This is a genomic window from Mucilaginibacter gracilis, assembly GCF_003633615.1.
Lineage (GTDB): Bacteria > Bacteroidota > Bacteroidia > Sphingobacteriales > Sphingobacteriaceae > Mucilaginibacter > Mucilaginibacter gracilis.
Genome location: NZ_RBKU01000001.1, coordinates 2,076,170 through 2,133,840, shown reverse-complemented (window position 1 = coordinate 2,133,840; position 57,671 = coordinate 2,076,170). Strand labels below are relative to the sequence as shown.

The following is a 57,671-nucleotide window of genomic DNA, read 5'->3' as shown; positions in this document are numbered from 1 at the left end:
CTTACCGGCGTATTGTATTTCCCTAAGGTGAAAAACGATTTTGAGATACAAAAAAACAAGATCAAATTATTTTCGCGCCAGGTATTTATTACCGATGAGGTTAAAGACATTGTTCCCGAATTTTTGATGTTGCTTCACGGTGTTATTGATTCGCCGGATATTCCGTTGAACGTATCACGTAGCTTTTTACAGGCCGATGGTAACGTTAAAAAGATTAACAACTACATCACCAAAAAAGTAGCTGATAAACTAAGCGAACTATTTAAAAGCGACCGCAAAGCCTACGAAGAAAAGTGGGAGGATATTGGCCTGTTTGTTAAATACGGTATGATAAGCGAAGAAAAGTTTTATGATAAAGCTAAAGACTTTGCCTTGTTAACCAACACCAAAAAAGAGTTTTTTACTTTAGATGAATACAAAACCAAGGTAGCACCAAACCAAACCGATAAAGACGGCACTACAGTTTACCTTTACACTAACGACCCGGCTAAACAGGATACCTTTATCCAATCGGCCAATAAAAAGGATTACGATGTGTTGTTGATGAATTCGCCTATCGATAATCACTTTGTAGCACAGTTAGAGCAAAAACTGGAAAAAACTACGGTAAAACGTGTTGATGCCGATGTTGTTGACAAGCTGATTAAAAAGGAAGATGCACCGGCACACGTGTTAACCGAAGAGCAATCAACCAAAGTTAAAGCCATATTTGATAAAGCCGTAGCCAAAGCCAACTTTAAGGTTGAAATTGAAAGCCTTAACCCCGATGAGTTACCGGTAACCGTAACTATGGACGAGTTTATGCGCCGCATGAAAGATATGGCTGCAATGGGTGGCGGTATGAGTTTTTACGGCTCGATGCCCGACAACTACAAGGTATCGATAAACGGTAACCACAAATTAATAAGCCGTATAGCACAAGCCGAAACCGAAGAAGAGCAAACCCAATTAGCTAAACAAGCGTTTGATTTAGCCCTGCTTTCGCAAGGTATGTTAACCGGCCCCGAGTTAACAGAGTTTGTTAACAGAAGCGTTAGTTTGATATAAAAGTTTCAGATTTTAGTTTGAGAAAGGCTGTTCCGGAAGGAATGGCCTTTTTTAGTTAGAAGTTAAAGTCCTTTTAATAACTCCTGAAGTTCTTTATCTGTCAGATTCTCCTTTTCGGATTTATCATAAATTGAGATCAGGTAAACTGATTGGTCGTTAACTACAATATGAGTAATAACCCTTGCGCCGCCTGATTTGCCCTTTTGCTTAGATGCGATAGCCAACCTAATTTTGTAGCACCCGCTACCGATATAGTTGCCCTGCTCGGGGTTTTCCTTTAAATCTTGAATTAAAGTATTTAGCTCCTTCTTAAGCGAAATGTATTTCTTTAGAAGCCGCCTCGCTTGCCTTTCAAAAACGGCAATAGTTTTAACATTATAGCTCATTCAAAAAATCGTCTGCATTGCGCGCTTCCTTTTTGCCTGCTTTAATTAATTTCATTTCCTCTACAGCCTCTTTCATTTCTTTCATTAATAATGCTTTAGATTCTGTTAGTTCCTGAGCCTTAACAAAAGGCAGGCTATCCAACAACTCCATAACAAAAGAAGCTTTACTATCCTTTATGTCTAACAGCACTTTCATGATTTCCTATTTTATTCAAATTTAATAATTCCAAATCATATTTTATCATTACCAGTGCGTTTCAATAATAGACCGAACACTATTGCGAGTAGCGCCAATAATTAGTGTTACCAACTCGTTATTATTAAAAAGTTTCATTCACCAAATATTGTGTTATAAAGATGGCGAATTAAACCAGATACTACAAGAGTTAGCACAAGAGGAAAAGAGCAACAATTAGGTAGGATTGAGTTAAATCTTATAATATTGACCGCTGATTGCGGCTGTCAATAATGAAAAAAGCCTTCCGATTTAATTTCGAAAGGCTTTTTGTTTTTAACGGTTAAAGTTCTTTTGGCCCTGGCCTCCCGAACGTTTGAATCCGCCACCACCAGCGGCTCCGCCGGTTCTTGGTTTATCATCCGCCTCAGCTACAGAAATTCTGCGGCCATAGTAGTCGGCTCCGTCCATATTACTTATAGCTTCTTTAGCCTCGTCATCGTTTGTCATTTCAACAAAACCAAAGCCTTTGCTTTGTCCGGTTTCGCGGTCTTTAACTATCCTTAGTGATTTTACATGCCCAAAATCACCGAAAACGGCAGTTAGTTCTTCTTCCCCAACCTGGAATGGTAGTCCTGCAATAAATATCTTCATTAAAATTTAAAAGTTTTAACAAAGGTAAGCATTACAAGCGGGCCAATTGTAATTGTAGTGTTATTATCGGTAACAATATTGTGAGTAACAAGCTTTAACAAATCAAAATAAACCAATTTGGCCGGTATCGTCAATATCCAAATCATCCGGATTAGTTATTTCCAAATCTATCTTTTTTGCAGGCTTGCTTTCACGCCCGCTATCATCGCCGGTAATTTCCTTTTCGGCTTCGTCATCGGCCTTTTCGGCGGCTACTACTTCGCTAAGCGGAGTTTCGGCTACGGGGTCGGGCACGTCTTCTTCATCGTCGTGCTCGGCAATCAGTTCAATCGTTTTAACATCATGCGGTGATAGGCGGTTGCCCTGCGCCTTCATTCCCTTTACATCAATAGCATCGGCCAGGTTTATTTCTATGGTTTCGGGTATCAGGGTTTTACCTTTAAGCAAATCAACCTTAACAATGGGTTGCGCCGCTGCCGATATGAGATAAAGTTTTGATCCGTTCTCGTCGCTTATTACACTGGTTTGCTTGCCAATGGCCACATGCTCAAACAAAAAGCGTTTTACGTAGTAGTTTTTTGATTTCCCTTCGTAATGAATAACCGTATAAACCTTTTCGGGATTATACTTTTCAATCAAAATCATCTTATCATCAAAGTGATTGCTTAGCTCAAAGCTGGTAAGCTCGTAAACACCTGTATTTAAAACAGTCAATATTTTATCGTCGCCATCAAACTCGCCCAAATATTTGCCGCGACCATCAACATTAAGGCGTTTCAAAATATCGTCATACCATATTTTACGCCCCGATAAGGTTGAGATACCCTTTGATTTCAATGTGATTTTTTTAACCGGATACTTAGTAATAATATTACCCATAGACGAACGGCCTTTTATGGCTAATTCGGCAAAGTCCTGGTCAAATTGTAGTTTCTTTAATTTAGAGTGCGGTTTAAGCTGTATATTAACTATCTCGGCTTCGCCGTTAGGGTTGGCGCTAAAGTATAATATGCGCGAACCTTTGCCGCCTTTGGTTAAATCGTATTCCTTATCGCGCGTAACGCCCAAAACCGAAAAACGTTTAACATACGATGTACCGGTAGCACCGTCTTTGTAGATGAGGTTATAAACGGTGCGCTCGTCGTTCTTTTTAAATACCGCTACGTGTATAATATCTTTTCCAACAAAAGTTTTATCCTGCACCTTGGTTACCAAACATTTGCCGTCTTCGCGAAAAACGATGATCTCGTCCAGATCCGAGCAATCGCACACGAACTGTACCGACTCATCCTTTTTAAGGCTCGTGCCTATAAAGCCATCGTTACGGTTAACGTATAGTTTGGCGTTAGCCAACGCCACCTGCGATGCTTCAACCCTATCAAACGTACGCAACTCGGTTTTACGCTCGCGGCCCTTGCTGTATTTATCTTTCAGTTTTTGAAACCAGGCAATGGCATAATCATTAAGGTGCTTTAAATGATGGGTTACCTCTTTAATTTCATTTTCGAGGGTCTTCATCTGCTCATCGGCCTTTTTAACGTCAAAGCGTGTAATGCTGCTCATTGGTTTATCAATAAGCTTTTTGTAATCTTCGGCTACAATAACACGGTAAAATTGAGCAAAAAAAGGCTCAAATAACTTATTCAATACCTCAACAACACCCTCAAAATTGGCCGACGTTTCGTAGGCCGGGTTTTTATACATGCCTTGTTGTATAAAAATTTTGAGCAGGGTGCTAAAAAATATCTTTTCTTTCAGCTCATTTAAACGTATCTCTAACTCTTGTTTTAATAAACCTTTGGTGTGATGCGTGCTTTCGGTAAGCATATCGTTCACGCTCATAAAGCGCGGCTTATCATCATGGATGATACAGGTATTGGGGGATACTGATATTTCGCAATCTGTAAAGGCATACAAGGCATCAATAGTTACATCGGGCGATATGCCGGGTGCCAGGTTAATCAATATCTCTACATTTTTAGAGGTATGGTCAACTATGCTTTTGATCTTGATTTTACCTTTATCGTTAGCCGCCACCACGCTTTCCATCAGGCTGCCGGTTGTGGTGCTAAAAGGCACTTCGGTAATTACCAGTGTTTTTTTATCGCGCTCGGCTATACGTGCCCTTACCCTTACTTTGCCACCACGTTGCCCCTCGTTGTAGTTAGACGCATCGGCAAGGCCACCTGTAGGGAAATCGGGCATTAAATTAGGGCGCACACCGTTTAATACAGCTATTGATGCATCCAGCAGCTCGATAAAGTTATGCGGTAATATCTTGGTTGCTAAACCAACTGCAATACCTTCGGCTCCCTGCGCAAGCAGCAGCGGGAACTTAATGGGTAGTGTGATAGGCTCGCGGTTACGCCCATCATAGCTTGATTGCCATATGGTGGTATCGGCATTAAAAGCAACCTCGTTAGCAAATTTGGATAAGCGTGCCTCAATATAACGCGGTGCCGCTGCCGAATCGCCGGTTACCGGGTCGCCCCAGTTACCCTGGCAATCAATCATCAGGTTTTTTTGTCCTATCTGCACCATTGCATCACCAATAGAAGCATCCCCGTGCGGGTGATATTTCATGGTGTTACCTATCACATTGGCAGCCTTGTTAAAGCGCCCGTCGTCCATCTCTTTCAGCGAGTGAAGTATACGGCGCTGTACGGGCTTTAACCCATCGTAAATATGCGGAACTGCGCGGTCCAGAATTACGTATGATGCGTAGTCTAAAAACCAGTTTTCGTACAGGCCATCCAGTGAGGTTATGTTATGTAATTTTTCGCTATCCGGACTTTTTTCTTCGCTCATCAATTAAATAAAAAATGCTATTAATTGGTAAAGGTAAGGCTTAAAGCCCAAATTCTGAATTGAAAATTATAAACATATTGGCATTTTCACCATCCTCTCCTATAATCCTATCTCAGTAATCTACACCTAAACCCATTAAAAGACCAGGGGCTTAGAACTACTAAACCCCTGGATTACTCAAAGTGATAATTTGTTGTAAGTTACTGCGTAACCTTATTTAACACCAGTTGCCAATCGCTATAATCATTGGTGGTTGCCTTAACCGTTTTTAAGGTGTTGCTATATTGCGGATCAAAATACGCTGCCAGTGCCAGTGTTTTATAGCCATTTTTAGCATCCCATAAAGTGCCGGGCTTGTATTCGGCTTCGCCATTTTGGGCGCGGGCCTGGTCAAACTTAACTGTCGAATTTACAAATTCGCCGTGTGTTTTTTGCCCGGTTATGTAAGGCACCACCCACTCTACCGATTTTTTAATCGATGCTCCGCTTGCCGTGGCAGCCGCGTATTCGTCAACCCCGGTTGCGCGTTTTAGTATAATGGCCAGTTTAAGCAAAGGCTCCAAATCGTAAACGTGGTAATGCAGGGCATCGCGCAGTTTAAAATCAACACTAGAACCATCGGGCATCAGGTTTTTTTCTAACTGGCGTTTAAGGTCTTCGTCAACATATTTTTTATACTCGTTGTTGTTTATCGCGTAAGCAATCATTGCAACAATTTTAAGCCTGTGCGAGTTCCAGTTGTTATAACTAGTTTCTTTGTTCATGCCTTTTTTATGGCCTTCAATTTCGGCATCGGCGGTTTGCTTAAACCACTTTACAATAAGGTCGTTATCGTTTGGTTTTAGTTTAGCCTTAACCAGGTCGTAGGCTTCAATGGCCTGGTCTAACCCGGTATCATCAATAGGGTCGCCCCGACCGGTGTTAACTTTGGCCCAAGCCGTTAAGTAGGCCCCAAGGTTTGTTAAATAGTTTTTTTCGCCGCTAACGCGGTAAACAATGGCAAGGGCATACATTTTACCCATATCGCGCATGGCATAAGCAGTAGCTGTTTTTTTTGGATTGCCCTTTAATAAGCCTTCGGAACGAATGGTATCAATAGGGTTAGGGTTAACGTTTACGGCAACATCGGCAAGTGTTTGGTATTGGTTGTAAAGTTGTTTAACGCTTGCATCATTACCTATCAAGTCTTTCAGGCTTTGTACTTCTTTATCGTTTAAGCCCACGTATTGCGCGTTTACAAGCACAGGAAGCAATAGTAACGTAACGAGCAATAATTTTTTCATCATTGGGCTTTAGATTTAGGTGTTACTTCGACAGCAAATAACACCAATGGTTTAACGCCCGTTAATATAAAAGATTGTCGTAGGGGTAACGTTCGGTATGTGCTGCTTTTGCATGCTCATATACCATGCTCCTAAACTCTTCAATGTTCTCCTTGTTTAAGGCCGAAATAAATATAGCCGGACTGTTATTTTTTGCCATCCAGCTTTGTTTAAAATCGTTGAGCGTTAGTTTCAGCTCAGGCTCTGATGGCGTTACCGGGATTGGTTTATAGGCATCAATTTTGTTAAATACCGTAATAACGGGCTTATCTATAGCCCCAATCTCTTTAAGGGTTTCGTTAACGGTTTTAATCTGATCTTCAAAATTGGGGTGCGAAACATCAACCACGTGCAGCAAAATATCGGCTTCGCGAACCTCGTCTAAGGTTGATTTAAAGCATTCGACCAAACTATGCGGTAACTTACGGATAAAACCAACCGTGTCTGACAGTAAAAAAGGGAGGTTATCAATAACCACTTTACGCACCGTAGTATCCAGCGTGGCAAATAGCTTGTTCTCGGCAAACACTTCCGATTTTGAGATCATGTTCATGATGGTTGATTTACCAACGTTGGTATAACCCACCAATGCCACACGAATTAATTGCCCCCGGTTTTTGCGCTGTGTTTCATTTTGCCTGTCAATCAGTTTCAAGCGGTCTTTTAACAGCGATATTTTGTTCAGGATGATACGCCTGTCTGTCTCAATTTGCGACTCACCCGGTCCGCGCATACCAATACCGCCTTTTTGGCGCTCTAAGTGGGTCCACAAGCGGGTTAGGCGCGGCAACAGGTATTGTAGTTGCGCCAGTTCAACCTGGGTACGCGCCTGCGATGTTTGCGCGCGGGCGGCAAAAATATCCAATATCAGGTTATTACGATCGAGTATTTTAATCTGTAACTCATTTTCAATATTACGCAGTTGCGAAGGCGAAAGCCCATCGTCAAAAACGGCAATATCTATTTCTTCGGCATCAATAAACGCTTTAATCTCTTCCAGCTTACCCGTACCTACAAAGGTTGAACGCTCGGGCCTTAACATTTTTTGGGTAAAGGTACCCACAGTTACGCCACCTGCTGTTTGTACTAAAAACTGCAATTCGTCAAGGTATTCTTTAGCTTGTTCGGCACTTGCATCGGGTGTTATAACACCTATCAGAACTGCCTTCTCCTGCTTCACAGCAGTATCATAAAATTTTGGCTTCATTAAAAAATATATTCAGTTTACAAAAGTACGCAATTTGATTAACAGCGTATTGGTATGTATTTGTTTTAAGTGTGGGATAATTAAGTACCGTTACCCGCAAAAATTTAAGCTTATGGATGCTGAAGACGGAAGCCTATTGGCCGATGGCGATTCGGTATTGTTAACCAAAACACTGGATGTAAAGGACCAGCCTGTGCCCTTAAAGATGGGAACGTGATAAAAAACATCCGCCTTACCAAAAGCCCCGACTCGATAGAATGTAAAGTAGGTAAAAGTACGATGGTTTTGAAAACGATTTATTTGAAGAAGAAGAACTAAATGAAAACAAAAAAGGCTACTTGACAAATCAAATAGCCTTCTTATCAACACTTGAAACGGTTAGTTGATCTTAACTAATTTTTTTTGTGTTTCGGCTGATAACGATTTGATATCTAATATATCTAACGAAGCCTGCGCATGAGTACTTGATTGCAATGTTTGATTGATTTCTTTATCTTCTATTTTATACATAGCACCACTTGCCGGGTCAATAATTAGCATACCTATTACGCCACCAATTAATATGTTACCAATGTACCACCCATTTAAACTTCCTTCTATTGAAACAGTTCTATCTTCGTAACCGGTTAGGTGAAATTTAACCTGATATATTCCTCTCGAAAAGTATCCGGCACTTGAGCGTAAAGTAACGGTGGCAGGTGTTACGCCTTTAAAAACTTCAACACCTTTCCTGTCTGTAATGGTAATGGTAGAAGCGGGTGGGTTACTGTTTATAGTTACCGCGTACTTGCTGTGGCCAAAAATGGTAGCACAACCAGAGTTTAATAAAACAACAAAAAGTAAAAGGGCAGATAATGTTTTGGTTAAGAATAGTTTCATTCTAATTATAAAGTTTAAGTTAACTCAAATATATTTATACAATTTAAACTTAATGCCAATAATATTTAAACTTTTCGTAAAGTATCACAAAAATTTAATATTTCTAAATTCAGAAATAAATTACAACCCCTTCACAAATTCCTTCATCGCCGCTCCCGGGTCAGCCTCCTTCATAAAATTTTCGCCAATTAAAAAGCCGTTAAAGCCTGCTGCTTTTAGCTGCTTAATGGTATCGGTATTGCTGATGGCGCTTTCGGATATTTTGAGGAACTCGGCAGGTATATGCTCAAATAATTGAAATGATGTTTCTACCGAAACGGTAAAATCGGCCAGGTTACGGTTGTTTACGCCAATGGCTGTTAGGTTAGGCGTGATGCTGCGTTGCAACTCTTCTAAATTATGAACCTCCAGCAGCACATTCAAACCCAAACTTTTTGCCAGGGCCGACATCGATTTAATTTCCGCAGGTGTCAGTATGGCCGCTATCAGCAATATAATATCTGCTCCCCAGGCTTTGGCCTCTATAAGCTGGTACTCATCTATCATAAAATCTTTACGGAGGATGGGTATCTTGTTTACAGCACGCGCGTTTAGCAAATCTATCTGCTCACCCATAAAAAAATCGGTATCGGTTAAAACGGACAATGCCGATGCTCCTGCGGAGGCATAACCCGTAGTTACATCTTCAACCGATACCTTATCGTTAATTATGCCCTTTGATGGCGAGCGGCGTTTAAATTCGGCTATAATGCCGGTACGATTGGGCGCCAGTAAAAAATCCCGAAAGGAATACGTTTCACGATTGAACGCCGGCGATTGCTCTAATTGTGCAACTGATACATTAGCCTTAGCTACGGCTACTTCCTTTTTTTTATTGATAACTATTTTATCGAGTATGTTCATAAGTCTCAAGCACAGCCCCCCCCGCCCCCTAAAGGGGGAGCTTTTGATTAGCGTTTTTATTGGTTAATTAAATTCTATGTTTCTTGTTTGCATATTAGTTCCCCCTTTAGGGGGTTAGGGGGCTAACCAGTTCCCCATCATCTCCTTACCAAACTCGGTTAATATCGATTCGGGGTGAAACTGCACGCCGCGTACATCGTAGGTTTTATGCCTTAGTGCCATAATTGAGCCATCCTGTTCGTCAATGGCAGTTATTTCCAATTCGGCAGGCAAGCCTTCGTTTGATACTACCCACGAGTGGTAACGGCCTACTTTAAAAACATCGGGCAAACCGGCAAACAGTACTTCGGCGGTATCGGTTACCTTAATAGGCGTAGCGATGCCGTGCATAGGGCGGCTTAGGTTATGGAGTGAGCCGCCAAAAACTTCGGCAATAGCTTGCTGGCCTAAGCAAACGCCAAAAATACTTTTGCTTGGCGCATATCGCTCAATCACTTTGAGCAATAAACCAGCCTCTGACGGGATGCCCGGCCCCGGCGACAGGATAATCTTATCAAACCTATCCACATCTTCCATTGCAAATTTATCGTTTCTCCAAACCTCGCATTCCAGGCCAAGCTCATTAACCAAATGCACCAGGTTATAAGTAAACGAATCGTAATTATCTATTATTAATATTTTAGGTTCCATATTTTGTATCAAGTAGTTGGTATCAAGATTTTTTTACTGAATCTCACTTTATATTAAATGGCTATACTTTTTTGCAAGCCGGATATCATCTTTTGTATACCTGTAACTAAGTTACAGGTGGTATTTAATGTTTCATTGTTAATGTAATCAAACTCTTTTGCAATTATCAATTGCGTTTCTAATTCAAATGCCGAGCCTAAAGCAATATTCAAAAATTGGTGGAGCTCTTTGCCGGATTTTCTTCCACAACCTTCGGCAATATTTGAAGGTATAGAAACCGCTGCCCTGTTCATTTGCGATACCAAACCAATTTTTTCATCGTTAGGGAATGTCTTAGTTAATATAAAAATGGACTTTGATAATTGAATACCAGCTTGCCAAACTTTAAGTTCTTTAAAATTATGCATCCTTATTCTTCGGTCGTGATACTTGATACTAACTACTTGATACTTCCCATTAAATAGTTTGCGCCATATCAATTGCTTTGCGTAGGGCGGCAATTTTGTTGTTTACTTCCTGTAGTTCGCTTTCGGCTACCGAATCGGCAACTATGCCTGCTCCCGCCTGGTAATGCAGCACATTGTTTTTACTTAAAAACGAACGTATCATTATAGCGTGGATAAAATCGCCGTTGAAGCCCAGGTAACCTATGGCACCGCTATAAAAGCTGCGTTTGGTTTTTTCGTTCTCGTCAATAATTTCCATTGCCCTAAATTTGGGCGCACCGCTTAGCGTACCAGCCGGGAAGGTATCGGCCACAATTTTAAACGACGAAACACCCGGCTTCAATTTCCCGCTTACGTGCGATACCAAATGGATTAAATGGGAATAGTATTGAACTTCTTTAAAGGTTTTAACCTCTACATTTTCGCAATGGCGGCTTAAATCATTACGGGCCAAATCAACCAGCATCACGTGCTCGGCAGATTCTTTGGGGTCGTTCTCCAAACGGCGGGCCTCTATAATATCGCTCTCATCGTTGCCTGTCCGTTTAATAGTTCCGGCTATCGGGAATATGCTTGCTGTACGGTTTTTAATGGTGATCTGTGCTTCGGGCGACGACCCGAATATCCTGAAATTGCCATAGTCGAAATAAAACAGATATGGCGAAGGGTTGATAGAGCGTAACGACCGGTACACATTAAACTCATCGCCCAAAAACGGGGTAGAAAAAGCCCGCGAGGGTACAATCTGGAAAACATCGCCGCGATAAATATGCGTTTTCATTTTTTCAACCATCGCCTTAAATTCATCATCCGTAAGGTTTGATTGTTCCTGGCCGTTGGTTTCAAAGTTATATTCGGGGAAGTTTTTGTTCTTTATTAAAAACTCAACTTTCTGCAAGCCACCTTCGTTGGCTTCGCCATCGTACTGGTTATGGAAAATATACAGCTCGTTTTTAAAATGATCGATAGCAATAATGTACCTGTAAATATGGTACTGCATTTCGGGGATTTTTTTTATATCGTCGGCAACTACCTTGAGGCGTATAGTTTCAAAATGCTCAACTGCTTCGTGGGTAAAATAGCCAAACAACCCGTTGGATATTACCTTTAATGGTGTTTCGTCGGCTTCAAAGGCAGCAATAAAATCTTCAATTTGCTTAACCAGCTCAAAGCCGCCCTTTTCAACGGTTTGGGTAGTACCGTTGGGGTATTGGGTTTGCAAGTCGCCGTTGTTCAATATCAATCCGGCTATCGGGTCGCAGCAAACATAGCTTAGGCTGTTTTCGCGACTGTGGTAGTCGGAGCTTTCTAACAATAAGGCATTGGGGAAAACATCGCGCAAGCGTAGGTATATGCTTACGGGCGTTGTGGTATCGGCCAGCAGCTTTTTGTAGGTTGTTGTTAATTTATATTTTGCCATTTTTTTTATTCGTATTAAAATATGATATAAAAGAAAAACCCGACGATGGGTTTCGCCGGGTTCACTATTAGGTTTAAAATTGATTAGATATTTTCCAATAGATCACAAATCATCCGGCTGCCACTATGTGGTGCCACCAATAAAGGTTATTTGAGATTTGTATCATATTGTGGCGCAAATTTATAAAGTTTTTTGAAAGCGCAAATTTTTATATTAAATATTTTATGCCGAAATGCCAAATAATGACCTGTGGCTTTGAATGATAGCCACTATTACAACCAACAGGGCCAAGCCATAAAATATCAATACGGCACGGTGCTTAAGCTCGGGCAATACCGCTTTTTTTGATCGGCTGTGGCCAATTGTTATTAAAACAATTGCAAAAAGCATCATGGTTAAATGTTCAACCGTCCAGTAACGGGTGTCGGGCTGTTTCATGGTTTGGCTGCTAAACTCCACAAACGGACTTAAAAAATAAAGCACTACCCCTAAAAGCAATTGTGTATGTGCAGATATCATGGCAAACAGGTTTATAAGCCTGTTTCCGTTGGTATAGGGCTTTTTACCCAGCAAGCCGGCTATTGATTGCAATATGGCCAGCAATACCAAAACCACCACCACATACCTGAAACCCGAATGGAAATATTTAAAAAAGCTATAAGCGTTCATGTTGATTATTGTTTGATGCGAATATACAAGAAATATCTATTGACTGCATTTTGCCGTGCTTGTAACAAAAGTATTATCAACAACAAATTGCAATAAATTATTGATTTTTAAAGATATATTCGGGTTTAAAACTGACCTCATAATGAAAAAAACTTTACTTTTTTGCTTCGCCATTTTAATGGCGTTTTATACGCAGGCGCAGCAAACCTACCAGGTTAATGGCGCCTGGGACGTGCGCCCCGGCTTGTATGCCTTTACCAACGCAACCATTGTGGTAAGCGCCGATCAAACCATTAACAACGGCACTTTACTTATTAAAGACAGGGTTATCGAATCCGTTGGAGCGGGTATCCCTATCCCGAAAGGATATATTGTTGTTGATTTAAAGGGCAAATTTGTTTACCCCTCGCTTGTTGATGCCTTTACTACTTACGGCACGCCCGAAACTGCACGGCAGGCTTTTGGCGCCGGTGGTTTTAGCGGTGTACGCACATCGGTACCCAATTCTACCAAAGCTGGTGCTTATGGTTGGAACGAAGCTATAAAGCCCGAAATGAATGTAAAAGCAGTTTTCCATGCAGATGCGACGCAATCTGTCGATTTGAAAAAAAATGGATTTGGTACCGTACAATCTATCATTCGTGATGGTATTGCCCGCGGAACCTCGGCAGCCGTTACTTTGGGCGACGAGCGCGATAACCTGGTGATGCTAAACGACCAGTCGGCAGCCAATTATTCGTTTAGTAAAGGCACGGCGGCAACAAATTACCCATCGTCGTTAATGGGTTGCGTGGCCCTGCTTCGCCAAACTTACTATGATGCCCAATGGTATAAAAACCAAAAGGAAGAGTACAATATATCGTTAGACGAATTTAACAAAACCCAAAGCTTACCCCAGTTATTTGAAGTTAACGATGTGGCCAGCGTACTGCGCGCGGCCAAAATAGGCAAGGAGTTTGGCAAGCAATATCTATTTAAAACCGAGGGTAAAGAGTACAGGCGCATTGATGCCGTTAAAGCAACCGGTTCGGCCTTTATTATCCCGCTAACTTTCCCTGCCCCTTATGATGTTGAGGATCCTATTGATGCCCGCAACGTAAGTTTTGAGCAATTGAAAGATTGGGAACTGGCACCAACCAACCCTGCCGCGCTCGAAAAAGCGGGTGTTAAGTTCGCCATAACTTCATACGGTATAACCAATGCCCGCGATTTTTGGACTAACCTTAAAAAAGCTATCGATTTAGGTTTGAGCAAAAAGCAAGCCTTAAGCTCGCTAACCACAATCCCCGCCGAAATGCTGGGCATTGCAGATAAGGTGGGCACCTTGGGCAAAGGCAAAATGGCCAACTTCCTCATCACGTCCGACAGTCTTTTTAAGGCTGATAACATTATTTACGAAAACTGGATAGAGGGCCGCCAATACGTAGTGAGCCGTATGGATGTAGCCGACCTGCGCGGAACATATACCATTACCGGCGATGGCCTGGCTAACACCACTTTAAGGTTAAGCGGCACACCCGGAACCTATACCGCAAGCGTTTTACGCTCGGGTGCCGACAGTGCAATGGTAACCGGCACTTTTACCCGAGGGGGGGATATTGTAGGTTTATATTTTGATTTTAAAAGCAAACCTGCAGGTATCATCCGGTTGTCGGGCTATATATCAGCTACATCGCCCATAACGTTTAAAGGGACGGCAGTAATGCCCGATGGTGCCAATAGCACCTTTACAGCCACCTATACCGGCCCTGTACCCGCAGGTGGTTTTGGAGGTGGCCGTCGCGGTGGTGGAGCTGCGGATGCTGCCGCAGCAGTTAAACCCAACTTAACTGTTGGCCCGGTAATTTACCCTTTTGTAGCTTATGGTAACGCCGTGTTGCCTAAAGCCGAAACCGTATTATTTAAAAATGCCACCGTTTGGACAAACGAAAAACAAGGTATACTAACCAATACCGATGTATTGATTGAGAATGGCAAAATAAAAGCCGTGGGCAAAAACCTTGCTGCGGGCAACGCCAAAATTGTAGATGCTACGGGCAAGCACATTTGCGCGGGTATTGTTGATGAGCATTCGCACATTGCAGCAACCGGCGGTATAAACGAAGGTACCCAGGCCGTTAGTGCCGAGGTGCGTATTGCAGATGTTTTAGATGCCGACGATATTAACCTTTACCGCCAGTTAGCGGGTGGCGTAACCACTTCGCACATACTGCACGGTTCGGCTAACCCAATTGGGGGCCAAACTCAGCTAATTAAACACCGTTGGGGTGTATTGCCGGATGAAATGAAGTTTGAAGGCTCGGACGGGTTTATCAAATTTGCCCTGGGCGAAAACGTAAAGGGCAGCAACAACGGCGGTATCAATACCAACCCCCGTTTCCCGCAAACCCGTATGGGCGTTGAGGAAGTTTATATCGACGAGTTTACCCGCGCAAAAGAGTACAAAGCTGCACGCGCCGTTAAAGATAATACCGTGCGCCGCGACCTGGAGCTGGACGCCATTGTTGAAATTTTGGATAATAAACGCTTCATTACCTGTCACTCCTACGTACAATCGGAATTGAATATGCTGATGCATGTTTCCGATTCTATGGGCTTCCACATCAATACCTTTACCCACATTTTGGAAGGCTATAAGGTTGCCGATAAAATGAAGGCTCACAACATTGCGGGTTCTACCTTTAGCGATTGGTGGGCCTACAAAAACGAAGTTGCCGAAGCTATACCCTACAATGGCAAGCTGATGCACGAGGTTGGCCTGGTTACTGGCTTCAATTCCGACGATGAAGAAATGGCGCGCCGCTTAAACCAGGAAGCTGGCAAAGCCGTAACTTACGGCAAAATGAGCGAAGAAGAAGCTTTAAAACTGGTTACCCTTAACCCCGCCAAAATGCTGCATGTGGATAACCGCATTGGCAGCATTAAACCCGGTAAAGATGCCGATTTGGTTGTATGGTCAACCGACCCGTTATCAATTTACGCCGTTGCCGAGAAAACATATGTTGACGGTATACCGTATTGGGATTTATCAAAAGATGCCGAAAACCAAAGAGCCATGAAACTCGAGTCGGGCCGTTTGATCCAAAAAATGATCGAGGCTAAAAACGGTGGTGCATCTACACAAAGGCCAGCGTTTAACCGCCGCCGCGCATACGAATGTGAAACCCTGGAAGAGGACCAATTTGTAGTTGAGGACGATTACATACAAGATGTAAAACAACGCGCCATATTACATGCAGCTCAAAAAAATCAATAATCCACAGTTAAAATAATCATGAAAAAAACCATATTAAGTTTAGGGGGATTATTGCTCGGCACAGCCCTCGCCCATGCGCAGGCCAATATTTCGCCGGCAAAAGCACAATCAAAACCCATCGTAATTACGGGCGCAACCATCCATGTTGGTAACGGGCAGGTCATCAACAACGGTTACATCGCCTTCGATAAAGGCAAAATTACCGCCATTGGCGAAGGCAAAGCACCAAATACCGCCGGTGCCGAAGTTATTAACGCCACAGGCAAACAGGTTTACCCTGGCTTTATTTGCCCGGTAACTACACTGGGCTTAGTTGAGATAGAAGAAGGTGCCCGTGGCACCATTGATGATGCCGAAACCGGCGATCTTAACCCTCACGTGCGGTCGTTAGTGGCTTATAATACCGATTCTAAGGTGATACCAACCGTCCGTTCTAACGGCATTTTGCTGGCGCAGCCAACACCAAGCGGCGGCTTAATTTCGGGCGAATCGTCTGTTGTGCAACTGGACGCCTGGAACTGGGAAGATGCCGCTTATAAAAAAGATATAGCCGTGCACCTAAACTGGCCGAGCGCAGGTGGCGGTCGTGGTTTTGGTGGGGGCCGCCGCGCAGCAGCTACAACAACACCGCAGGAAACCCCGGCCGAACGCGCCCAAAAAGCTATTGATAACATTGTTAACCTTTTTACCCAGGCCAAAGCCTATAACGAACTTGCCAAGCCCGAAGTAACCAATATCCGCTTTGAGGCCATGAGGGGTTTATTTAACGGCAGCAAAAAGCTGTTTGTAATTGCCGATGGTGCTAAAGAGATTGTGCAGGCCGTAAAGTTTGCCAAGCAATTTAACCTTTCGGAAGTTATTGTTGGCGGCAAACAGTCGTACCTGGTAACCAACATTTTGCGGGATAACAATGTACCCGTCATCATCCGTGAAACCCAAACCGTACCCGAACGCGACGAAGACGACGTTTACCTGCCCTACAAATTACCCCACATTTTACAGGATGCAGGTGTAATGTATGGCCTAACAGGCACAGGCTTTTGGCGCCAGCGCAACTTACCTTTTGAGGCCGGGCAGGCAGTAAGCTACGGCCTAACCAAAGAGCAGGCACTAGCTATGATAACCATTAACAACGCCAAAATTTTAGGTATCGACAAAACAACCGGAACCCTCGAAACCGGTAAAGACGCCAACCTGTTCATCTCAGCCGGGGACGCCTTGGACATGATAACCATCGACGTACAAACCGCCTTCATCCAGGGCCGCGACATTAACCTCGATAACCTGCACAAACAACTATACCGCAAGTTTGCCGATAAATACGGCGTAAAGGCCGATTAAGATATAATTACCATATCAAGCAATAAAAGCCGCCTTTGGGGCAGCTTTTATTGCTTGATATGGTGCTTGTGTATCCGCTGGCTTTAATTTTTGCCTATCAACTGTGTATTCATCAACCGTTATGAGCCACAAAAAAACCGCCTATAATTTTACTTATAGACGGCTCTTTACAAAACACTTATATTAATCAAACACTACTATTAAAGCCGGAATTTCGCAACCCGCACATTAACTGTCTACAAGTATACGGTCATCGGAGCAGCATAAATGAAACATAAGGCTTTTGTGCTGCTGTTGTTTTACCTACATATCCTATTGCAAAACCTACATAAACACGCGTACTTGCTGGCACGTTTGTACTTGTATACGAAGAGATAACAGCCGCGGCTGTTTTAGCCGCGCCAGCTGCACGTACCTTCCAAATACGGTTTGCACCTACAATTTTCAATACCACATCCGGACTATTTTGCATAAACTGCAAATTACTAACCAGCAACGTATCCGAACTTTGGTCGGCAGCGGTTGCGGCACTGGCACCGTAGTATATATCTACTGCGGGTGTGGCTGGCATTAAATTTACAAAGTGGAACCGGGCCGAACCGGAATCTGCTAACGCCAGGTTTTCTTTAATTAACACACTTTGCGTGTTTGCTGCTGTGTCAGCGGTATGTAATGTGTAACTGGTATTACCTGTTAACTGCAAAGTAGTACTATACAATACCACCGAATCTGTTCCGTTATCAAACTTATGTGGCATTACCATCGAAAACTTAACTGCTCCTGAAGGAACCTCTAAAACATCAGCAGTGCTATTACCACCAGTATTATAACCGCCACCAGGGAATGGTGATCGGGCAGGCAATAACCCACTTATGCGCTGATCGTTTATTTTGTAAAAAACTGTACGGGCATTGGCATACATTGATTCGTTATTTATTTTAATAGTAGCGTGGTTATCATCCAACAATGTTATATCGCCATAATGTATCACAGCCTTGCCACAGCCAACGATGATAGCAATCAGGCTAATAACGCAGATAGCTATAATTGAACTTTTCTTTTTCATTCTGATCATTTTTATCACTTAAATAATTAGGGTTGACTAAACCACATTTCCACAGTATTGTAATTTGGTGCTAAACCACCAATTGCATTAAGCGCAGCCGCATTCCATACATACTCTGAGTTATAACGAGGCCTGTTACGGTAAGCATATTTACCAAACATTAGTGTAGCAGTTGGTATTTGATAATAGGTACGGAAAACGGTTGGGCTATACTTATATTTCCGCAAATCGCACCAGGTTTCGGTACCGGCCCAGCCCCATTGGGCAATATACTTTTGCTGCATAATATCGGCTATCGTAAGGTCTGTTGGGCTAGCCAATTGCACTACTTCGCTGGATGCCATATAATTGCTTATTTCGGTTGTTGATATTGCAGCATCTGGGGTAAGCGCAGTACGGCCGTACTGATTATAAAAATCAAACGTGGCCGAAATACCATTTCTGTATGCCGTTACTGCGGCTGTATTGCCCACATTACTATTCTTAATAAAATAAGCCTCTGCCAAAGCAAATTGCAATTGCGAATACGTCATGATAGGGTAGCGGGCCTTATCGGTAAAAATATATTTACCGTTATAATAGGTTTGCCCCGATGGTAAATAACCCAATACAGTAGGCTCTGTTGTAAGGTTGGATCCCAAGGTTGGAGTTACAGCATTGTAAATGGGGCTACCATTGGAAGTAGGATTCGATGCGGACACAGCAAGCCCTGGTGTTAAAAACCGGCTTAAGCGTGGATCTAAAGATGTAGTAGGACTTGGTGTAGGTGTTCCCCTAACACCACCGGTTAGCAAACCTAAAATAGTTGTTGTTTGCCTGCCATAACCTGTACTTGAATTTAATAAGCCTGTATTTGAAGTACCTGCATTAAGTGGCCCAAGCGGATTGGCATCTACATAAGTAGCAGCGTTAAAATATATAGATGCATCTTCGGTTTCGTTAGCCAACGATAAACCTACATATTTAACAACGCTATCGGCATACTGTGTTTTGTACTCGGCTTTATTAACTAAGTGCCCATATTGTAACGCAAATAAGCCATAAACAAATTTCTTCCATTTGGTTTTATCGCCTTTATAAATTCCATCACCTGTAGCAGTTGCTTGTAGCGTTGGCGCATAATTAACAGGGCTTGTCATGTTCATATACTTAACAGATAAGTTACCCCATTCCCTCACCTTGGCATACACATCGGGCTGATCCTGATAACTATAAGTTAACTGGCCTGCTGTAAAAGCATCGGTAATATTTAGCGGGCCGTATTCATCAGTACCTATTTGATAGGCCCATGCCTTGATAGCATAACCAATCCCGGCATATTCATATTTTTGATTGGCAACAGCATCTTTAATCAGGTTTTCCAGGTTAATACCCAAATCAAAATACACCATCCGCCAAACCACACCGCCTACATCACTTGCACCAGGGTATCCGTGTTGTTCCCAGTAATATGTAGCAACGCTTGATGCATCAACGCCTGCCATATTTTGCGTTAATTTTGATATCGATCTGGTATAATCCTGCTCGGTCCCGTTACACATTTGGTATTCTATCGGCGGTAAAAGTAACTCCGCTTTCACAATCTGTGGTACCACCGGATTTGAGTTGATATCAAGGTATTTTGTACAGCCCGAAGCTGTAGCAAGTAAAGCCGTTGTTATGGTTAATAATTTATATATGTTTCTCATTTTATTCTCTCCTTATAATTTTACACTTAAACCTATATTATAACTGATAGGCTTACCAACGTTACCATAATCGATACCGTAACCGCCAATACCTCCCGACGACGCATTTGTAGCATTACTTTCCGGATCCATACCTGAGTAATTGGTTATGAGTATAGCATCGGTTACCGTAAAGAATACGCCCAATGATTTTACGAACCCTAACCTTGCCAATGTTGATTGCGGAAAGTTATACCTTAAAGTTACATCGCGTAAGCGTAATGTTTTAATATTATGTTCTACAAACATCTCGGGCGATACGTTAGTAGTATAATAAGAAGAGTTAGAGTAAGGTATGATAGCTATATTATTAGGTGTTGGATGATTGGTATTTTGAAATCCATCGTTAAGTACACCGGTAATAATACGTGGTACCTCTCTATCAAGCGTTTTCACACTGATACCTTTGGTATAAGCCTCGTACTCTGTACCATTAACAACATCGCCACCATAACGCAGATCCCATAAAAACGATAAACTAACAGATTTATAGCTAAACGTATTATTTAACGAAGCATTAAATTTAGGCGTACGATCACCTATCGGATAATAGTTAACATCTGATATTGTAGGTAAACCGGTTGATGGATTTATCAATGTCTGGCCGGCATTGTTTTTATCAAAACGGGGTCCGGTAATTGTACCAATGCTATATCCCGGTGCTACTGCGCTCCTAATAGTACCAACAATCTGGGTATCCGAATCATATAACTCCGGCAATTGATTTGCGATAGAAACCACTGTACCTTTATCGTGCGAGAAATTCAGGATAGTATTCCAGTTAAACTTGGCGCTTTTAATTGGGTTAGCTGTTATTTGCACCTCAACACCGTTGTGCCTAACAATACCGCCATTTAAATACTCAAGCACAAAACCGCTGATGTAACTTAAACGGGGAAGAATGATCTGGCCTTCGCTACGTAAAGTATAGTAGTTAAAGTCTAAGCCTAATCGGTTATTTAAAAACTGTAGTTCTATACCTGTTTCAAAGTTCTTGGTCCTTTCCGGGCTAAGATCAGAATTTCCACCATTAAGACCCACCGCGTAACCTCCGCCTGTTGTACTTGCAGCAGTATAAACGGTACCTTTTAGATAAGGTTTACCGGGCTCTTTACCTGTTTCGGCATATGATACACGCAACTTACCATAGTTAACAAAAGGTAAAGCGTTTTGTACCTGCTTTAATTCGGTAAAGTTAAAGGCCATACTGGCTGCAGGGTAAGAGAAAAAGGGATATGAAACAGCTGTTGATCCTGTATTGGCATTATAACTGGCTGATAATTTGGATGATCCGTCAACCCGTTCTGTAAGCGTAACATATACTAATGATTTATAACCGAGTACAGCCTGCACAAAAGTACCCACGCTACGATACCGCGTCAAAGTAGTAGCGGCGTTACGGGTGGTAACCAGTGTATTATTTATACTGTAAAAATTGGGATCGCCAAAGTGCGTACCATATTGCGAGTTCACGTTATCAGTAAAATCACTAAAAGTGGCCCCTGCAATGTAAGTACCGCTGAACGATTTGCCCATTTTAGTTTTCGCAGTAGCAACAACCGACCCATTATATATTTTGGTAAGGTCCTGGTAATTCAATATGCTACCCAAAGTTGGTGCAGTTGCTGATCCGGAACCCTTATATGATTGCCCGTTATAAACCTGTGTACCATTTGTAGCGGCAACATCGGTACCAAATATGCCATTAATACTAAACCAATTGTTTGGGGTCAATAATAAATTAACGTTACCAATAAAACGGTCGCCTTTATCATATGAAGGATCTTTGTTCACGTCCCATAAAGGATTATCATACTCACTATAAATAGAAGCCAAATGCAATACACGATTACCGTTTGCATCCTGATAGTTAGTGATATCATAATCAGACGGAAAACGCATCAACTCCTCTAATGTGCCATTATTGGCTTTATTGGTTTTATTGTTGTTTGTGTTAACATAATTCATGGTTGTAGTAACCTTTAACAAGGGCGAAATGACAGCACTACCTGTTAAACGGCTGCTAAACCGGGTATAGGTTGTGGTGGGTATAGTACCTTTGGTATCGCTATACTCATTAGACCAGTAATAGGTAAATTTATCTGTACCGCCTTGTAACGCCACATTGTGCTTTTGGGCATAGCCGTGTTGGTAAAAGTTGTGAATGTTATCATAAATTTGCGTACCTGCTACAAATTTAGGCCCAAAAAAGCTTGATGTTGATGAGCTAAAAACCCCACCAGTAGTGCCCGAATTGTACACCTGTTGTATTTCAGGGAACTTATTTACCACTGATTCTCTGAATGAGTTAGTATAGGTAACACTACCGGCACCTGCTTTTCCTTTTTTTGTGGTTATCAAAATTGCACCACCCGAACCCGCACTACCGTATAAGGCCGTTGCTTCAGGGCCTTTCATTATGGTGTATGTTTCAATATCGTAAGGGTTAATATCCATAGCACGGTTTGAGTAATCTTGCGCGCTATTTGCACCATTAGTAACCAGGTTATTTTGGTTTAGAGTGGTGTTGTTAATAGGCACCCCATCTACCACTATCAAAGCGTTGTTATCGCCGCTGATAGATGTAAAACCCCTTAACACAATTTGTGCCGAAGCTCCAGGCGCACCGTTTGTGCTGTTAATTGATAAACCGGGTACACGGCCCTGCAAACCGCCAAAAAAGTCTTCGCGCTGGGTTTCTGATACCTCATCGCCTTTAACTATTGGCGTAGAGTAACCCAAACTCTTTTTATCACGCGGGATGCCATAAGCTGTAACCACAACCTCGTTTAACGTACCGGCAGATTCCTGAAGTTTTACATTGTAACCGGCGGATGTGCCAACGGTAACCTCTTTGGTTACATAACCAATAAATGTAAAGACCATAATTTGACCGGCCTTAGCTGTTATAGAATAATCGCCGGAACCATTTGATACGGCCACAATTGATGAGCCCTTTAAACGGATCGTGACGCCGGGCATGGGGCTACCATCTCTTTCGTCGGTAACCTTCCCCTTAACCATACTTTGCGCCATAACTTGTGTTAGGCAACAAAATACTGCAAGAAAAAGCATGAGTAGATTTTTTTCATACATGAGTTTATTTAGAGTTTGTTATTTAGTTGAAATTTTAAGCAAACTATTAATGGCGCATCCCGAACACTTCATCGTTCCTTTTTACCTTGATAGCCTGATGTAATAAAAGCAATTGTTACCGAAGAAAAAATCAGCCCGAAATGCCGACAATAAATCCATTATCTGCATTTTTATACCGAATTAAACCCGGCACAAGGGCAAACATGCAACAACACGCAAGTGCAACTATGCAAAATATGAACTTCAAGGCTAATTTAAATAAAAATAATTTTATTGTTTGCATGTTTCGGGCAATTTAATTTAAAAAGTCGGCAAAAAAATGCAACTTTAGTTTAATATTCATTTTAACATCGTTTTTATGCTGAAAAAAGAAAGACACGCTTTAATTATTAAAGAAATAAACCTGCATAATAAGGTATTGTCTTCAGATCTCGCCCTCCGACTTAACGTTTCGGAAGACACCATCCGGCGCGATTTAAACGAAATGGACGAAGCCGGTACAATTGTTAAAGTACATGGCGGTGCATTGTCGCGGTCATACCACTACCCTTTTCAGCAGAATGATATTTATGCCGGCGATGCAAAAAAGGAAATTGCCAAAAAAGCCATGAGCATGATTAAAGATGGCATGGTGGTACTAACCGGCGGCGGTACAACCGTTTTACAAATGGTGCGCCTTTTGCCCGACAACCGCACGGCAACTATTTTTACCATTAGTCCGCTTGTTGCCTTGCAACTGGCCGATCATCCTTTAATTACTGTAATATTAATAGGCGGGCAGTTTTCTAAAAACTCGCAGGTTTGTGTGGGTACACAGGTAGTTAGCTATTTACACGAAATTAGGTTTGATATTTGTTTTTTAGGAACCAATGGCATATCAATAGGAGATGGTGTAACAGACTCTGACCTGGACATTGTGCAGGTAAAAAAAGCGATGATAAATGCCTCAAACAAAGTAGCTATTATGTGCGTTGCCGAAAAGCTAAATACCGTGCAGCGCATGCGCGTTTGCCAACTGCACCAAATACACTGCCTGATAACCGATTTACAGCCCGACGATAACGCCCTGCACGCCTACCGCCGCGAAAACATTTTATTGTATTAACTATACCGGGAAACTAAATTTCCCCATCAATACCTGTGGGTTATTGCCTATTTTTATAGGTTGGCCGCATAAAGCCTCGTTGCCCAGCAGGGCAAAAAGTATGGCTTCTTTGGCGTCGGGCTGTATGCCCAGCTCATTGGTGTTGCCAATATAAACATGGGGCAACAGCTTTTGCAGGTACCTCATTATAAATGGGTTATGCGCGCCGCCGCCGCTTGCAAATAACCTAAGCCCGCTATTGATATTAAACAGGCCAATAGCGTTAGCTATGGTTTGAGCAGTAAAGGCACTCAGGGTGGTTATGATATCCGCATGAGCGATATTTAAAGTGGCCGATTGTTGCTGTGCGTGCTGCAAATAAGCTAAATTAAACAATTCGGGGCCGGTGGTTTTAGGCAATGGTTGGTTAAAAAAATCATGGTTTAATAATGCCGTTAAAAGCGCGCCATTAACACTTCCTGATAAAGCTATTGCCGAATCCTCATCATAAGCCTTTTCAAAATACAGTTGGCAGGCGGCATCAATTAAAGTATTGCCAGGGCCAATATCGGTACACATTACGGCTGTTGCATCACTATCGGCAGGTAAGTAGGTAAGGTTTGCAATACCGCCAATGTTTAACAATATGCGGTTTTGGCCAGTTTGGCTCCCTAAAATCACATCGCCATATAAGGCCAGCGGTGCACCCTCGCCACCGGCGGCTAAGTGTTTCTGCCTAAAATCGCTTATGGTTAATATACCTGTTTTTACGGCAATATGGTCGCCGTCGCCTATTTGCAGGGTGGCGTTTGGGTAACCGGCAATGCCATGCAGGCTTTGGGGGGCATGGTAAATGGTTTGCCCGTGGCTGGCAATATAATCAACATCGGCGGCAGCAACTTTCCACCCGGCAAGGCACTCTAATATTAATTCTGCATGAAAGCTGCCTATGTAGGCATTAAGCAAGGTCAGTTTCTCCAGGTCAACCAGCTTGCGCGAAAACACCTGCTTAATCTCGTTTTTAAATTCATCCCCATAAGGCACCGTTTTAAACTGCACCAACTCAAATTGTGTATTTAAACCGCTACCGGTAAACTTACACAGGGCAACGTCTAAACCATCTAACGACGTGCCCGACATTAAGCCAATGCCCAGCTTAACCGGCTTTTGGGCCGCCGCAAAAAGGCGCTGCAAATTGGTGTTAAGTGAAATCATTTTTGCAAATGTAATACAGATTTAAGTATTACCAGCCGGCAAAAAAATAACCGCCGCACCTAACCTACCTGTTTGATTTTAAAAAATATATATTTGTTTAACGCAACATTAAATTATGGCCGGGCTATCACAAACTCCAAACTTAAAACTCAATAACCGTTTACTGTCTCTGGATGTATTTCGCGGCCTAACCGTGGCGGCTATGATACTGGTTAACAACCCGGGCGACTGGGGCCATATTTATGCCCCCTTGGAACACGCAGCCTGGAACGGCTGTACCCCTACCGACCTTATATTTCCGTTTTTTCTATACATTGTTGGGGTATCAATAGTTTTTGCACTGCAAACCAAAGCTGCCGACGCCGCTCAACACGGTAAACTATTACTAACTGTGATTAAACGCGGCGCAATTTTGATTGGCCTGGGCTGGTTTTTGGCCCTATATCCGCACTTTAATTTTGGCACCATGCGCATACCCGGTGTTTTGCCGCGTATTGGATTGGTATTCGCTATATGCGGAGTAATATTTGTTAAAACTGAACGTAAAACCCAACTGATACTCTTCTGGACATTTTTAATAGTGTATTTTTTATTGATGACGCTGGTGCCCGTGCCCGGCACAGGCTATGCTAACCTGCAACCCGAAACCAATTTAGGCGCATGGCTGGACAGGACTATATTAGGAACCCCTCACCTTTGGAAAGAAGCCGTTACCTGGGACCCCGAAGGTTTATTGGGCACCCTGCCTGCCTGCGCTACAACTTTATTTGGTATACTTATAGGCACCTGGCTAAAACGTAAGGATAAAGACGAAAGTACCAAAGTAGCCTGGATGTTTACCGCAGGCCTTGGCGCAGTTATTTTAGGCTTAATTTGGGATTTATTTTTCCCCATTAATAAAGCCCTCTGGACAAGCTCGTACGTGCTGTATGCCGGTGGGTTGGCTACCCTTGGCCTGGCTTTTTTTTATTGGATAATTGATGTACAGGGCCATAAAGGCTTTACCCGCCCATTTGTAGTTTATGGCGTAAATGCCATCACCGTATTTTTTCTATCGGCATTCATCGTAAAAACATCTGCCCTTATTAAAGTTGGCGATAAAAAGCAGGCTGTTTTACAATATGTTTATCAGCACGTGTTTGCACCCTACTTTTCGCCCATAAACGCCTCATTGGCCTGGGCCATTTGCTTTGTACTATTTTTTATGCTGATACTAAGCTGGATGTATAAGCGGAAGATAATTATTAAAGTATAAGAAGCCCCAACCAACCCTCCCCGGTAGGGAGGGCTTAAAAAATATAAATCGTCGCCCATTGCTGTAGGGTTACGAACCAAAATACGTGGAGATTAGATTATTTCCTGATTCTTGAATCTTGATTCCTGGCTCTAACTCATTTTAAGACTTCTCTCGAAATAACTATCTTTTGTATTTCCGAGGTACCTTCATAAATCTGCGTTATTTTGGCATCGCGCATCAGGCGTTCAACATGGTACTCTTTAACAAAACCATAGCCACCGTGTATCTGCACAGCTTCGATAGTAGTTTTCATGGCTACTTCGGATGCAAACAGTTTAGCCATTGAGCTTGCCTGTGCATAAGGTTGCCCGTTGTCTTTTAACCATGCTGCTTTTAAGCAAAGCAAACGCGCGGCCTCAATTTCGGTAGCCATGTCGGCCAGTTTAAACTGGATTGATTGATGGTCGGCCAGGGGTTTACCAAAAGTTTTCCGTTCTTTACTATAATTCAGCGCAAGCTCATACGCTCCGGATGCAATACCTAAGGCCTGCGAAGCAATACCTATGCGGCCACCTTCCAACGTTTTCATGGCAAATTTAAAGCCGAAGCCATCTTCGCCTATGCGGTTCTCTTTAGGCACTTTAACATCGGTAAACATCAGCGAATGGGTGTCGCTTCCGCGGATGCCTAATTTATTTTCTTTAGGGCCAATGGTAAATCCCTCCATACCACGCTCAACTATTAAAACATTAATACCATGGTGCCCCTTTTCGGCATGGGTTTGGGCAATAACCAAATAAGTTGACGCCGAACTGCCGTTGGTTATCCAATTTTTGGTGCCATTAACAAGGTAATGGTCGCCCATGTCAATAGCCGTTGTATGTTGCGATGTTGCATCGCTGCCAGCCTCCGGTTCCGAAAGGCAAAAAGCACCTATCTTTTCGCCCTTAGCCAGTGGCACTAAATATTTTTGTTTTTGCTCCTCGCTGCCAAAGTGCTCTAAGCCGTAACACACCAGCGAATTATTTACCGATACCACAACCGATGCCGAGGCATCAATTTTAGATAGTTCTTCCATTACCAACACATACGATATGCTGTCCATGCCGCTGCCGCCGTACTTCGGGTCAACCATCATGCCTAAAAAGCCAAGTTCGCCAAGCTTTTTAACCTGCTCCGCCGGAAACTTTTGATGCTCATCGCGCTCAATAACACCGGGCTTCAGCTCTTGCTGGGCAAAATCGCGGGCGGCCTGGCGTATCATTAGGTGTTCTTCTGATAATTCAAAATGCATAATTGTTATGGTTTTATTAGTGTTAGGATGTTAGCGTTTAATACCGACAGCTTAAATAGTAATACATTCTGTCTTGAATCTTGATTCTCGGCTCTTGATTCTTTTCTCAATCAAATATAATTAATATGCATGCATAGTAAAAATATTTAAACAAAAAAAAGAGAGCCTTTTTGAAGCTCCCTTTCCCCTAATTAATTTAAACTATTGATTAAACCCAAACAAAGAACACAAATTACTCAGCATGGGCGTCTGAGAATTCAAAACAAAAAAGTTTTTATAGGTAGATGTAAATTTTTTATTTCAAAGATGTATGCAGGGCCTTTTTATTATGAATCAAAGGTAACCGCTTAAATAAGTTGAAACAAATACTAAAACGTCAGGAAATTTAATTTATCTTTAATAATTGATTGCTAAAAATAACTAATAAAGCAATAAAATATCGCTATTTTAAAGCTAATGTAAAAAACCGGTTACACAGCACTTAAAATAGCTCCTATTTACCATTAAAAAGCACAAAACTGATAGCCAATGCTGTTAACCGATTTTGAATATTTAAACACCTCAGAAATCGCTTTTAAAAAAAAGGTGGCCCTGCAAATTAAACGCCTCAGGAGGCAAAACCAGGTGAGCCAGGAAAAATTTTATACCGAAACCAACATTAATATAGCCCGGCTTGAATCGGGCAAGGTAGATATCCGGCTGGATACCCTGCGTAAAATATGCTACTATTTTGACGTTTCCTTATCGGGATTTTTTCAGGGTATCTATTAAAATTTGATAGATGGAATTTTTACGATCGGTTGAAAACTGGTGGATACTGCAAAGCCTGCTAGAAAGGATAGGGTTTATTACCGGCATTATTTGCGTTTTACTTGCCGCCTTAAACATTATTTGGAACTGGCCCTTTGCCATAGTAAGCACCGGCCTGTATATTTTTGTTTTTGCCACCCACCAACTCTATGCCGATATGGGGCAATATGTGTACCTGTTTATCAGCAATATTTATGGCTGGTATTACTGGAGTCGCCGCCCCAAAAGCCAAAAGGCCATACCGGTTATCCGCATATCAAAAAAGCAGGTATGGTGGTCGGTAATTATAATTGCTGTTTTATCGCCGGTTTTAGGATTTACACTAACCAGGCTGGCTCCTATTTTACATTACGCCCCGGCGGCATTTCCTTATCTGGACAGCTTTTGCACGGTTTGCAGCCTTGTGGCCCAAATATTTTTAGCCCGCAAGGTTTTAGAAAACTGGCTGCTATGGGTTTTTGTTGATATTATTTATATCGGCGTTTACAGCACTAAAAACCTGCAACTCACGGCTATCCTTTTTGTGATATATACCGGCCTTGCCCTTTTTGGATATTTGGATTGGCGCAAAGTTTACCGCAAACAAAATAACATTGCAGCATGAACGAGCCGCTTAAAATAGCAATAGTGGGTCCCGAGTCAACGGGTAAATCTACCATGTCGGCATATCTGGCTGCGTATTACCATACGGTTTGGGTGCCCGAGTTTGCCCGCGAGTATTGCGATAACCTAACCGAAGCGCCTACCTGGCAAGATGAGATTAATATGTTTCACGGCCAAATTGCTTTAGAAAACCAGTTGCTGCCGCAAGCCAACCGCCTGCTTATTTGCGATACTACCTTTATAACCGTAAAAATTTGGAGCGACCAAATGTTTGGCCAAGCCCCGCAACAAGTTTTAGACGAACTTACCCACCACCACTACGACTATTACCTACTGCTAAACATCGACCTGCCCTGGGAAGACGACCCGCTACGCGATTTCCCTAACCTGCGCGAGCATTTTATGCAGGTTTGGCATACCGAACTACAGGCTCTAAATGCAAACTATGTAGTTATTTCGGGCTTGGGTAATGAGAGGTACAACAATGCTGTTGATGCTATTGACTCATTTTTGGCTGCCAAATTAAAGTAAATAAATCAACGCGTTATTGCTTGGCAACTCTACATCAATAATTATTTCTTCTCTCAAAGGCAAATTACCCAAACTTTTGCTTGTGGGCTTTTCACTAAATTTAAAAAACACTTAACAATTTATTAGCATGCATGCAACGTTTTAAAAAACTGCGTGTCATTTAACCTGAAAGCTGATTAAAATTTGGAAGCCGTATATGTAGACAAACACTACAACCTGGTGGTTGAGTGTAAACAGGGAAGCAAAAAAGCGCATTACGAGTTATACAAATTATACTCGAAGGCGATGTTAAACACCGCCTTCAGGATAGTTGATAACCTTGACGAGGCGCAGGATGTATTGCAGGAAGCTTTCCTGGATGCCTTTGCGCGGATAAAAGATTTTAGGCAGGAAACAACTTTTGGCCTTTGGCTAAAGCAAATTGTGGTACACCGCTGCATTAACCAGCTGCGCAAACGCAAAATGGAACTGGTTGATATTAACGACGAGCAAATTGAAAACCTTGCCGATGCAGATGAAGCCGATGACGGCGAACTACAATATAAGGTTGACCAGGTTAAGCAAGCCATGAAACTGCTGCCCGAAGGATACCGGGTTGTTTTATCGCTTTATTTACTGGAAGGGTATGACCATGAAGAAATAGGACAAGTTTTAAACATCAACGAAAATACATCACGAACACAATTTTTAAGAGCAAAAAGAAAGTTAATTGAAATTTTGAAACAGAAAGGGATAACATCATGAGCAAGCGATTAGAAGATTTCATCAAAACAAACAGTGCCGATTTTGATGAACTGGAACCGGAAAATGATTTGTGGAACAACATAGAGAAAAAACTGCGGTTGCCCGAAGCACAAGTGCCAAAGCGCGAAGCCAAAACCTTTACACTGGGTTTTGTAATGCGGCTGGCAGCTTTAATTATAGTAGTAATGGCAATAGGGTTTGCATTTTACCTTAAAACCCACAATGGCAGCGCGGGGGTAAATTTGGCAGCCATTAACCCCGAATATGCAAAACAGCAGGTACATTATACATCGCTTATACAAAGCAAACGTACCGAGCTAAAAACCCTCGCCAAAAACGACCCGCAACTTTACCGCGAGTTTAGCGGCGAGATTACCAAAATGGATTCGACCTATAAAAAATTAAATAGAGATTTAGCCACCAGCCCCGACCAGGAAAGTGTTTTACGTGCAATGATCCGGAACTTGCAAATACAAACCGACGTGCTCAATCAGCAATTACAGGTAATAGAACAGTTTAATCAAATGAAAAAAGAACAAAGTCATGAAATCAAAGATATTTAAAGTATTAGCATATACATTCATCCTAATGCTGGCCATACACGGCTATGCCAGCAGTCAGGATGTATCTCCCGACAAGGAAAAAGAGATGGAAGCCAAAATGGCTAAAATGGAAGCCCGGCTTAAAGCAATGCAACAAAAGCTGGATAGCTTGAAAACTAACGATGGCCACTTAAATGCCATTATAGTTCAGGGTTTTGGTAACAAACAGTTAAAAACATTTAAGGCTCCGCCCACGCCCCCTGCAAAACCCTTACAGGTAATGCCCCCAATGATAGTTGCCAGCGGCGGCTCCATTAACCAAAGTTACAGTAGTTCAAATTCCGCCTTTAGTGGCGGCGGGGCTATCGTAGCTGTAGCAACCACTAATGGCATTACCAAGCTTAATTATGATAGCGGCAAAAACCCGGAGGAGAAGATTAAAAGCGGCGAAATAAAAGAGAAGGTAAAAATTTACAGCAAAAGCTACCCGGTTAACTCGGACGATAAATTGCAAATCAATAATAGCTTTGGCAAAGTAACCATTAACACCTGGAACAAAAACGAGTTTAAGGTTGATATTGAAATGAAAGGCATTGCCAACGACGACGATAACGCACAAAAATTATTGGACGGTATTAGCATAACCGACAGTAAAGATAATGGCGTTATTTTATTCACCACAAAAATTGAGAGCCAAAACCGGTCGTGGGGTTCGTGGAACAACAATGGCAAAAGCTACGTGAGTAAGGCCGAAGTAAACTATACTGTTTACATGCCGGCAAAAAATTCGTTAGAAATTAAAAACAGATTTGGTGCCGTAACCCTGCCCGATTTTAAAGGAAAACTTATTGTTAACACACAATACGGCTCGTTTACTGCTAAAGAACTTACCAATACCGAAAACGAAATATGCACCCTCTTTACCGATGTTAATATTGGCTCTATAACCGGTAGTACTTTAAATTGCCAGTATGGCAACGGTGGTAACGGCGTTAAAATAGGCAGCGCCAATAATTTAAAATTTGATGCCCAGTTTATCTCGTCAGACATAGTGAAGCTTAAAACAGCCGCCAATATTACAAACCGCTATGGCGAAGGCATAAAAATTAACGATATTGATAAAAATTTAAAAAGCTTAAACATTAGCTCGGCATTTGCACCGGTTGCCGTTGAGTTAAAAAGCAGCGATAATTTTGATTTTGATGTAACCGTAAAAAACAACAGCAACGGTTTTAAATATAACGATGATGTGGTTAAAATAACCTGCAAAACACCAGCCAACGACGAGCACCGTTGGAGCGCCACTAAAAACTATAAAGGCCATGTTGGCAAAGGCAATAGCGATGCCAAAGTTACCATTACTACAACGTACAAAACCGTTCAATTTTTTTAATAGTTTTTTAAAAATTAAACAAAAACCTTTGCCTGTAATTGGGCAAAGGTTTTTGCGTTTTATAACGCTTGCACTTAGTTATACCAAACCATTTAAGTAACTATGCGTTGCTTAAACAAAGTTTAATGAAACAGGCTATCAGTATTTTTTGGTTTCGCCGCGATTTACGGCTTAACGACAACGCAGGTTTATACCATGCCCTTAAAGGGCCAAACCCTGTTTTACCGCTATTTATTTTTGATAGCGAAATACTGGATAAACTTGCCGATAAAGATGATGCCCGGGTATCGTTCATTTATAAAACGGTTGAAGCTTTGCAGGGCCAGCTTAAACACCACCACTCGTCCATACTGGTTAAACACGCCAGGCCTTACCAGGCCTGGGCCGAAGTATTGGACCAATACAACGTAACCGCAGTATACACCAACCACGATTATGAGCCCTACGCTGCTACGCGCGATGGTGAATTGAAAACTTTTTTTGCCGCAAAGGGAATTGCTTTTAACACTTATAAAGACCAGGTTATATTTGAAAAAAACGAGGTTGTAAAAGACGACCAGAAACCCTATACCGTTTTTACCCCCTACAAGCGCAAGTGGTACGATAAATTAAAACCATTTTATTTAAAACCTTATCCAACCGAAAAATATCTGGATAATTTGTTTAAAACAAACGCCTTTGATACTCCTACCCTAAAGCAGTTAGGTTTTGTTGAAACCAAAACTGCTTTCCCGCCAATAGCTTATGTTAATATAATTAACCATTATGCCGAGCGGCGCGATTTCCCGGCTGTAGAAGGCACATCGCACATTGGTTTACATTTGCGTTTTGGCACCGAAAGCATAAGGCAACTGGCCCATGATGCCAACCTGGCCATCGAAAAAACATGGCTTAACGAGTTAATTTGGCGCGAGTTTTATATGATGGTTTTATATCATTTCCCCAACACGGCCACCCATGCCTTTAAACCCGACTACGAAGGCATTAAATGGCGCAATAACGAACATGAGTTTAAGGCCTGGTGCGATGGCCAAACGGGTTACCCTTTAGTAGATGCCGGTATGCGCCAGTTAAACCAAACCGGCTATATGCATAACCGGGTACGCATGGTAACGGCCAGCTTTTTGAGTAAACATTTGTTGATTGACTGGCGCTGGGGCGAAAACTACTTTGCCCGTAAATTATTGGATTACGAAATGGCCAGCAACGTTGGCGGTTGGCAATGGGCCGCAGGCTGCGGCACAGATGCTGCCCCATACTTCAGGGTTTTTAGCCCCGAGTTGCAGTTGAAAAAATTTGACCCCCAACTTCAATACATAAAAAAATGGGTTCCGGAATATGCCGACTTCGGCAAATATCCAAAACCCATTGTTGACCACGCCTTTGCGCGCGACCGTTGCCTTAAAGCTTTTAAAGAGGCTTTAAGCAAATAATATTAATTTAAAAATACATACTAATTCGTAATAATGTTTTTCAAAGACAATATAGAAATTTGATTAAATAAAAAATCAAAAACATTATTACCATGAAAAAAATCAAAAAAACAATTAGCTATCTGGCTGGTATCACTTTGATATCATTGGCCTTATTAAACATTAGTTTCAAAAACAAGCCAACGGAAACCCGGATACCTCGGCTTGTAAACAGTTCTGCCTTAGTTAGCCTACCTTGCGGCTTTACAAGTAAAGCCACAGTAACTTATTCGGCAAGTTCATCTTTTATTGGGCCAAATACAATGTACCCAATATTATCAAGAACCGGCTCATATACATTGCCTCCGCCATACACCGCGGGTACGCAGGCTATACCTACTACAATGTATAATGGGTCTGGCGCAGATAAAATTATCCTTCAATCCGATGGAAATTTGGTTATATATCATGGCTCGACAGCATTATGGTCATCCAACACCAATGGTTCTGGTGCGCAGTACCTTTTTTTTCAAGCCGATGGAAATTTAGTGTTGACTAATGGCGACCCATCTAGGACAGGAACCACCGTTTATTGGGCATCAAACATTTATAGTAGTTGCTCCGGCAGTCAGGATGTACGGTTGATATTTCAGAATGACGGAAATTTAGTATATCTGTACCCAACGGGGGGCGCTAATCAATGGTATCAACTTGCCGATACCGGAAGTGGCGGTCAGGGAGTCAGTACACATTTTGGTAGTATATACTAATGGGATAGTGTAACTTCCAATAAAAAAGAGGCTGCATTTTTCACACAGCCTCTTTTTTATTGAATGAATTTACGTTCTATCAGTTGCTAACACTAATTACGTTAATATCATAACGCAAACAGCTAAACGCAGGAATAGTAACAGTACTACCCGAATATGTCGATTGCCCGTAAGACTGAGATGACGGCGTTATTATAGATAGTTTAGAACCTGCTTTTACATGTGGAAGAACATCTTGCCAGGCAGGCCTCTCATCCCATAATGTAAAAGTATATGCAGCGCTACCGTCGGTAGTGTTAGCTTGCTCAGCAATAGTACCGTTAAATAAAGTACCTGTGTATTGAACCCCAACAGTAGAATTCATCCCGATCACATCGGTACCGGTACCTACTTGTATTTCTCTGTAATACGAACCCGAAGCTGTTTTTTGGTACTGGCCTGTTAAGCCGTTGGCGGCCATATATTTTTGAATGCTCAAGTCGTCATAAGCAGCTTGCTTGGTATCATCAAGTATAGTGATTGTATAATCTAAACATTGGTTACCGCCAATTATACTGTACACAACCGTGCCCGAGGTATTGTAACCGCTAAGGGTTGTGCCGTTAATACCATATGCCAGGCGCGATGGTATAAGCACTCTTATTTTTGTACCCTTATATTTAGCTATGCTTTTTATTGCTAATTGCAGGCCATCGGGTGTAACATAAGCCGAATAGGTATAGGTGTGATTGAAAATTGTATCGGTTGATGAGTAAGAACCATCAAAAGATTTTACGGTGTAAACAAACGAAACCCTGTCCGAATAAGCAATGGGCGTGGCCGTAACCGGAGCCGGGGTAATTATCTGGTAATAAATACCTGTAGTATCGCCGCCAGATGTATCGCGTTTCATTACCGCTGATAAGTTGTTATTATTGATATAGGTTTTTATCTTATCTTCATCGTATTGCTTTATGGTAAAATCGCCGCTGTTTTTGCGGCACGACAATAGGCCGAAAGCACAAAATACCACAAGGGTATATAAAGTTTGTTTCATTATTAGTTGGTTATATCGTAAAGTTTTATTGTAAAATCAAGTATAGCATTTGCAGGTAAGCCGTAGTCGCTTTGCGGATATGGCCCGTAAGCATATCCCGAAGGTACTATTAGCCTAATGGTGCCGCCCTTTTTTATCAGCGGCAGGCCCAATTGCCAACCCTGAATAACGGTACCCAGCGCAAACGAAGGATGAAACACACCAAAATTATTAATAAAAGTGCTGCTACTGCCTAGTAAACTGCCCTTATAGCCAACGGTTACCAATGTTGAACTGGTGAACAATGCACTACCTGTACCCAAGGTATCAATAATGTAAAATTCGCCGGTTGTTTTTATCTCTTTGGCCACGCCGGTAAGGTTATTATCTGTAATGTATTTGTGTATAATAATGCTGTCGGCAGCGGCTTGCAGGCGTGCGTTATCTGCAAGGGTGTTTACTTTACCACACCCGCTTATAATTATGCCCACAATAAAACTCAACAACAGTATTTTGCCCATTTTATTAATAAAGGGCAAATTTATCCTTTTAAAATTCAAAAACAGAACCTTAACACTTTTTAACACTTTTTTTATCAAATTAATGTGAGGGCCGGGGTGTTTAGTGCCTTTTGCATTTACTAAACGCATAAAACGTTTGTTTAGTTTGTGTTGTACATTATTGAGTTTTTAACGCAAAAAAGCCGTTGCAAAAAAGCAACGGCTCGTACTATATATATTAATGGTCAGTTAATAACAATATTTATTGGCCTCAATAATTTGTTTGGCCACGCGCTGCCTTGCATCCTTAATATTAAACGGATTGGTTTTGGTAAAGCGTTTAAGGCCCATCATCATGGCGGTAAATTCGTCGCCTTCGGCAAACGAGTTTAAGGCTTCTTTTCCGGCTATGTAGGTATGGTCAACCGCCTGGTGCAGGTATATCCTCATCATATCTAACTGCCCCTTGCAGGCGTCTTCACCGCGCATATTGACCAATTTCTCGGTACGTAACAGGGTCGATTCGGCAACATACACATAACCAATAATATCGGCAATGTTCATCAATATCTCCTGCTCTTTACCTAAGGTAGCCATTAATTTCTGAACGGCGGCACCTGCAATCATTAACCCTGTTTTCTTTAGGTTTTTGAGTATCTTTTTCTCGTAAGCAAAAGGCGAATCATCTTCGGCACCAAAATCCGGAATAGCCATCAGCTCTCCGGCAACAGCCATAGCGGGTGTCATTAAATCAAGCTCGCCTTTTAGGGCGCGTTTTAATAACATATCCACAATCAGCATCCGGTTAATCTCGTTTGTGCCTTCAAATATCCGGTTAATGCGGCTATCGCGATAAGCGCGCTCCATCGGTGCCTCGGCACTATAACCCATGCCGCCATATATTTGCAAACCCTCGTCAACAGTATAATCCAGCGTTTCCGATCCCCAAACTTTCAGTATGGCACACTCAATAGCAAATTGCTCGGTCGATTTTAGTTTGGCCTTGCCACTATCCATCCCTCCGGCTACTAACGATTCGTAGGCATCCTCAATGTTTTGCCCTGCACGGTATGCCGCGCTTTCGGTAGCATAAATACGGGTTGCCATTTCGGCTATTTTATAGCGGATGGCACCAAATTTTGAAATAGGCAGTTTAAACTGTACCCGCTCATTGGAGTAGTTAACCGCATAATTAAGCGCCATGCGCGATGAACCGATAGCGGCAGCCCCTAATTTAATACGACCAATATTCAAAATATTAACGGCTATCTTAAATCCGTTTTGACGCTCGGATAATAAGTTTTCAACCGGAACAGGGCAATCTGTAAAGAAAACCTGGCGGGTTGACGAGCCTTTGATACCCAATTTATGTTCTTCGGGGTTCATGCTGATACCGCCGAATGTTTTTTCGACGATGAATGCGCTCAAATTGGCGTCGTCGTCTATTTTAGCGAAAACCACAAATACATCGGCAAAACCACCATTGGTGATCCACATTTTTTGCCCTGTAATTAAGTAATGCGTACCGGCATCGTTCAACTTGGCCTTGGTACGGCCCGAGTTAGCATCCGAGCCCGAATTTGGTTCGGTTAAGCAGTAAGCGGCTTTCCACTCGCCAGTACCTAATTTGGGTACGTATTTAGCCTTTTGCTCGGCGTTACCGTAGTACAGTATAGGCAAGGTGCCAATACCCGTATGAGCAGATAATGCCACGGCGAAAGAATAACCTGCACCAATAGCATCGGCAACCAGCATTGAGGTATTAAAGTTTTTGCCAAAGCCGCCGTATTCTTCGGGGATAGAAACGCTCAGCAAACCCAATTCGCCGGCCTTATCCATCAAACTGGGCATTAAGCCTTCTTCCTGCGAATCGATACGATCAAGATTTGGGAAAACCTCTGCGGCTAAAAAATCCTCACAGGTTTTTTTAATCATCTGCGATTCCTCGTCAAACTCTTCAGGAATAAAAATATCCTGCGCGTCGGTTTCGCGAATAACAAATTCGCCACCTTTAATTACTTTTTTTTCTATAGTTTCCATTTTGCTAGTATTGAGATTTGCGTATTGCGTATTGCGACACCCAACGCATGAATTATTTATTTAATGTTTTTTGCAGGTTATAGGTCGTCTTTTGGATCTCATCAATATTATCTAATACCTCGTCACATAATTGAGTATCAATAAATCCTAATCTATTGGCAATTACCATTTGTGTTTGCAGTTCGTAAGAAGAACCATTGGCTATACCTAAAAATTGCTTGAACTCACCATTCGTATTTCTACCTGCACCCTCAGAAATATTTGAAGGAATTGAAACTGACGAACGTCTGGTTTGCGAGATTAAGCCAAACCGCTCATCTGAAGGAAAGTCGGCAGAAATCTTATAAACCTTCACTGCAAGATCGATTGCCTTATTCCAAACTTTAAGTTCCCTGATATTATGCATTATTACAGATAATTTAATCCTCAGTTTTTAATCGCATTACGCAATACTCACTACGCAATACTATTCTTATAACATTTCAAACACACCCGCAGCACCCTGGCCCGTACCTACGCACATCGTTACAATACCATATTTCTGGTTGGTACGCTTCAGCTCATTCATTAACTGCACAGTTAATTTAGCACCGGTACAACCCAGCGGATGGCCCAATGCAATAGCACCGCCGTTTACGTTAACTTTTGTTTGATCGATACCTAATTCGCGTACCACTGCTAACGATTGCGATGCAAAGGCTTCGTTCAATTCAAATAAATCAATTTGGTCTAAAGTCATACCAGCTTGAGCGAGTGCTTTCGGGATAGCGTAAATTGGGCCAATACCCATAATACGCGGCGGCACGCCTGCCACGCCGTAGCTAACCAAACGGGCTATAGGTTGTACGTTCAATTCTTTCAGCATTTTCTCCGATACTACCAGCACAAATGCAGCACCGTCCGACGTTTGCGACGAGTTACCTGCCGTTACTACGCCATCGGCCATAAAAACGGGCTTTAGTTTAGCCAGTTTATCAATACTGGTATCGGCACGCGGGCCCTCGTCGGTATCAACTACGTATTCTTTGGTTTTCTTTTTCAGGTTGGCATCCAAATAGGTTTCCTTTACGGTGATAGGCAGTACGCCTTCTTTCATGTGCCCGTTTTGGATGGCCTTGATCGCCTTTTGGTGCGAGTTATACGAAAACTCATCCTGGTCTTCGCGGCTAACTTTATACTCCTTAGCAACAGCCTCGGCAGTTAGGCCCATGTTCCAGTACCAATCCGGATGCGTCATGGCTACGGTTTCGTTAGGGACAATTTTCCAGCCTCCCATCGGTATTGTAGACATTACTTCTACCCCACCTGCAATAATACAATCGGCCATGCCGGCGCGTATTTTGGCCGTAGCGGTAGCAATAGTTTCCAGGCCCGATGCGCAATAACGATTCATCACCACGCCGGGTACCTTATCGGTATCTAATCCCATTAACGAAATTAAACGGGCAACGTTTAAACCCTGCTCGGCTTCGGGCGTAGCATTACCCACAATTACATCGTCTATACGGTCTTTATCAAGCCCCGGAACCGATGCCACTAAAGCACGGATTACCTCCGCTGCCAAATCATCGGCCCTTTTAAAACGAAAAACACCACGCGGGGCCTTGCCAACTGCGGTTCTGTATCTTGCTATAATATATGCTTCTTGTGCCATTTTGTTAGTATTGAGTAGAGCGTATTGCGTATTGCGATACTAACTCAGTTATTTAATTCGCAATACGCTATACGCATATCGCAATACTATTCTAATTCCTCAGAGGTTTCCCCTTTGTTATAATCGATTGTATTCTTTCCAAGGTCTTTCTTTCTCCGCAGAGCGATAAAAATGCTTCGCGTTCCAGGTCCAGCAGGTATTGCTCGGTAACTAACGTTGGTGATGATAAATCGCCACCGCACATTACGTAGCCCAGTTTCTCGGAAATCTTTTTATCGTGTTCTGAAATATAATGGCCCGAATACATGGAGTTAGCACCAATGTAAACCATGCCTAAACCGGCCTTGCCAAGCACCTTAATATCTTTACGATGTGCGGGTTGCGTATATCCGGCATCGGCCAGCTCAATTGCTTTTTCTTTGGCATCGGCAATGAGCCTGCTGCGGTTCATGCTGATGCTGTATTTATCTTTAAGCAAATAACCCAAATCGTAAGCTTCGGCGGCTGATGTTGAAACCTTGGCCATGCCAATGGTTAAAAAGCGATCTTTTAAAATATTCTGTTCTATCTGGCCTTCCTTAAACTCGTCGGATGTCCGGAGCGTAAACTCTTTGGTACCGCCGCCGCCCGGAATTAGCCCTACACCAAACTCAACCAAACCCATATAAGTTTCGGCGTTTAACTGTACGTGGTCGGCATGCAAGCAAAACTCGCATCCACCGCCCAGGGTTAGGTTATGCGGCGCAACAACTACTGGGATTGATGAATAACGGATGCGCATACTGGTGTTCTGGAACATTTTAACGGCCATATTTACCTCATCCCATTCCTGCTCAACGGCCATCATAAATATCATACCCACGTTTGCACCTGCCGAAAAGTTTGCACCATCGTTACCAATTACAAGGCCGCGGTAATCTTTCTCGGCCAAATCAATGGCTTTGTTAATGCCTTGCAAAACTTCGGCACCAATGGTATTCATTTTGGTATGAAACTCCAGGTTTAAAATGCCATCGCCAAGGTCGGTAATGGTTGTGCCGCTGTTTTTCCAAATGGTTTTATTTGCGCGAATGTTATCCAGTACAATAAAGCTTTGTGTACCGGGTATTGCTTTATAACTTTTGGTTGGGATGTCGTAATACAATTTAAGGCCGTTCTCCACTTTATAAAAAGTTTCGTTGCCGGCATCTAACATCTCGTGTACCCAGGCTGCTGCTTCGTTGCCTTTTTCTTTCATTTTGGCAACGGTATATTTAATACCCAAAGCGTCCCAAACCTCAAACGGACCAAGTTCCCAGCCAAAACCGGCCCTTAGTGCGTCGTCAATACGGTATAGCTCGTCGGATATTTCGGGGATCCGGTCGCTCACATATTCAAACAAACCATAAAACGAGGTGCGGAAAAATTCGCCTGCCTTATCGGTTCCTTTGGCATAAACCTTCATCCGCTCGCGCAGGTTCTCAACAGGCTTGGTGGCATCCAGCGTTGCCGATTTAACTTTAATCTGCGGCTTATATTCCAACGTTTTCAAGTCGAGTGCTAAAATTTCGCTTGAGCCATCGGCGTTTTTTACTTTTTTGTAAAAGCCTTGTTTAGTTTTATCGCCCAGCCATTTGTTTTCGGCCATCTTTTTCACGTATTCGGGCAGCACAAATAAATCGTGAGCCTTATCGTTGGGCAAATTGTTGTATAAGCCGTTGGCAACGTTTATCATGGTATCTAAACCAACCACATCGCTGGTGCGGAAAGTGGCCGATTTTGGCCTGCCTAAAACTGGCCCGGTAAATTTGTCCACTTCTTCAACAGTCAAATCCATTTTTTCTACCAGGTGCAACAGTGCCATAATAGAGTAAACACCTACGCGGTTGGCTATAAAGGCCGGAGTATCTTTACATAAAACGGTTGTTTTACCTAAAAATTTATCGCCGTAGTGCATCACAAAATCAACCACTTCGGCGCTGGTATGCGGCGTTGGGATAATTTCGAGCAAGCGTAAATAACGCGGCGGATTAAAAAAGTGAGTTCCGCAAAAATTGGCCTTAAAATCGTCGCTGCGGCCTTCGGCCATCAAATGGATGGGGATGCCCGATGTATTTGATGTAATTAAAGTGCCCGGCTTACGGAATTTTTCAACCTGGTCGTAAACCTTCTTTTTAATATCCAGGTTTTCAACCACTACTTCAATAGTCCAGTCGCAACCGGCAATATCTTTCATGTTGTCGTCAAAATTGCCTGTTGTAATTCGGCTAACTACCGCTTTGGTGTACACCGGCGACGGGTTAGACTTAATGGCCGATTCGAGTGCCGCATTTACAATGCGGTTTTTCACCTTCGGGTTATCAAGTGCTAAGCCTTTAGCCTGCTCGTCGGGCGTAAGGTCTTTGGGTGCAATATCAAGCAGCAACACCTCAACGCCAATATTGGCAAAGTGGCACGCTATACGCGACCCCATAACGCCCGAACCTAAAACAGCTACTTTTTTAATTAATCTTTTCATGGCCTCATTCCAGCCTTCTCCAAAAGGAGAAGGAGTTTTATTTAATAGTTTATATAATTCCCGCCGATAACCACATCCAAAACCCTCTCCTTTGGAGAGAGGTTTGGGTGAGGCTATTCGGGTTTATAATCAAGTGTTAGTTGATTAATTTTTTTCAATGTTTCGGTTAACTGGTTTTTATCGCTTTCGCTGATGTGGGTGTTCAAGTAGTCGTTAAACTTGCGTACAACAACCCTGGCCAAATGCCTTTTTTCGCGGCCCAAATCGGTTAGGTGTATTTTAACCGAGCGTTTATCGCCTTTGTTAGATTCGCGGTAAATTAGCCCCATCTCTTCCAGGTTGGTTAACATACGCGACAAACTGGTTGATTTTAGGCCCAGCAACGCCGCCACCTGCGACACCGTTGTACCCTCTTTATCATTGATGTTGATAAGCAGATAACCTATAGACTGGGTTATGCCAAACTCGGATGCCAACTGGTTATACCGGTTAGCCACCGTTTGCCAAACTACTTTCAAATAATAATCGATGGTTTCTTGTTGGTTCATATTTACTATGCAAGCATAACAAATATATAAAGTAACATTTTAATATGCAAGCATAATTGTTAGGAAATTTTTTTGCTATAAGCTTTAAGCTACAAGCCGTTAGCTTGCCTTACTCTTTAAGCATTTTAATTAAGCTTGCGAGCATTTTTTGCACCTCAGCAATTTGCTCAATAATTTTATTAGCGACATCCTCCGAAATATAATTGAGCCGTTTTGACAGCAACAATTGCGTTTCCACTTCAAAGGCCGAACCCAAACCACGTTGCAAATATTCGCCAAAATGTTTTTGGGTAGAAGCACCGGCGCCTTCAGCAATGTTTGATGGTATAGAAACTGCCGCTCTCCTTATCTGTGAGATCAAACCAAATTTCTCTTCCGATGGAAATTTATTAGTAACATCATAAATAACCACCGTTAATTCCATTGATTTTTGCCACACCAGGTACTCCTTAAAATTACGCATATAATTTCTTTCAAAAAATCAAAGCTTGTTGCTTGCAGCTAAAAGCTATCAGCTAAATCACCATCCCATCTTCGTATCATCCCCTCGCGGGTCGGCACCGGCTTCGTAGTATCCCCATGGGGTGAGTAATATGGCATCCACGCGGCCTATTTTACCGCGTTCGGTTATTTTATAGCCTTTTTTCTCTAATATAATTTTGGTTAGGCTGTCAATGGCATCTTTCTCAATGTATACTTCGTCGGGCAGCCATTGGTGGTGGAAACGCTTTGAGGTTACGGCGCGTTGCATATCCTGGTTAAACTCAATTACGTTTACTATGGTTTGGAATACCGATGTAATTATAGTTGAGCCTCCCGGTGTGCCTACTACCATAAACAGCTTTCCGTTTTTTTCTATGATGGTAGGCGTCATGGATGATAGCATGCGTTTACCGGGTTGTATGGAGTTTGCTTTGCCACCCACTAATCCGTACATATTGGGTACGCCGGATTTCGAGCTAAAATCGTCCATCTCGTTGTTAAGCAAAAAACCTGCGCCGTTAACCACTATTTTTGAGCCGAAGCCCCCGTTTAATGTTGTGGTGATTGATACCGCATTGCCATCATGGTCCACAATAGAAAAGTGGGTGGTTTGGTCGCTCTCATAACCTACAAATACACCCGGCAAAACGGTGGAACTTGGTGTTGCGGCGGCCCAGTTAAAGTTTTCCATGCGGCTGGTAATGTATTTTGGTTGCAACAAACTATCAACAGGCACTTTATAAAAATCCGGATCGCCCAGGTATTTAGAACGGTCGGCATATACACGGCGTTCGGCCTCAACCATTAGTTGTATGGTGGAATCGCTGTTAAAGCCCCAGCGTTTTAAAGGGTAATTTTCTACCGATTTTAGTAATTGCAGCAAAGCAATACCGCCGCTTGATGGTGGCGGCATGGTGATGATTTTATACTCCTTATAATTGCCGATAATGGGCTTGCGCCAAACCGAGTGATAATTTTGCAGATCGGCTTTGGTAATTAAGCCGCCGCCGGTTTTCATTTCGGCAACAATTTGGCTGGCTACAGTACCATCGTAAAAACCTTCGCGACCTTTATCACGTATCAATTCCAATGTTTTAGCCAGGTCTTCCTGCACCAGCATATCGCCTTCCTGGTACGGGGTATCTTTTATAAAGTATGCCTTGCCCGGGTTTAACCTTTTAAAATCAGCTTGTTCGTGGTTGAGGCTCGCGGCCATTGCCTTGGTTAGTTTAAACCCATTGCGGGCTAAATCAATAGCGGGTTGTACCAGGTTTGCCCATTTTAGTTTGCCGTATTTTTGGTGAGCCTGTACCATGCCATCAACCGAGCCGGGTACGCCCGATGCCTGGTGGGTAGCCAAACTCATATTGGGCACTACGTTACCTGCCGAATCTAAAAACATATTGGTGATTGCGCCTTGCGGGGCCTTTTCGCGAAAATCGAGCGTATTGGTTTGGCCCGTTGCCGAACGGTAAACCATAAAGCCGCCACCGCCAATATTACCGGCATCCGGGTAAACAACGGCCAGGGCAAACTGCACAGCTACGGCGGCATCAACAGCGTTACCTCCCTTTTTCAAAATATTAACACCAACCTGCGATGCATCCGGATAGGCGCAAACAACAACACCATTATCATAATGGCCAGTGTTATTTTTACCCAATTGCCCCCGTGCGCAACCGGCGAACAAAAAAAATCCTGCTATAAAAAATAACAGGATGTAAATATTAGCTTGGTGATATAGCTTATGCATGTGCTTGTACGCTTTGATATATTTTTTGCACTAATTTATCATATTTCTTTAATATCACCTTACGCTTTAAGCTTAATTTAGGTGTCATTTCACCGGTATTGATACTCCATTCATCGGCAATCAGTTCAAACTTTTTAACCTGTTCCCAGTGGCCAAAGCCAACGTTGTACCGTTCTATCTCTCTTTTGTATTTCTCAACAACCTGTTGGTTTTTAATAATTTCCTGGTTGGTGGTAAAGGTTATCCCCTTTTTAGCGCACCAATCTTTTAGTGCATCAAAGGCAGGCAATATCAAGGCCGCCGGGAACCGCTCGTTTTCGCCAATAACGATGATCTGTTCAATCAGCGGCGACTCTTTAAACTTGTTCTCTAAAGTTTGCGGGGCAATGTACTTACCTCCGGCAGTTTTAAATATCTCTTTTTTTCTGTCGGTTATGCGCAGGTAAGTGTTATCTACCAATTCGCCAATATCTCCGGTATGGAAATAGCCGTCGGCATCAATAGCTTCGCTGGTGGCATCTTCGCGCTTGTAATAGCCTTTCATTACGTTGGGGCCCTTTACCATTATCTCGCCGTCTTCGGCTATCTTAATGGTAACACCTTTTAGTATGGGGCCAACGGTGCCAAACTTTGTGCCGCCCTGCATCGGGAAGTTAACCGTAATTACCGGCGATGTTTCGGTTAAACCATAGCCTTCTAAAATCTTTATTTCGGCGGCCCAAAATACACGGGCCAAACGCGGCTGCAATGCCGCCCCGCCAGATACGATGGCGATAATTTCGCCACCCAAAGCTTCGCGCCATTTGCTAAACACCAGTTTGCGGGCAATTTTAAGTTTCAGTTCATACCAAAACCCGTTTGCTCCGTCTAATTCATATTTCAAACCCAAATCAAGTGCCCAATAAAATATGGCCTTTTTTGCTCCGGTTAATTCGGCCCCTTTGGCAACAATTCTATCATAAACTTTTTCTAACAGGCGCGGTACGGTGGTAAAGCAATGGGGCTTAACATCCTGCATATCGGCAACAATGGTATCCATGCTTTGGGCGTAGTAAATAGATATACCCAGATATACGTACATGTAAATTACCATCCGCTCAAAAATATGCGACATGGGCAAAAAGCTCAAAGCCCGCTTAATTTCCTGCGGATATAATTTGGACGATTCCAGCACATTACTTACCAAATTACCATGCGTTAGCATTACACCCTTGGGTGTGCCCGTAGTGCCCGATGTATAAATGAGCGTAAGTAAATCGTCGGGTTGTATTTTATCGCGGTATTGCTGCAAATCAGGCTCCTGGTGCTCGCTTCCCAATTGTAAAACCTCGCTCCAGTGTTTGGCTCCGTTTACTTTTTCGTAAGTATAAATAATTAATTGCGGTGCTACCTTATCCTTAATGGCTATTATTTTGCCATATATTTCTTTATCCGAAACGAAGATCATCTTCACCTCGGCATCCTTCAGTATAAATTCAATATCGGCGTCGCTCAGGGTAGGGTACATTGGTACCTGGGTGGCACCTATCTGCATAATGCCAAAATCGCAAAAATTCCACTCCGGCCTGTTTGGCGACATAATGGCCACCTTATCATCTTTTTTTATTCCAAGTTGCAGTAAACCGTAACTCACCTGGTTTATAGTATCAATAACCTGTTGCGAAGCATATTTTGTCCAGCCGCCTTCTGCTTTATGAGCCAGCATATCGGCCTTCGGAAATTTTTCCAAATTATATTGTAATAGATCAAAAACCCGTGTTATACTCATGGCCTTAGTGTTAATATTAATAAGATAGGGTTACGTAAAATTGGTTTGCTTTTAGAAGCTAAAAAATCAAATATATAAATTTTAAAGTTTGTTTATACCCAAACTGTTTTAAGTATAAATGTTATAATAATTACACCATTGGTTTATTTTTGCACGAAATTAAGGCTCAACAAATACTTAATTGGTTAACCGGGGCGTTAAAGGCATCGGTTGCACCAATATTTAAAAACTGCCCGTTTAAAACAAAACGCTAATATGAAAAAGCTATTACTTATTGCATTGCTGTTTAATGTAATTTTATTTACAGCAAAAAAATCAACCGCGCAAACAAGCTACCAGTTTGCAGCAGGCTTAAAATTTGGTGGGTACGAAAACGGCATATCCGGAAAGTATTTTGCCGGCGGCGATGTTTCGCTGGAAGGTATATTGGGTTTCCGCTCGGGTGGGGTAGTAATTACCGGCCTTTACGAGATAAACCAAACTGCCTTTAACGTAGCCGAGCTTAAATTTTACTATGGCGCAGGCGCGCACATTGGCTCGGTTGGTAACTCATACCAACGCTTTGGCGGTTCAAATAACACTTATGCCAACAATCAGCTTTTATTGGGTGTTGATGGTGTTATCGGGCTGGAATACATAATCCCTAAATCGCCCATAGCGGTTAGTTTGGATTTAAACCCAAGGGTAGAGCTATCGGGCGGCCCCTTTGTTGACCTTGCACCTGGCTTAGGCATTAAATATTGCTTTTAAACCAGAAAAGAAACCCCAAAGAAAATGGCCGCGAAACCAGGTTTCGCGGCCATTTTCTTTTTGCACCATGCCTATTTTACAATAGATATTTTACGGGTATACGTTTTATCGCCAATGCCAAGGCGCACAAAGTAAGCCCCGCTGGCCAACCCAGATAAATCTAAAATGGTATTATATGGCCCAGCAGTTATATTGCGGGTATCTTTATAGGCGTACTGCCCTAACATATTCACTACCGAAATTGACAGTTGCTCATCTTTAACGGCAGTAAAAGCAAGGTTAACTTTGCCGTTGCTCGGCACCGGGAACAGGGCCAGGGCAATTTCGGCACCATCGCTGCTGTTATCTTTGGCGGGTAATACAAAACTAAAATCGTTGGCTTTTGATATACAACCGCTGGCTACCGTTACATCAACCCGGTATATACCGCTACGCACGGGGGTATAGGTTTGCCCTGTTGCGCCTGCTATTAACGTGCCGTTTAGGTACCATTGGTTACCCTGGCTAAAGTTGGATGTTAAAACACTTCCGTTTAATGTTATGATGGGCTTAACTACGGCAACGGCAGTTCTTGCCACTCCCGGGCAATCTAAACTTTGCACATGCATATCGTAAAAATAATAGTAATATGCCTTGTAAGCGGCAGTATCGGTTGTTGAGGTTACGGTATTGCCGGATATGCTAAAAATATTGCCTATACTAAACGGATAACCTGTAACGGTGGCACTATTGCGATAAATGGTTGCATTATCTGCATAGCTAACAGATATAAGGTAAGTACCTGCCGATGGCAAAGCCAGGTTTAAGTTGTATACCTTGCCCTGGTCGTTAGGGTCGTCGTTTTGCACGCCTAATCCCGGCGTTGTGCGCGTTGCAGCAGCATTAATGGTGGTGGTTGATACCACTGCCCCGGCTAAAGTACTTGCGCTAAAGGTTATTTTACCAGGATACCCAATATACAACCTGGCACTCTTTATTAATACCGGCACCTTGGTTGTTACAGTAACCGATGGGGTAAACTGGTTATAACCACCACCGGTAAACACATTTTTTGTAGCGGGGCCAACGTTGGCACTAAAATCATTAAGGCCACTGTAAAAGGTATTGTTAACGGGTGTTTGCGCGGTAATTACGTTTGAGCCAAATGTAAACGGAACAACATCGCTAATGTTTTTATACCAAAATACCTGGCCGCTGCCCGTGGCGCTTAAATTATAGGTTTTAGCGTCGGTACAAAACGATGCCGACGAAGCCGTAATAACCGGCGAGTTATTAATTACCGCCGTTGCCGTGGTTTGGTTGTTGCTTGCAATAGGGTCGGCAGCTAGGGTTGTAGTGGCAGTTATTGTATAAGTTGCGCCCCCGGCAGCAGCAAAGGTGCCGGTTAAATTAAAATCATCGTCGGCCAAAGGCGCAAGCGAGCCGGTATAGGTTTCGTTCAATGTTGTAACTACGCCCTGGGCCGATGTTATGGTTACCGTTACCGGGATGCTGGTTAATGTTGAGGTACCAAAGTTTTTTACTTTTACAGATACGTTGCTGTTATTAGCCGGGCATGTGCCACTTGCGGCAGGCGTGTTAATGGCCGTAATGCCCGCATCAACACTGGCTTGGGTAAATGTAACCTTGTAATCCTGCGTTTCGCCTTTGGCATATGTACCGCAGGGGGCAATGGTTGTTGCATCGCTGGTTTCTGATAATACTATCCGCATCAGACTTACATTACCGGGGACAACCGTAGCGGGCACTGTGATGTTAGTATTAAAAGTGCCTACGCCATTAATTACGCCCGATGTTGCTACCAACTCGCCTGCATCGGTAAAGTTTCCATTTTCATTCCAGTCAATAAAAACCTTGGCTATTTTATTAAAATTAGCGCCGCATGTGCCAACAGTTAAGCTTAGGGGGTAAGTTTTACCTTGCTCTAAGGTAGCGGTAAGGCTCGTATAGTCCGAATAAGTGGTGCAACCCGGTGCAGGTGTGTTATTGATATTTGACAAGGTAAAATTATTGATCCTTGAATCGGCACTTGAGCTTGGCCCCGATGCGCAATAAACCGAGCCGCCAATACCGGTTACAATAAGCGAATAGGCTTGCGAGCCGCTGCTTAAAGTACCTTTATGGCTCACGGTAATGGTATAACTTACACCCGGCACAGCATTGGCAATATAAACCTGTTCCACGTTATCAACCACGTTATCGCCGGTTGTGGCATTTGCCGATGGGTTTGTTGGGCTCAATACCCAGGGTTTATAAGTTGTAGTGCCATCGCTTACGCGGATATCCAAATCGTTAACCAGCTTTGGGGTGCGGCTGTTAAGGGTTCCGGCGGCGGTAGCGGTACCGGCGGGGTCTGTCCAGGCAATGGTGGCACGTAAAGGGCCAACACCCGATGCTGTAACGTTGTAGGTTTGTACCTGGCCCTGGGTTATGGTTTTTTCGCTCACTATACTTTTGGTACCATTATCGGTAATAGCTTGCGCGGCCTTGCTCATATCCAGCAGTCCCCATCCATAAATATAATCGGGACCAGGGTTGCCGGCATCCAATGCGGTGTGGCAAACCAAACCCTTTAGTGTAGACGAGAGCATAAAATTGCCCGAATTTTTTTGTGCATAATACTCCTGCAATAAAAAAAGCGACCCACTCACGTTAGGCGTTGCCATTGATGTGCCCGATAAGGTTAAATAAGCATCGGTAGAACCCACACCGGTTGATAAAACATTAACGCCATCGCCACAAATATCGGGCTTAACGCGGCCATCATCTGTTGGGCCAAAGCTGCTAAAATAAGCAACCTGCACATCGGCAGCGGTTGCGGGGCCATTAGGCAAGGGGTTTACTGCCGAAACCGTTAAAACATTTTTTGCAGTACCCGTTAACGAAATAATGTCGTACCCATCGTTACTGCTTATTGTTGCCGGGCGCAGCCCTTTGTTAACTATGGTAGCATCGGTGCGGCTGGCATAACCATAATAGGTTGTGCCCACGGCGGGGCCTGTTTCGCCGCGGTTATTGCCCGCTGCTATTACAATTAAATACTTGGGGGCGTTGTAGGCTATTTGGTCGTAAGTTCGGGTATTGGTATCGTAAAAGCCAAATTTGTAATCTTCGGTATCGCCGGGAAGGCCGTACCATTCCCACCTGGCCTGGGTATCATTATAGTACCAGCCGGCAATATACCCGTACGAGTGGTTTGAAACAAGCAGGGCCGATGCCGCAGCGGCCATTTCGGTATTATCGTTATTATAATCGTATGATATTAAACTGGTTGCACCAAAGGCCATGCCTTTAGCCGGAGCATAAACGCCCTTGGCTATCATGGTGCCAGCCACATGGTTGCTATGGTCGCTTATTGATGTTGCACCGTCGCGGTTGGTTATGGTTTTACCGGCAAATTCCTGGTGGCTGGTGTAAACAAGCCCCGCATCCCAAATGGCTAATTTATTGGCTAACGCCGCGCTGGAACCATTTAAATTTAAATCCAATGTACCACCGGGCTGAACGGTATTGGTGCGCGTGGTTGCTGCTGCTATTACGTTACTATAGGTTGTTAAATAAATGGGGAAGCCGCTGGCATCAACCCCTTGTAATGATATGGTTGTACCATCGGGCTTTACTTTAAAGGTTATCCAACCTTTTTTGCGGGCCATATCGTAAGCCTTTTTGCGGCTTGCGGCGTTGCTTGTGTTTAAGCTGGCCGACAGGCCAACAAGCTCTTTTGCTTTAAATGCATCTGTAAGTATTTGTTGTGGCAATGCTACATTACTCAGTAAAACAAATACAAAAAACAAGAAAATACGGGGGTAAAGTTTCCTCATATAAAATAAATATAAACCATGCGCTGCTTATATGGAATAACTGCCATATTGAAACGTTAGTGTGAAAGGTATGAAAAAAATATTGGTACTGTACAGTATTATTGCAAGCTGCTTTTTTGCCTGGCAACCTGCACAAATTAAACAGGGAATAAGTGGCAGGGTTTACTTAAAAAAAGGCAACCAAATGCCATCGCCGGGGATAAAAATTGGCGAAGGGAAGCCCGTGCAAACCAGCGTTTGGATATACAACCTCACCACAACCCAACAAGCAACAGATAATGGCGGTTATTTCACCAATATACAAACCGCCCTGGTTACCAAGGCACAAAGTAATGCCGATGGCTATTATGCCATTGCACTACCTGTAGGCAAGTACTCGGTTTTTGTGGCCGATAATGGTAAACTATACGCCAACCGCTTTAATGGCAAAGGCGAAATTAACGCTATAGAGGTTAAAAAAGATAGCGTTAGCCACCTTAGCCTAACCATTAGCGTTAACGCAGTTTATTAATTTTTTACGACAGATATTTACCTACAATAGGCATACGGCGGCCCATACCAAATGCTTTTGGCGATACCCTTAATATAGGCGGCGTTTGGTAACGTTTATGCTCGGCGGTGTTTACCAGTTTAATAACACGCTTTACTACCTGCTCATCATAACCCATATTAATAATTTCGGATGATGATTTGCGGTGCTCAACGTATTCCATTAAAATGGTATCTAAAATATCATAATCGGGCAGTGAGTCCGAATCTTTTTGGCCCGGCCTTAACTCGGCCGACGGCGGTTTTACGATTGAGTTGAGTGGGATAACCTCTTTATCGCGGTTAATGTAATTGGCCAATTGGTAAACCTGCGTTTTGTAAACATCGCCCAGTACCGAAATACCGCCGCACATATCGCCATACAAGGTTCCGTAGCCTACGGCTGCTTCGCTTTTGTTAGATGTATTGAGTAAAATATAACCAAACTTATTGCACATAGCCATGAGCAATACGCCGCGTGTGCGCGATTGAATATTCTCTTCGGCAATATTAAAGGGCAGGGTGTTAAATTGTGGGTGCAGTGCCGTTTCAAACGAATCGGTAATGTTTTTGATGGCAATGGTTTCGCTTTTACAGCCCAGGTTTTTAACCAGGTCTTCGGCATCGCCAATAGAATGATCTGACGAGAATTTAGACGGCAGCAATACTGCCATTACATTTTCGGCACCCAGCGCCTCGGCAGCCAATGCACACACCACAGCCGAATCTATACCACCCGACAGCCCCAAAATTGCCCTCGTGAATCCGGATTTGTAAAAATAATCGCGGATGCCCAATAAAAGGCCCTGGTGTATCTGCTCAATATCGCTGGTATGGTGCGGCTTAAATGTGCCGGTATGCTGGTAGCTTACAACTGCCTTGCCGTTTTCGCCCTTATCAAGTTTATAATACGAAACGTGTTCTTTAAAATAAGGCAGTTCGTCAAGCATGTTTCCTTCGGCATCAAACACCAGCGAACCGCCGTCAAATATCAGCTCGGTTTGGGCACCTACTTGGTTAACATAAAACAGGGGCAGGTTATATTGCGTACAATTGCCGCTCAAAATATCTATCCGTTCGGTATCGTGGTTATAGGCAAATGGCGATGCGGCAATATTTATCATCACATCGGGGTGCTGCTCAATCAGCATATCCATTGGCCGGGTAATGTATAAAGGGTTTTCAATGGTATTCCACAAATCTTCGCAAATGGTTAGTGCTATGCGGTGCCCTTTAAAATCAATACAGCTAAAGTTGGTTTCGGGTTCAAAGTATCGGTACTCGTCAAAAACATCATAATTGGGCAGCAGTGCCTTGTTTACAACAGCTTTTACTTTTCCGTTCTCAATAAAATAAGCCGAATTGAATAAATCTTTACCCTGGTGCCGTAAGTTTGGCGTAGGTAAACCAATAATGCAGGCAATATCGGCACATACGGCGGCTATTTGCAGGGCGGCATCTTCGCACAGGTCAATAAACTCTTTAAACTCAAAAAAATCGCGTGCAGGATACCCGCAAACACATAACTCCGAAAACACAACCAAATCGGCACCATTGCTCCGGGCCGTTTCAATAGTGCTTATTATTTTTTTTGTATTCGATTCGAAGTTGCCAACATGGTAATTTAGCTGGGCTAAAGCTATATTTATCATCATTATAATAGGTAGTACGGCTTAGCGTTCCGTTTATGTAATTTTTTAAACTTAATTTTGTGATGTATGAATGCATTGCTGCGCTATAAACCCCTAAAGCAAATTTACCTATTTTTTTTTATCGGGCTGCTATTTGTGGCTTGCGGAAGAAATAAAAAAGCCGATGTAAGTAATATTCCGGTTAATATTACAGTTTGGCGTTTCGACCACGATTTTGATGAAATGCGCACCAAGCCCATGGCAGCGCAATCCGTATTGCTTGAAAAAAGGTACGGAATATTTTACCGCGACTTTGTTGAACACATACTTAAAGCCGGCAGCACTAACGATACGGCTTATTTTGCAACCCTCCGCAAAATTTTTGCGACTAAAGATTATTTGAGCGTTAAACACGAGGTAGACTCGGTTTACCCTAACCTCAATAAGCAAAACCAGGAGCTAACCGATGCTTTCAGGCGTATTAAATACTACTTTCCGCAGAAACATATACCGCAGGTTTATGCCTACTTTTCGGGCTTCCAGGCGCAAACATCCATTGGCGATAAGTATTTTGCTATAGGGCTCGACCAGTTTTTGGGTGCCAACTCTAAATTTTACCCTGCCTTGGTTGAGGAGTTTCCGCATTACATATCCCGCAGGTTTACCCCTCAAAACATTGTGCCGCGCGTGGTGGAAGGTTTTGTGCGAGAAGATATGTTTCCCGAAAAGGATGAAGACCGCACGCTGCTATCAAAAATGATATACAACGGCAAGGTAATGTATATGATGGACTCCACCCTGCCCGATGTGCCCGATTCGGTAAAAATTGGTTATACCCCCGCCCAATTGCAATGGTGCCAGGATTTTAAGCCACAGATATGGGCTTATATTTTAGACGAAAATTTATTGTACGAAAGCGACATGCTTAAAATACAGAAATATATTAACGAGGCACCTTTTACACCCGGCCTAGGGGAGCATAACCAATCGGCACCTAAAATTGCGGTTTATACCGGCTGGCAAATTGTAAAACAGTATATGGATAAAAACCCGCAAATAACTTTGGCACAATTAATGGCTGATAACGACGCACAAAAAATACTCAATGAATCCAAATACCGACCAAAATAATTCCGATAAGATTGGCATCGCCCTATCGGGCGGCGGCATCAGGGGTGTATCGCACCTGGGCGTTTTACAGGCACTTACGGATAACGGAATCCGGTTTTCGCACATATCGGGCACAAGTGCAGGAGCTATTGCCGCAGCATTTTTTGCCGCCGGTTATGCCCCTAAAGAAATACTGAATATTATTAGAGAAGCCAAGTTATTTAAACTGCTGAGGCCCGCAATTGGCAGCACCGGATTGCTATCTATATTAAACGCGCAGCATTTAATTAAGCAATACATTCCGCACAACTCATTTAAGGAACTTAAAACAAATATAACCATATCATCTGTTGATTTGGGCGAAGGCAGGCTTGTTTACTTTACCGAAGGCGACCTGGACCTGGCCATTTTAGCGTCGTGCTGTTTGCCGGGTATTTTTAGGCCCATTATTATTAACCAACACATGTATGTTGATGGGGGTATATTAAACAATTTTCCGGTAGAACCACTGGTTGGTAACTGCGATTTCATTATCGGCTCGTCATGCAATCACCTGCCTGTAGTTACCGAGATTACTTCGTTTGGTAAAATGATAGACCGGGCCGCCATGATAGCCATAAACTCGAGCCTCAATACGCACAAAATTTTATGCGACGTGGTGATAGAGCCTCACGGCCTAGGCGACTATGGCATATTTGATACCGACGCTGCCGAAGAAATTTATATGATAGGCTACGAAGAGGGCCTAAAGGCCATTGAGGGTAACGAACGACTAAAAGCTATAGTAAAAGCGCACAAAAAATTGCGGAAACGCAAGGCATAATATTTCAAAGTCAATAAAAAAGCGCATCAGTTTATACAACCAATGCGCTTTTTTTATGTAAAAATGCCTTGTTACTTCATAATGGTGAACACGGTTTTAAGCGCGATTAGGATACCGATAACTAAAACCACATTTGATATAGAGGTTAGCATAAACGACTCCGGACCCCAAAAACGGATATAAACGCCCAATATGCCAATTATAATTGCTACGGTTAACATTAAATAGTGACGCGTATCGTTTGCGTGTTCTCTTGTGCTCATTGCTGATGTTGTTTTTTTGTAGTGCCAAAAATAGGAATGTTTACCCAAAATAAGTAAGGCATTGTAAAGTTTTTTTTATCCCTTATTTACATCGCAGCTATTGCATTCTTTTTTTTGAAGTACTTGTACAACACCCATATGGCAATTGCCGCTACTGCAAACATCCACAGGTTGGCCATGGCTATTACCGCATCAATAAAAATACTCCAGCCGTTTGCCAAAGCGTATCCCAAACGGCCAAAAAACGGCAACTTAAAATTCGACGGATCGTCGTTCACCACCACTTCGCGAGCTATAGTGTTGCTTTGGTAAAAGTTAAGGCCAACGGTGCTGTATTTAACGGCGTTATCAATGCGTTTGTTATCTATCTGCTGGTCTATCAAATCGTCTTTCAGGTTCATTACATCGGCAGGGTTCTTAACCTTTATTATTCCCTTTTTTTGTTGTGCAATAAATTCCGACCGGCTTAAAAATTTCATTTGGGCCGCTAGGTAATCCAGCGCTTTATCTTCAATATCCATATTGCGGCTATTTACATATACGGCCATGCCGCCAACCTGGTTTAAAAATGCATCAACATCGCCCGATGGTATCCTAACCACCATATCGGCATTGGTTATGCACGATGATATGAGCATAACCGAATCGCTACCCTGGGGTACACGCTCGCTCCTGCCCGTATATGCTTGCATGCTGTGGTGCATTACCATGCCTTTGTACTTAGCGGTAAGCGCGGTTATACTTTGGCTTATGCTTTTAACATCCTTTACCTTAAAGTGCATATTGGCGGTTTTCACCAGTTTAACCTGTTTAGCCGCCGTATCCAAATTGGATATTGCCGCAGTAGTATCTGCCGACGAAAGTTCCGAATGCGATTTACTGCCACTGCAGCCGGCCCAAAAAATTGTGCATAGCAATCCCATACAAGCAAAGTGTTGTTTTTTCATGATTTATTAAGTTTTTATGGTTTAGTATTAATGCGGTAACACCACAAAGGTGACCGTGCAAAAGCCCTTCGTAACTTAATTAATACAAAACGAGGCTTTTGTATTTTGTTAATTACAATACCATAAGCGGTATAAAATTGAGCTACCTTCATGCTACCAATTATATTGCTATGAAACCACTTATACACAAACGCCTGTACGTATTGGGCTTATTTTTTGCTTTTATGCTATTAGGCATCATTGCGCAGGCGCAAACCTATACGTATAAAATTGATGCCGAGGCCTTTGGCGATAACTCCGGGCATTGGTATGGTATTTATGATAAGGCCAACATCATTAACCCGCAACCCGGCAGGCCCCGGTACAAACGGGCAGATATTGTACAGGTGGCCGATAACATTTTGCTATTCCAAAAAAACAATGGTGGCTGGCCCAAAAACTACGATGTTTTTGCCATACTTACCGATGCACAAAAAGATAGTGTGATAGCCGCAAAAAACATTTTAAATACCACTTACGACAACAACAGCACCTACACTCAAATTATTTGCCTGGCCAACGTTTATACCCAAACCAAAATTGATAAGTATAAAACAGCCGCCATAAAAGGTTTAAATTTTGTTTTGGCTTCGCAATACGGCAATGGGGGCTGGCCGCAATATTATCCGCTCGAATCAAACTACAGCCGTTGTATTACCTATAACGACGGCGTTTTTGAAGGTATTATTGAGATGCTGTACGATATAAAAAACAACAAACCCGAATATGCCTTTATTGATACCAAACTACGCACAAAGCTGCTTGCCGCTTATG

50 protein-coding genes and 1 pseudogene (2 of these 51 running past the window's edge) are annotated in these 57,671 nt (G+C 42.8%); 20 read left to right on the top strand and 31 right to left on the bottom strand.

Going from position 1 to position 57,671, the window contains the following annotated elements:
• Nucleotides 1-1,047, top strand: partial view of a molecular chaperone HtpG gene (htpG, locus tag BDD43_RS09205; protein ID WP_121197405.1) — the 3' portion only. Its footprint begins 837 nt before the window's first position; the window shows 1,047 of its 1,884 coding nt (coding positions 838-1,884); its start codon lies beyond the left edge, outside the window; the stop codon is at nt 1,045-1,047.
• A gap of 62 nt (nt 1,048-1,109) precedes the next feature.
• Here the strand turns inward: htpG and BDD43_RS09200 are convergent, their stop codons facing one another.
• The 6 genes from BDD43_RS09200 to hflX form a co-directional block, all read right to left on the bottom strand.
• Nucleotides 1,110-1,433 (bottom strand): type II toxin-antitoxin system RelE/ParE family toxin, encoded by a 324-nt coding sequence (locus BDD43_RS09200; RefSeq protein WP_121197404.1) that lies wholly within the window; start codon nt 1,431-1,433, stop codon nt 1,110-1,112.
• Nucleotides 1,423-1,629 (bottom strand): hypothetical protein, encoded by a 207-nt coding sequence (locus BDD43_RS09195; protein WP_121197403.1) that lies wholly within the window; start codon nt 1,627-1,629, stop codon nt 1,423-1,425. The genes BDD43_RS09200 and BDD43_RS09195 overlap by 11 nt, the downstream gene beginning before the upstream one ends.
• A 315-nt stretch (nt 1,630-1,944) precedes the next feature.
• Nucleotides 1,945-2,262, bottom strand: coding sequence for an RNA recognition motif domain-containing protein (locus tag BDD43_RS09190; protein WP_121197402.1), 318 nt, complete (start codon nt 2,260-2,262; stop codon nt 1,945-1,947).
• Between the two features lie 102 nt (nt 2,263-2,364).
• Nucleotides 2,365-5,070 (bottom strand): DNA gyrase/topoisomerase IV subunit A, encoded by a 2,706-nt coding sequence (locus BDD43_RS09185; RefSeq protein WP_121197401.1) that lies wholly within the window; start codon nt 5,068-5,070, stop codon nt 2,365-2,367.
• Nucleotides 5,071-5,270: 200 nt separating this feature from the next.
• Complete coding sequence (locus BDD43_RS09180; RefSeq protein WP_121197400.1) at nt 5,271-6,356, bottom strand: alginate lyase family protein; 1,086 nt, start codon at nt 6,354-6,356, stop codon at nt 5,271-5,273.
• Nucleotides 6,357-6,414: 58 nt separating this feature from the next.
• Entirely contained in the window at nt 6,415-7,599 is a 1,185-nt protein-coding gene (gene hflX, locus BDD43_RS09175) for a GTPase HflX (RefSeq protein ID WP_121197399.1), read from the bottom strand.
• A gap of 112 nt (nt 7,600-7,711) precedes the next feature.
• Between hflX and BDD43_RS31050 the strand changes: the two are divergent.
• Nucleotides 7,712-7,917: pseudogene (locus BDD43_RS31050) on the top strand (PhnA domain-containing protein).
• Nucleotides 7,918-7,977: 60 nt separating this feature from the next.
• Here the strand turns inward: BDD43_RS31050 and BDD43_RS09165 are convergent.
• The 6 genes from BDD43_RS09165 to BDD43_RS09140 all read right to left on the bottom strand — a co-directional run bounded on the left by BDD43_RS09165 (nt 7,978) and on the right by BDD43_RS09140 (nt 12,606).
• Entirely contained in the window at nt 7,978-8,478 is a 501-nt protein-coding gene (locus BDD43_RS09165; protein ID WP_121197398.1) for a peptidase associated/transthyretin-like domain-containing protein, read from the bottom strand.
• Between the two features lie 120 nt (nt 8,479-8,598).
• Nucleotides 8,599-9,381: an indole-3-glycerol phosphate synthase TrpC gene (gene trpC, locus BDD43_RS09160; protein WP_121197397.1), complete on the bottom strand. Its 783-nt coding sequence runs from the start codon at nt 9,379-9,381 to the stop codon at nt 8,599-8,601.
• Between the two features lie 114 nt (nt 9,382-9,495).
• Nucleotides 9,496-10,071 (bottom strand): anthranilate synthase component II, encoded by a 576-nt coding sequence (locus tag BDD43_RS09155; RefSeq protein WP_121197396.1) that lies wholly within the window; start codon nt 10,069-10,071, stop codon nt 9,496-9,498.
• Between the two features lie 53 nt (nt 10,072-10,124).
• Nucleotides 10,125-10,478 carry a four helix bundle protein gene (locus BDD43_RS09150; RefSeq protein ID WP_121197395.1) on the bottom strand — a complete coding sequence of 118 codons (354 nt, stop codon included), beginning with the start codon at nt 10,476-10,478 and terminating at the stop codon, nt 10,125-10,127.
• A gap of 49 nt (nt 10,479-10,527) precedes the next feature.
• Entirely contained in the window at nt 10,528-11,937 is a 1,410-nt protein-coding gene (locus tag BDD43_RS09145) for an anthranilate synthase component I family protein (RefSeq protein WP_121197394.1), read from the bottom strand.
• A gap of 222 nt (nt 11,938-12,159) precedes the next feature.
• Nucleotides 12,160-12,606 (bottom strand): cytochrome B, encoded by a 447-nt coding sequence (locus tag BDD43_RS09140; protein ID WP_121197393.1) that lies wholly within the window; start codon nt 12,604-12,606, stop codon nt 12,160-12,162.
• Between the two features lie 142 nt (nt 12,607-12,748).
• On the opposite strand from BDD43_RS09140, the gene BDD43_RS09135 reads away from it, so the two are divergent.
• Nucleotides 12,749-15,862: an amidohydrolase family protein gene (locus BDD43_RS09135; protein ID WP_121201939.1), complete on the top strand. Its 3,114-nt coding sequence runs from the start codon at nt 12,749-12,751 to the stop codon at nt 15,860-15,862.
• An 18-nt stretch (nt 15,863-15,880) separates the two neighbouring features.
• Nucleotides 15,881-17,203 carry an amidohydrolase family protein gene (locus BDD43_RS09130; protein ID WP_121197392.1) on the top strand — a complete coding sequence of 441 codons (1,323 nt, stop codon included), beginning with the start codon at nt 15,881-15,883 and terminating at the stop codon, nt 17,201-17,203.
• A gap of 250 nt (nt 17,204-17,453) precedes the next feature.
• Here the strand turns inward: BDD43_RS09130 and BDD43_RS09125 are convergent, their stop codons facing one another.
• Genes BDD43_RS09125 through BDD43_RS09115 form a run of 3 tightly spaced genes read right to left on the bottom strand, consistent with a single transcriptional unit; the run spans nt 17,454 to nt 23,032 of the window.
• Complete coding sequence (locus BDD43_RS09125; RefSeq protein ID WP_162847010.1) at nt 17,454-18,269, bottom strand: DUF4397 domain-containing protein; 816 nt, start codon at nt 18,267-18,269, stop codon at nt 17,454-17,456.
• A gap of 26 nt (nt 18,270-18,295) precedes the next feature.
• Nucleotides 18,296-19,957, bottom strand: a complete 1,662-nt coding sequence (locus tag BDD43_RS09120; RefSeq protein WP_121197390.1) for a SusD/RagB family nutrient-binding outer membrane lipoprotein — start codon at nt 19,955-19,957, stop codon at nt 18,296-18,298.
• Between the two features lie 12 nt (nt 19,958-19,969).
• Nucleotides 19,970-23,032, bottom strand: coding sequence for a SusC/RagA family TonB-linked outer membrane protein (locus BDD43_RS09115; RefSeq protein ID WP_246001505.1), 3,063 nt, complete (start codon nt 23,030-23,032; stop codon nt 19,970-19,972).
• A 37-nt stretch (nt 23,033-23,069) separates the two neighbouring features.
• Here BDD43_RS09115 and BDD43_RS30785 point away from each other — a divergent pair, with 37 nt between their 5' ends.
• Nucleotides 23,070-23,195 carry a hypothetical protein gene (locus BDD43_RS30785; RefSeq protein ID WP_262707406.1) on the top strand — a complete coding sequence of 42 codons (126 nt, stop codon included), beginning with the start codon at nt 23,070-23,072 and terminating at the stop codon, nt 23,193-23,195.
• Nucleotides 23,196-23,450: 255 nt separating this feature from the next.
• Complete coding sequence (locus tag BDD43_RS09110) at nt 23,451-24,197, top strand: DeoR/GlpR family DNA-binding transcription regulator (protein WP_121197388.1); 747 nt, start codon at nt 23,451-23,453, stop codon at nt 24,195-24,197.
• Here the strand turns inward: BDD43_RS09110 and BDD43_RS09105 are convergent, their stop codons facing one another.
• Entirely contained in the window at nt 24,198-25,391 is a 1,194-nt protein-coding gene (locus BDD43_RS09105) for an anhydro-N-acetylmuramic acid kinase (RefSeq protein ID WP_121197387.1), read from the bottom strand.
• A gap of 115 nt (nt 25,392-25,506) precedes the next feature.
• Here BDD43_RS09105 and BDD43_RS09100 point away from each other — a divergent pair, with 115 nt between their 5' ends.
• The gene (locus BDD43_RS09100) at nt 25,507-26,646 is read left to right on the top strand and encodes an acyltransferase family protein (RefSeq protein ID WP_121197386.1); all 1,140 of its coding nucleotides are present in this window, start codon (nt 25,507-25,509) and stop codon (nt 26,644-26,646) included.
• A gap of 136 nt (nt 26,647-26,782) precedes the next feature.
• Here BDD43_RS09100 and BDD43_RS09095 read toward each other — a convergent pair whose 3' ends face one another.
• Complete coding sequence (locus BDD43_RS09095) at nt 26,783-27,922, bottom strand: acyl-CoA dehydrogenase (RefSeq protein WP_121197385.1); 1,140 nt, start codon at nt 27,920-27,922, stop codon at nt 26,783-26,785.
• 528 nt (nt 27,923-28,450) lie between these two features.
• Here BDD43_RS09095 and BDD43_RS09090 point away from each other — a divergent pair.
• The 8 genes from BDD43_RS09090 (at nt 28,451) to BDD43_RS09055 (ending at nt 34,727) form a co-directional block, all read left to right on the top strand.
• Nucleotides 28,451-28,693 (top strand): helix-turn-helix domain-containing protein, encoded by a 243-nt coding sequence (locus BDD43_RS09090; RefSeq protein WP_008506389.1) that lies wholly within the window; start codon nt 28,451-28,453, stop codon nt 28,691-28,693.
• 10 nt (nt 28,694-28,703) lie between these two features.
• Nucleotides 28,704-29,336 (top strand): nicotinamide riboside transporter PnuC, encoded by a 633-nt coding sequence (gene pnuC, locus BDD43_RS09085; RefSeq protein WP_121197384.1) that lies wholly within the window; start codon nt 28,704-28,706, stop codon nt 29,334-29,336.
• Nucleotides 29,333-29,866: an AAA family ATPase gene (locus BDD43_RS09080; RefSeq protein WP_121197383.1), complete on the top strand. Its 534-nt coding sequence runs from the start codon at nt 29,333-29,335 to the stop codon at nt 29,864-29,866. Before pnuC ends, BDD43_RS09080 begins: the two co-directional genes overlap by 4 nt.
• 183 nt (nt 29,867-30,049) lie before the next feature.
• The gene (locus BDD43_RS09075) at nt 30,050-30,610 is read left to right on the top strand and encodes an RNA polymerase sigma factor (protein ID WP_121197382.1); all 561 of its coding nucleotides are present in this window, start codon (nt 30,050-30,052) and stop codon (nt 30,608-30,610) included.
• On the top strand, nt 30,607-31,173 hold the full coding sequence (locus BDD43_RS09070; RefSeq protein ID WP_121197381.1) for a hypothetical protein: 567 nt from the start codon (nt 30,607-30,609) through the stop codon (nt 31,171-31,173). Before BDD43_RS09075 ends, BDD43_RS09070 begins: the two co-directional genes overlap by 4 nt.
• Nucleotides 31,154-32,545 carry a hypothetical protein gene (locus BDD43_RS09065; protein ID WP_121197380.1) on the top strand — a complete coding sequence of 464 codons (1,392 nt, stop codon included), beginning with the start codon at nt 31,154-31,156 and terminating at the stop codon, nt 32,543-32,545. Before BDD43_RS09070 ends, BDD43_RS09065 begins: the two co-directional genes overlap by 20 nt.
• Before the next feature lie 125 nt (nt 32,546-32,670).
• Entirely contained in the window at nt 32,671-33,978 is a 1,308-nt protein-coding gene (locus BDD43_RS09060) for a cryptochrome/photolyase family protein (protein WP_121197379.1), read from the top strand.
• 92 nt (nt 33,979-34,070) lie between these two features.
• On the top strand, nt 34,071-34,727 hold the full coding sequence (locus BDD43_RS09055) for a hypothetical protein (RefSeq protein WP_121197378.1): 657 nt from the start codon (nt 34,071-34,073) through the stop codon (nt 34,725-34,727).
• A 79-nt stretch (nt 34,728-34,806) separates the two neighbouring features.
• On the opposite strand, the gene BDD43_RS09050 is transcribed toward BDD43_RS09055, so the two are convergent.
• The 10 genes from BDD43_RS09050 to BDD43_RS09005 form a co-directional block, all read right to left on the bottom strand.
• Entirely contained in the window at nt 34,807-35,763 is a 957-nt protein-coding gene (locus tag BDD43_RS09050; protein ID WP_121197377.1) for an FKBP-type peptidyl-prolyl cis-trans isomerase, read from the bottom strand.
• Nucleotides 35,764-35,765: 2 nt separating this feature from the next.
• Nucleotides 35,766-36,263, bottom strand: a complete 498-nt coding sequence (locus tag BDD43_RS09045) for an FKBP-type peptidyl-prolyl cis-trans isomerase (RefSeq protein ID WP_162847009.1) — start codon at nt 36,261-36,263, stop codon at nt 35,766-35,768.
• A gap of 228 nt (nt 36,264-36,491) precedes the next feature.
• Entirely contained in the window at nt 36,492-38,282 is a 1,791-nt protein-coding gene (locus BDD43_RS09040) for an acyl-CoA dehydrogenase family protein (RefSeq protein ID WP_121197375.1), read from the bottom strand.
• 52 nt (nt 38,283-38,334) lie between these two features.
• Nucleotides 38,335-38,688: a four helix bundle protein gene (locus tag BDD43_RS09035; RefSeq protein WP_121197374.1), complete on the bottom strand. Its 354-nt coding sequence runs from the start codon at nt 38,686-38,688 to the stop codon at nt 38,335-38,337.
• A gap of 66 nt (nt 38,689-38,754) precedes the next feature.
• Nucleotides 38,755-39,936 carry an acetyl-CoA C-acyltransferase gene (locus tag BDD43_RS09030; protein WP_121197373.1) on the bottom strand — a complete coding sequence of 394 codons (1,182 nt, stop codon included), beginning with the start codon at nt 39,934-39,936 and terminating at the stop codon, nt 38,755-38,757.
• Between the two features lie 91 nt (nt 39,937-40,027).
• The gene (locus BDD43_RS09025; protein ID WP_121197372.1) at nt 40,028-42,433 is read right to left on the bottom strand and encodes a 3-hydroxyacyl-CoA dehydrogenase/enoyl-CoA hydratase family protein; all 2,406 of its coding nucleotides are present in this window, start codon (nt 42,431-42,433) and stop codon (nt 40,028-40,030) included.
• A 113-nt stretch (nt 42,434-42,546) separates the two neighbouring features.
• On the bottom strand, nt 42,547-42,981 hold the full coding sequence (locus BDD43_RS09020) for a MarR family winged helix-turn-helix transcriptional regulator (RefSeq protein WP_121197371.1): 435 nt from the start codon (nt 42,979-42,981) through the stop codon (nt 42,547-42,549).
• Between the two features lie 109 nt (nt 42,982-43,090).
• Nucleotides 43,091-43,444, bottom strand: coding sequence for a four helix bundle protein (locus tag BDD43_RS09015; RefSeq protein ID WP_121197370.1), 354 nt, complete (start codon nt 43,442-43,444; stop codon nt 43,091-43,093).
• A gap of 57 nt (nt 43,445-43,501) precedes the next feature.
• Nucleotides 43,502-45,217, bottom strand: coding sequence for a gamma-glutamyltransferase (gene ggt, locus BDD43_RS09010; RefSeq protein ID WP_121197369.1), 1,716 nt, complete (start codon nt 45,215-45,217; stop codon nt 43,502-43,504).
• Complete coding sequence (locus BDD43_RS09005; protein ID WP_121197368.1) at nt 45,210-46,985, bottom strand: AMP-dependent synthetase/ligase; 1,776 nt, start codon at nt 46,983-46,985, stop codon at nt 45,210-45,212. The genes ggt and BDD43_RS09005 overlap by 8 nt, the downstream gene beginning before the upstream one ends.
• A gap of 255 nt (nt 46,986-47,240) precedes the next feature.
• On the opposite strand from BDD43_RS09005, the gene BDD43_RS09000 reads away from it, so the two are divergent.
• Nucleotides 47,241-47,735 carry a hypothetical protein gene (locus tag BDD43_RS09000; RefSeq protein WP_121197367.1) on the top strand — a complete coding sequence of 165 codons (495 nt, stop codon included), beginning with the start codon at nt 47,241-47,243 and terminating at the stop codon, nt 47,733-47,735.
• A gap of 71 nt (nt 47,736-47,806) precedes the next feature.
• Here BDD43_RS09000 and BDD43_RS30980 read toward each other — a convergent pair whose 3' ends face one another.
• Entirely contained in the window at nt 47,807-51,556 is a 3,750-nt protein-coding gene (locus BDD43_RS30980; RefSeq protein WP_121197366.1) for a S8 family serine peptidase, read from the bottom strand.
• A 70-nt stretch (nt 51,557-51,626) separates the two neighbouring features.
• On the opposite strand from BDD43_RS30980, the gene BDD43_RS08990 reads away from it, so the two are divergent.
• Nucleotides 51,627-52,067: a carboxypeptidase-like regulatory domain-containing protein gene (locus BDD43_RS08990; RefSeq protein ID WP_121197365.1), complete on the top strand. Its 441-nt coding sequence runs from the start codon at nt 51,627-51,629 to the stop codon at nt 52,065-52,067.
• 4 nt (nt 52,068-52,071) lie between these two features.
• Here BDD43_RS08990 and BDD43_RS08985 read toward each other — a convergent pair whose 3' ends face one another.
• Entirely contained in the window at nt 52,072-53,739 is a 1,668-nt protein-coding gene (locus tag BDD43_RS08985) for an NAD+ synthase (RefSeq protein ID WP_121197364.1), read from the bottom strand.
• A 63-nt stretch (nt 53,740-53,802) separates the two neighbouring features.
• Here BDD43_RS08985 and gldB point away from each other — a divergent pair, with 63 nt between their 5' ends.
• Nucleotides 53,803-54,846: a gliding motility lipoprotein GldB gene (gldB, locus tag BDD43_RS08980; RefSeq protein ID WP_121197363.1), complete on the top strand. Its 1,044-nt coding sequence runs from the start codon at nt 53,803-53,805 to the stop codon at nt 54,844-54,846.
• A complete protein-coding gene (locus BDD43_RS08975) occupies nt 54,821-55,648 on the top strand; it encodes a patatin-like phospholipase family protein (RefSeq protein WP_121197362.1) in 828 nt (275 codons plus the stop codon). The genes gldB and BDD43_RS08975 overlap by 26 nt, the downstream gene beginning before the upstream one ends.
• A 71-nt stretch (nt 55,649-55,719) precedes the next feature.
• On the opposite strand, the gene BDD43_RS08970 is transcribed toward BDD43_RS08975, so the two are convergent.
• Both BDD43_RS08970 and BDD43_RS08965 read right to left on the bottom strand, forming a co-directional pair.
• The gene (locus BDD43_RS08970; protein WP_121201938.1) at nt 55,720-55,911 is read right to left on the bottom strand and encodes a hypothetical protein; all 192 of its coding nucleotides are present in this window, start codon (nt 55,909-55,911) and stop codon (nt 55,720-55,722) included.
• An 86-nt stretch (nt 55,912-55,997) separates the two neighbouring features.
• Nucleotides 55,998-56,858 carry a DUF4349 domain-containing protein gene (locus BDD43_RS08965; RefSeq protein WP_121197361.1) on the bottom strand — a complete coding sequence of 287 codons (861 nt, stop codon included), beginning with the start codon at nt 56,856-56,858 and terminating at the stop codon, nt 55,998-56,000.
• A gap of 170 nt (nt 56,859-57,028) precedes the next feature.
• Between BDD43_RS08965 and pelA the strand changes: the two genes are divergently transcribed.
• Nucleotides 57,029-57,671: the 5' portion of a pectate lyase gene (gene pelA / locus BDD43_RS08960; RefSeq protein ID WP_246001503.1), read on the top strand. Its footprint extends 548 nt past the window's final position; the window shows 643 of its 1,191 coding nt (coding positions 1-643); the start codon lies at nt 57,029-57,031; the stop codon falls past the right edge of the window.

Coding starts and splice junctions, on each gene's coding strand:
- BDD43_RS09020 (WP_121197371.1), bottom strand. CDS start 42,981: ATGAACCAACAAGAAACCATCGATTATTATTTGAAAGTAGTTTGGCAA.
- BDD43_RS09135 (WP_121201939.1), top strand. CDS start 12,749: ATGAAAAAAACTTTACTTTTTTGCTTCGCCATTTTAATGGCGTTTTAT.
- BDD43_RS09065 (WP_121197380.1), top strand. CDS start 31,154: ATGAAATCAAAGATATTTAAAGTATTAGCATATACATTCATCCTAATG.
- BDD43_RS09150 (WP_121197395.1), bottom strand. CDS start 10,478: ATGCATAATTTTAAAGAACTTAAAGTTTGGCAAGCTGGTATTCAATTA.
- BDD43_RS09100 (WP_121197386.1), top strand. CDS start 25,507: ATGGCCGGGCTATCACAAACTCCAAACTTAAAACTCAATAACCGTTTA.
- BDD43_RS09090 (WP_008506389.1), top strand. CDS start 28,451: ATGCTGTTAACCGATTTTGAATATTTAAACACCTCAGAAATCGCTTTT.
- BDD43_RS09045 (WP_162847009.1), bottom strand. CDS start 36,263: ATGGGCAAAATACTGTTGTTGAGTTTTATTGTGGGCATAATTATAAGC.
- BDD43_RS08965 (WP_121197361.1), bottom strand. CDS start 56,858: ATGAAAAAACAACACTTTGCTTGTATGGGATTGCTATGCACAATTTTT.
- BDD43_RS09115 (WP_246001505.1), bottom strand. CDS start 23,032: ATGGCGCAAAGTATGGTTAAGGGGAAGGTTACCGACGAAAGAGATGGT.
- BDD43_RS09060 (WP_121197379.1), top strand. CDS start 32,671: ATGAAACAGGCTATCAGTATTTTTTGGTTTCGCCGCGATTTACGGCTT.
- BDD43_RS09080 (WP_121197383.1), top strand. CDS start 29,333: ATGAACGAGCCGCTTAAAATAGCAATAGTGGGTCCCGAGTCAACGGGT.
- BDD43_RS08970 (WP_121201938.1), bottom strand. CDS start 55,911: ATGAGCACAAGAGAACACGCAAACGATACGCGTCACTATTTAATGTTA.
- BDD43_RS09125 (WP_162847010.1), bottom strand. CDS start 18,269: ATGAAAAAGAAAAGTTCAATTATAGCTATCTGCGTTATTAGCCTGATT.
- BDD43_RS09130 (WP_121197392.1), top strand. CDS start 15,881: ATGAAAAAAACCATATTAAGTTTAGGGGGATTATTGCTCGGCACAGCC.
- BDD43_RS09030 (WP_121197373.1), bottom strand. CDS start 39,936: ATGGCACAAGAAGCATATATTATAGCAAGATACAGAACCGCAGTTGGC.
- BDD43_RS09180 (WP_121197400.1), bottom strand. CDS start 6,356: ATGATGAAAAAATTATTGCTCGTTACGTTACTATTGCTTCCTGTGCTT.
- BDD43_RS30980 (WP_121197366.1), bottom strand. CDS start 51,556: ATGAGGAAACTTTACCCCCGTATTTTCTTGTTTTTTGTATTTGTTTTA.
- BDD43_RS09155 (WP_121197396.1), bottom strand. CDS start 10,071: ATGGAACCTAAAATATTAATAATAGATAATTACGATTCGTTTACTTAT.
- BDD43_RS08975 (WP_121197362.1), top strand. CDS start 54,821: ATGAATCCAAATACCGACCAAAATAATTCCGATAAGATTGGCATCGCC.
- BDD43_RS09095 (WP_121197385.1), bottom strand. CDS start 27,922: ATGCATTTTGAATTATCAGAAGAACACCTAATGATACGCCAGGCCGCC.
- BDD43_RS08990 (WP_121197365.1), top strand. CDS start 51,627: ATGAAAAAAATATTGGTACTGTACAGTATTATTGCAAGCTGCTTTTTT.
- BDD43_RS09200 (WP_121197404.1), bottom strand. CDS start 1,433: ATGAGCTATAATGTTAAAACTATTGCCGTTTTTGAAAGGCAAGCGAGG.
- BDD43_RS09055 (WP_121197378.1), top strand. CDS start 34,071: ATGAAAAAAATCAAAAAAACAATTAGCTATCTGGCTGGTATCACTTTG.
- pnuC (WP_121197384.1), top strand. CDS start 28,704: ATGGAATTTTTACGATCGGTTGAAAACTGGTGGATACTGCAAAGCCTG.
- BDD43_RS30785 (WP_262707406.1), top strand. CDS start 23,070: ATGAGTAGATTTTTTTCATACATGAGTTTATTTAGAGTTTGTTATTTA.
- BDD43_RS09110 (WP_121197388.1), top strand. CDS start 23,451: ATGCTGAAAAAAGAAAGACACGCTTTAATTATTAAAGAAATAAACCTG.
- BDD43_RS09195 (WP_121197403.1), bottom strand. CDS start 1,629: ATGAAAGTGCTGTTAGACATAAAGGATAGTAAAGCTTCTTTTGTTATG.
- BDD43_RS09145 (WP_121197394.1), bottom strand. CDS start 11,937: ATGGCAAAATATAAATTAACAACAACCTACAAAAAGCTGCTGGCCGAT.
- BDD43_RS09165 (WP_121197398.1), bottom strand. CDS start 8,478: ATGAAACTATTCTTAACCAAAACATTATCTGCCCTTTTACTTTTTGTT.
- BDD43_RS09140 (WP_121197393.1), bottom strand. CDS start 12,606: ATGAACGCTTATAGCTTTTTTAAATATTTCCATTCGGGTTTCAGGTAT.
- BDD43_RS09190 (WP_121197402.1), bottom strand. CDS start 2,262: ATGAAGATATTTATTGCAGGACTACCATTCCAGGTTGGGGAAGAAGAA.
- BDD43_RS09105 (WP_121197387.1), bottom strand. CDS start 25,391: ATGATTTCACTTAACACCAATTTGCAGCGCCTTTTTGCGGCGGCCCAA.
- BDD43_RS08985 (WP_121197364.1), bottom strand. CDS start 53,739: ATGATGATAAATATAGCTTTAGCCCAGCTAAATTACCATGTTGGCAAC.
- BDD43_RS09050 (WP_121197377.1), bottom strand. CDS start 35,763: ATGAAACAAACTTTATATACCCTTGTGGTATTTTGTGCTTTCGGCCTA.
- BDD43_RS09025 (WP_121197372.1), bottom strand. CDS start 42,433: ATGAAAAGATTAATTAAAAAAGTAGCTGTTTTAGGTTCGGGCGTTATG.
- BDD43_RS09015 (WP_121197370.1), bottom strand. CDS start 43,444: ATGCGTAATTTTAAGGAGTACCTGGTGTGGCAAAAATCAATGGAATTA.
- BDD43_RS09070 (WP_121197381.1), top strand. CDS start 30,607: ATGAGCAAGCGATTAGAAGATTTCATCAAAACAAACAGTGCCGATTTT.
- BDD43_RS09185 (WP_121197401.1), bottom strand. CDS start 5,070: ATGAGCGAAGAAAAAAGTCCGGATAGCGAAAAATTACATAACATAACC.
- BDD43_RS09040 (WP_121197375.1), bottom strand. CDS start 38,282: ATGGAAACTATAGAAAAAAAAGTAATTAAAGGTGGCGAATTTGTTATT.
- BDD43_RS09120 (WP_121197390.1), bottom strand. CDS start 19,957: ATGAGAAACATATATAAATTATTAACCATAACAACGGCTTTACTTGCT.
- BDD43_RS09035 (WP_121197374.1), bottom strand. CDS start 38,688: ATGCATAATATCAGGGAACTTAAAGTTTGGAATAAGGCAATCGATCTT.
- BDD43_RS09005 (WP_121197368.1), bottom strand. CDS start 46,985: ATGAGTATAACACGGGTTTTTGATCTATTACAATATAATTTGGAAAAA.
- hflX (WP_121197399.1), bottom strand. CDS start 7,599: ATGAAGCCAAAATTTTATGATACTGCTGTGAAGCAGGAGAAGGCAGTT.
- BDD43_RS09000 (WP_121197367.1), top strand. CDS start 47,241: ATGAAAAAGCTATTACTTATTGCATTGCTGTTTAATGTAATTTTATTT.
- trpC (WP_121197397.1), bottom strand. CDS start 9,381: ATGAACATACTCGATAAAATAGTTATCAATAAAAAAAAGGAAGTAGCC.
- ggt (WP_121197369.1), bottom strand. CDS start 45,217: ATGCATAAGCTATATCACCAAGCTAATATTTACATCCTGTTATTTTTT.
- gldB (WP_121197363.1), top strand. CDS start 53,803: ATGAATGCATTGCTGCGCTATAAACCCCTAAAGCAAATTTACCTATTT.